This is a genomic window from Vibrio sp. SSH13-20 (assembly GCF_040104475.1).
GTDB classification, from domain to species: Bacteria; Pseudomonadota; Gammaproteobacteria; order Enterobacterales; family Vibrionaceae; genus Vibrio; species Vibrio harveyi.
On sequence record NZ_JBECOU010000002.1, the window covers coordinates 57,672 to 115,342 of the forward strand.

General features: G+C 45.4%; 41 protein-coding genes (2 of these 41 cut by a window edge). 17 read left to right on the top strand and 24 right to left on the bottom strand.

Going from position 1 to position 57,671, the window contains the following annotated elements; translation table 11 throughout:
* From panC to sfsA, 7 genes are all read right to left on the bottom strand, one after another.
* On the bottom strand, positions 1–802 hold the 5' portion of the coding sequence (gene panC, locus ABMY42_RS05545) for a pantoate--beta-alanine ligase (protein WP_029790348.1). Its footprint begins 101 nt before the window's first position; 802 of the gene's 903 nt are visible here — the first part of the coding sequence; its start codon is at positions 800–802; the stop codon falls past the left edge of the window.
* Positions 803–813: 11 nt separating this feature from the next.
* A complete protein-coding gene (gene panB / locus ABMY42_RS05550; protein ID WP_017189142.1) occupies positions 814–1,608 on the bottom strand; it encodes a 3-methyl-2-oxobutanoate hydroxymethyltransferase in 795 nt (264 codons plus the stop codon).
* Between the two features lie 24 nt (positions 1,609–1,632).
* Positions 1,633–2,118 (bottom strand): 2-amino-4-hydroxy-6-hydroxymethyldihydropteridine diphosphokinase, encoded by a 486-nt coding sequence (gene folK, locus ABMY42_RS05555; protein ID WP_005446287.1) that lies wholly within the window; start codon positions 2,116–2,118, stop codon positions 1,633–1,635.
* The gene (pcnB, locus tag ABMY42_RS05560; protein WP_005446289.1) at positions 2,115–3,482 is read right to left on the bottom strand and encodes a polynucleotide adenylyltransferase PcnB; all 1,368 of its coding nucleotides are present in this window, start codon (positions 3,480–3,482) and stop codon (positions 2,115–2,117) included. The genes folK and pcnB overlap by 4 nt, the downstream gene beginning before the upstream one ends.
* An 81-nt stretch (positions 3,483–3,563) precedes the next feature.
* Positions 3,564–4,448, bottom strand: a complete 885-nt coding sequence (gene gluQRS / locus ABMY42_RS05565; protein WP_005446291.1) for a tRNA glutamyl-Q(34) synthetase GluQRS — start codon at positions 4,446–4,448, stop codon at positions 3,564–3,566.
* A 113-nt stretch (positions 4,449–4,561) separates the two neighbouring features.
* Positions 4,562–5,008, bottom strand: coding sequence for an RNA polymerase-binding protein DksA (dksA, locus tag ABMY42_RS05570; protein WP_005439389.1), 447 nt, complete (start codon positions 5,006–5,008; stop codon positions 4,562–4,564).
* 136 nt (positions 5,009–5,144) lie between these two features.
* Positions 5,145–5,861, bottom strand: coding sequence for a DNA/RNA nuclease SfsA (gene sfsA, locus ABMY42_RS05575; protein ID WP_005446293.1), 717 nt, complete (start codon positions 5,859–5,861; stop codon positions 5,145–5,147).
* Between the two features lie 66 nt (positions 5,862–5,927).
* Between sfsA and hrpB the strand changes: the two genes are divergently transcribed.
* The 10 genes from hrpB (at position 5,928) to ABMY42_RS05625 (ending at position 22,395) form a co-directional block, all read left to right on the top strand.
* Positions 5,928–8,396, top strand: coding sequence for an ATP-dependent helicase HrpB (gene hrpB, locus ABMY42_RS05580; protein WP_349266113.1), 2,469 nt, complete (start codon positions 5,928–5,930; stop codon positions 8,394–8,396).
* Positions 8,389–10,776 (top strand): penicillin-binding protein 1B, encoded by a 2,388-nt coding sequence (mrcB, locus tag ABMY42_RS05585; protein ID WP_349266114.1) that lies wholly within the window; start codon positions 8,389–8,391, stop codon positions 10,774–10,776. The genes hrpB and mrcB overlap by 8 nt, the downstream gene beginning before the upstream one ends.
* Positions 10,777–10,863: 87 nt before the next feature.
* Entirely contained in the window at positions 10,864–13,182 is a 2,319-nt protein-coding gene (locus tag ABMY42_RS05590; RefSeq protein ID WP_038897991.1) for a patatin-like phospholipase family protein, read from the top strand.
* Between the two features lie 270 nt (positions 13,183–13,452).
* Entirely contained in the window at positions 13,453–16,041 is a 2,589-nt protein-coding gene (gene acnB, locus ABMY42_RS05595; RefSeq protein WP_009698743.1) for a bifunctional aconitate hydratase 2/2-methylisocitrate dehydratase, read from the top strand.
* Positions 16,042–16,322: 281 nt separating this feature from the next.
* Positions 16,323–16,691, top strand: coding sequence for a YacL family protein (locus ABMY42_RS05600; RefSeq protein ID WP_009698742.1), 369 nt, complete (start codon positions 16,323–16,325; stop codon positions 16,689–16,691).
* A gap of 188 nt (positions 16,692–16,879) precedes the next feature.
* On the top strand, positions 16,880–17,218 hold the full coding sequence (locus ABMY42_RS05605) for a P-II family nitrogen regulator (RefSeq protein WP_005439398.1): 339 nt from the start codon (positions 16,880–16,882) through the stop codon (positions 17,216–17,218).
* A gap of 25 nt (positions 17,219–17,243) precedes the next feature.
* Positions 17,244–18,473, top strand: coding sequence for an ammonium transporter (locus tag ABMY42_RS05610; protein WP_005446299.1), 1,230 nt, complete (start codon positions 17,244–17,246; stop codon positions 18,471–18,473).
* Between the two features lie 152 nt (positions 18,474–18,625).
* Positions 18,626–19,639, top strand: a complete 1,014-nt coding sequence (locus ABMY42_RS05615; protein ID WP_349266115.1) for a Fe(3+) ABC transporter substrate-binding protein — start codon at positions 18,626–18,628, stop codon at positions 19,637–19,639.
* A 99-nt stretch (positions 19,640–19,738) separates the two neighbouring features.
* On the top strand, positions 19,739–21,364 hold the full coding sequence (locus ABMY42_RS05620; RefSeq protein WP_349266116.1) for an iron ABC transporter permease: 1,626 nt from the start codon (positions 19,739–19,741) through the stop codon (positions 21,362–21,364).
* Positions 21,364–22,395, top strand: a complete 1,032-nt coding sequence (locus tag ABMY42_RS05625) for an ABC transporter ATP-binding protein (protein ID WP_050936982.1) — start codon at positions 21,364–21,366, stop codon at positions 22,393–22,395. Before ABMY42_RS05620 ends, ABMY42_RS05625 begins: the two co-directional genes overlap by 1 nt.
* A gap of 103 nt (positions 22,396–22,498) precedes the next feature.
* Here ABMY42_RS05625 and ABMY42_RS05630 read toward each other — a convergent pair whose 3' ends face one another.
* The 11 genes from ABMY42_RS05630 to ABMY42_RS05680 all read right to left on the bottom strand — a co-directional run bounded on the left by ABMY42_RS05630 (position 22,499) and on the right by ABMY42_RS05680 (position 41,267).
* Positions 22,499–23,911 carry a phosphoglucomutase/phosphomannomutase family protein gene (locus ABMY42_RS05630; RefSeq protein ID WP_009698740.1) on the bottom strand — a complete coding sequence of 471 codons (1,413 nt, stop codon included), beginning with the start codon at positions 23,909–23,911 and terminating at the stop codon, positions 22,499–22,501.
* Positions 23,912–24,036: 125 nt separating this feature from the next.
* A complete protein-coding gene (locus tag ABMY42_RS05635) occupies positions 24,037–26,445 on the bottom strand; it encodes a chitobiose phosphorylase (protein ID WP_009703764.1) in 2,409 nt (802 codons plus the stop codon).
* A gap of 86 nt (positions 26,446–26,531) precedes the next feature.
* Positions 26,532–28,451 (bottom strand): family 20 glycosylhydrolase, encoded by a 1,920-nt coding sequence (locus ABMY42_RS05640; protein WP_349266117.1) that lies wholly within the window; start codon positions 28,449–28,451, stop codon positions 26,532–26,534.
* A gap of 8 nt (positions 28,452–28,459) precedes the next feature.
* Positions 28,460–29,350, bottom strand: coding sequence for an N-acetylglucosamine kinase (locus tag ABMY42_RS05645; RefSeq protein WP_009698737.1), 891 nt, complete (start codon positions 29,348–29,350; stop codon positions 28,460–28,462).
* Positions 29,351–29,352: 2 nt separating this feature from the next.
* Positions 29,353–31,092 (bottom strand): glycoside hydrolase family 9 protein, encoded by a 1,740-nt coding sequence (locus ABMY42_RS05650; RefSeq protein ID WP_050933884.1) that lies wholly within the window; start codon positions 31,090–31,092, stop codon positions 29,353–29,355.
* 71 nt (positions 31,093–31,163) lie between these two features.
* The gene (locus ABMY42_RS05655) at positions 31,164–32,159 is read right to left on the bottom strand and encodes an ABC transporter ATP-binding protein (RefSeq protein WP_005446311.1); all 996 of its coding nucleotides are present in this window, start codon (positions 32,157–32,159) and stop codon (positions 31,164–31,166) included.
* 48 nt (positions 32,160–32,207) lie between these two features.
* Entirely contained in the window at positions 32,208–33,191 is a 984-nt protein-coding gene (locus ABMY42_RS05660; RefSeq protein WP_005446313.1) for an oligopeptide/dipeptide ABC transporter ATP-binding protein, read from the bottom strand.
* 2 nt (positions 33,192–33,193) lie between these two features.
* Entirely contained in the window at positions 33,194–34,219 is a 1,026-nt protein-coding gene (locus ABMY42_RS05665; RefSeq protein WP_005446315.1) for an ABC transporter permease, read from the bottom strand.
* Positions 34,220–34,221: 2 nt separating this feature from the next.
* Positions 34,222–35,208, bottom strand: coding sequence for an ABC transporter permease (locus ABMY42_RS05670; protein WP_005446316.1), 987 nt, complete (start codon positions 35,206–35,208; stop codon positions 34,222–34,224).
* A 170-nt stretch (positions 35,209–35,378) separates the two neighbouring features.
* Positions 35,379–37,061, bottom strand: a complete 1,683-nt coding sequence (locus ABMY42_RS05675) for an ABC transporter substrate-binding protein (protein WP_005446317.1) — start codon at positions 37,059–37,061, stop codon at positions 35,379–35,381.
* An 819-nt stretch (positions 37,062–37,880) separates the two neighbouring features.
* A complete protein-coding gene (locus ABMY42_RS05680; protein WP_009698734.1) occupies positions 37,881–41,267 on the bottom strand; it encodes a response regulator in 3,387 nt (1,128 codons plus the stop codon).
* Between ABMY42_RS05680 and ABMY42_RS05685 the strand changes: the two genes are divergently transcribed.
* A complete protein-coding gene (locus tag ABMY42_RS05685; protein ID WP_029790366.1) occupies positions 41,266–41,499 on the top strand; it encodes a hypothetical protein in 234 nt (77 codons plus the stop codon). The two genes, ABMY42_RS05680 and ABMY42_RS05685, sit on opposite strands and share 2 nt — an antisense overlap.
* Here ABMY42_RS05685 and rsmC read toward each other — a convergent pair.
* The 3 genes from rsmC to hemL all read right to left on the bottom strand — a co-directional run bounded on the left by rsmC (position 41,496) and on the right by hemL (position 45,338).
* Positions 41,496–42,521: a 16S rRNA (guanine(1207)-N(2))-methyltransferase RsmC gene (rsmC, locus tag ABMY42_RS05690; RefSeq protein ID WP_005449178.1), complete on the bottom strand. Its 1,026-nt coding sequence runs from the start codon at positions 42,519–42,521 to the stop codon at positions 41,496–41,498. The genes ABMY42_RS05685 and rsmC overlap by 4 nt on opposite strands.
* A 76-nt stretch (positions 42,522–42,597) precedes the next feature.
* Positions 42,598–43,683, bottom strand: coding sequence for an AI-2E family transporter (locus tag ABMY42_RS05695; protein WP_005449176.1), 1,086 nt, complete (start codon positions 43,681–43,683; stop codon positions 42,598–42,600).
* 359 nt (positions 43,684–44,042) lie between these two features.
* Positions 44,043–45,338 carry a glutamate-1-semialdehyde 2,1-aminomutase gene (gene hemL / locus ABMY42_RS05700; RefSeq protein WP_005449175.1) on the bottom strand — a complete coding sequence of 432 codons (1,296 nt, stop codon included), beginning with the start codon at positions 45,336–45,338 and terminating at the stop codon, positions 44,043–44,045.
* A 246-nt stretch (positions 45,339–45,584) separates the two neighbouring features.
* Here hemL and erpA point away from each other — a divergent pair, with 246 nt between their 5' ends.
* From erpA to ABMY42_RS05715, 3 genes are all read left to right on the top strand, one after another.
* The gene (gene erpA, locus ABMY42_RS05705) at positions 45,585–45,926 is read left to right on the top strand and encodes an iron-sulfur cluster insertion protein ErpA (protein ID WP_005449174.1); all 342 of its coding nucleotides are present in this window, start codon (positions 45,585–45,587) and stop codon (positions 45,924–45,926) included.
* 113 nt (positions 45,927–46,039) lie between these two features.
* Positions 46,040–47,155 (top strand): efflux RND transporter periplasmic adaptor subunit, encoded by a 1,116-nt coding sequence (locus tag ABMY42_RS05710; protein WP_172580192.1) that lies wholly within the window; start codon positions 46,040–46,042, stop codon positions 47,153–47,155.
* A gap of 9 nt (positions 47,156–47,164) precedes the next feature.
* Positions 47,165–50,299, top strand: coding sequence for an efflux RND transporter permease subunit (locus ABMY42_RS05715; RefSeq protein WP_349266118.1), 3,135 nt, complete (start codon positions 47,165–47,167; stop codon positions 50,297–50,299).
* A 36-nt stretch (positions 50,300–50,335) separates the two neighbouring features.
* Here the strand turns inward: ABMY42_RS05715 and ABMY42_RS05720 are convergent, their stop codons facing one another.
* Positions 50,336–51,625: a peptidoglycan DD-metalloendopeptidase family protein gene (locus ABMY42_RS05720; protein ID WP_005449171.1), complete on the bottom strand. Its 1,290-nt coding sequence runs from the start codon at positions 51,623–51,625 to the stop codon at positions 50,336–50,338.
* 130 nt (positions 51,626–51,755) lie between these two features.
* On the opposite strand from ABMY42_RS05720, the gene tyrS reads away from it, so the two are divergent.
* Together tyrS and ABMY42_RS05730 are read left to right on the top strand one after the other, a co-directional pair.
* Positions 51,756–52,943, top strand: coding sequence for a tyrosine--tRNA ligase (gene tyrS / locus ABMY42_RS05725; protein WP_005449169.1), 1,188 nt, complete (start codon positions 51,756–51,758; stop codon positions 52,941–52,943).
* 424 nt (positions 52,944–53,367) lie between these two features.
* Entirely contained in the window at positions 53,368–54,213 is an 846-nt protein-coding gene (locus ABMY42_RS05730) for a magnesium transporter (protein ID WP_349266119.1), read from the top strand.
* Here the strand turns inward: ABMY42_RS05730 and dacB are convergent.
* Positions 54,192–55,616, bottom strand: a complete 1,425-nt coding sequence (gene dacB, locus ABMY42_RS05735) for a serine-type D-Ala-D-Ala carboxypeptidase (RefSeq protein WP_009698726.1) — start codon at positions 55,614–55,616, stop codon at positions 54,192–54,194. The genes ABMY42_RS05730 and dacB overlap by 22 nt on opposite strands.
* Before the next feature lie 116 nt (positions 55,617–55,732).
* On the bottom strand, positions 55,733–56,743 hold the full coding sequence (locus ABMY42_RS05740) for a porin (RefSeq protein ID WP_038897999.1): 1,011 nt from the start codon (positions 56,741–56,743) through the stop codon (positions 55,733–55,735).
* A gap of 537 nt (positions 56,744–57,280) precedes the next feature.
* On the opposite strand from ABMY42_RS05740, the gene greA reads away from it, so the two are divergent.
* Positions 57,281–57,671, top strand: partial view of a transcription elongation factor GreA gene (greA, locus tag ABMY42_RS05745; protein ID WP_005439449.1) — the 5' portion only. Its footprint extends 83 nt past the window's final position; the window shows 391 of its 474 coding nt (coding positions 1–391); it begins with the start codon at positions 57,281–57,283; the stop codon falls past the right edge of the window.

The following is a 57,671-nucleotide window of genomic DNA, read 5'->3' on the forward strand; positions in this document are numbered from 1 at the left end:
ATGCTGACATCAATATTACCGCTTGGGTTGTCTCTGCAGTGATTGCTTGAAGTGTACGAGCATCACGGATGAAGATTTCATCTGGTTGAAGACCTGCTGCACGAAGCTGATCGCTTGCGTCTTCAATCACTGATGCGTAATCATCACGACCGCCACGTATTGCGCTGCTGATCCAACGCATTGTACGAGCTAGCACTGGTGCACGTTGACGCTCATCAATCGTCAAAAGACCATTGCGTGAGCTCATTGCAAGGCCGTCCATCTCACGTACTGTTGGTACGCCAATAATCTCGATGTCCATTGCCAAGTCTTCAACCATCTTGCGAATCACGGCAAGTTGTTGGAAGTCTTTTTCACCAAAGCACGCAACATCAGGTTGAACGATGTTGAAAAGCTTGTTTACGATGGTAGTAACGCCACGGAAATGACCTGGGCGAGAAGCACCTTCAAGAATGGTAGATAGACCAGGAACATCAACAAACGTTTGTTTATCCAAGCCTTCTGGGTAGATGATTTCAGGTGTTGGTGTGAACACGATTTCTACGCCTTCACCACCTAGCTTGCTCAAATCTTCTTCTAGAGTTCGAGGGTAGTTGTTTAAATCGTCTGCACGGTCAAACTGCATCGGGTTTACAAAGATGCTTACAACAACGACATCCGCGTATTCGCGAGCTTTACGAACAAGTGTTAAGTGACCTTCATGGAGGTTGCCCATAGTTGGAACAAACGCCACTTTACGACCTTCACGCTTAAAGGTTTTTACTTGTTCACGAATCGCTGAGATTTCCGCAAAAGTTTGCATGCATTTATCCTCTAGGCAATGGTATGAGCTTCGTCTGGGAATGCACCGCTTTCAACATCAGCCATATATTGAGCCACAGCTTTGCGCATATCGCCTGTTTCAGCAAGGAAGTTTTTCGAGAATTTTGGCATGTAGTTCGCCGAAATTCCAAACATATCGTGCATTACAAGAATTTGACCATCTGTCACATTGCCTGCACCAATACCAATTACTGGAACATCAAGAACTTGCGTAATACGAGCCGCTAATTCAGCAGGAACACACTCTAGTAAAACAATTTGAGCACCAGCTTCTTGCAGTGCCAGTGCGTCTTTTACCATACGATCGGCTTTTTCTTGATCGCGGCCTTGCACCTTGTAACCACCAAAGATATTGACTGATTGAGGGGTTAGACCAAGGTGAGCACATACTGGTACAGCACGTTCAGTTAGCATCTTAACGGTATCAACTAACCAGTCGCCGCCCTCGATTTTTACCATATTTGCACCAGCACGCATTAGCGTTGCTGCGTTCTCACACGCTTGCTCTGGCGTAGCGTAGCTCATGAATGGCATATCAGCCATCAATAGACAGTTTGGGCTGCCTGCGCGTACACAGCGGGTGTGATAAGCGATATCTTCAACAGTAACGGGTAACGTGTCTGATTTACCTTGCAGAACCATACCTAGAGAGTCACCTACCAATAAAACAGGCATGTCTTGGCTTTCAAAAAGTTGGGCAAAGCTCGCATCGTATGCAGTTGAAGTAGCAAATTTACGACCTTCTTGCTTCCACTTAATCAGGTCGTTAATGGTCATTTTTTTCATTGTTTTTTCCTCACTAGGAGTTGGCTATGACTGCCAAATGCTGAGGCCGTTACGATCTACTTGCTCAAGTAGTGACGATACCTCGGTCCCGTCTGGGAGTTGTAAACTTGGTGCAATTTCCGCAAGAGGGTAGAGTACGAACTCGCGCTCTCTCATTCCATAGTGTGGAACTGTCAGTCTTTCGGAATCAATCACCTCATTGCCGTAAAGAATCATATCGAGATCCAAGGTTCTTGGTCCCCAACGTTCATCTTTACGGACACGCCCTTGTTCTTGCTCAATCGCTTGGGTGCAATCGAGTAGCTCAAGAGGCGTCAAATTGGTTTTTATCGCCACAACCGCATTGATGTAATCCGGTTGGTTTTGTGGCCCCATCGGCGTACTGCTGTAGAGCGAAGAGGCTTGCACAAACTCAGAGTTTGGGATTGATTTTAGAGCCTCAATCGCTTGTTTCGCTTGGCTGACGGGATCAGCCAAGTTACTGCCTACCGCAATGTATGCTGTGATCATGATTTTGGCTTACTCTTTTTCTTGCGATAGGTTTTGCGGCGGCGTTGACCGGTTTTAGGTGCTTGGCTATCAAGGTCACCTGCCATTGCTTGGCGCATTTCTCGGCCTGCATTTTGGAAAGTTTCCCACCACTTGGCAAGCTTCTGAGTCTCGCCACCCTCAATTTCACCGCGCATTTCAAGAAAATCAAAGCCAGCTCTAAATTTGTTGAGCTCCATTAGGCGGAATGCACGCTTACCATTACGTCGAGGAAGACGTAATTGCAGTTGCCAAATTTCACGGATAGTGGCGGTATGACGGCGTGGAATAGCAATCGTACGAACTTGGTCATCAAGAATGATGTTGCTCGCTTCCATGATGGCATCGTAATGGCACAGATTACGCTGTTCCATTAACTTATCTGCCATCGCACATAGCGGGTACCACAGCATTGCAGCAAACATGAATGCTGGGTTAATGCGCTTGCCTTCTTCAATACGCATGTCGGTTGAATCAAGCACTAAATCGAGCATTTGCTCGGTGTGAGATTCGTATTCTTCCGTGAAGTGCTCAGCAATTGCTGGGAACAACTGTTGGAATAGGTTGTACTCACGCAGGAGGTGATAGGTCTCTAGACCATGACCTGATTGAAGCAGCTTTAACGATTCTTCGAACAGGCGCGCAGATGGGATGTCGCGTAGTAGCGTTGACATCTCTTCAATTGGTGCGGCGGTGTCTTCTTCGATGTCGAAGTCGAGTTTCACGGCAAAGCGAATCGCACGCAGCATACGTACAGGGTCTTCGCGATAGCGGGTTTCTGGATCACCGATCAGGCGAACAAGGCGGTCTTCTAGGTCTTCAATACCACGCGCGTAGTCGTGAATTGAGTAGTCTGCGATGTTGTAGTACATCGAGTTAATCGTGAAGTCACGGCGCTCTGCATCTTCATCAATCGTGCCGTAAACATTGTCACGAAGCAGCATGCCTTCTTTAGACTGCTGTGAAACGTTCTTGTTTTTTTGCTCTTGGTGGTGACCGCGGAAAGTCGCAACTTCGATGATGTCACGTCCAAACATAATGTGGGCGAGACGGAAGCGACGACCAATCAAACGGCAGTTTCTAAACAGTTGCTTGATTTGTTCTGGAGTCGCGTTGGTTGCGATATCAAAGTCTTTTGGTTTCTGTCCAAGCAGTAAGTCTCGAACCCCGCCACCCACAAGAAAAGCATCGAAACCGGCACCGTTTAGTCGGTATAGCACCTTCAGTGCATTGTCACTGATCTGCTTACGCGAAATGTTGTGCTCTTCACGAGTAATTACATTGAGAGCGAGTTCTGGGATCATGGCAGATTCGCTTGTTGTATAGTCGTTTGTATTCATGTGCATCTGGCAATAACTGGGTTTAATCCAATCTTGCTTTGGTTAGTTTTTTACGCCTCTAGGGCCAATTTTGCGGCTAATAATAGCCTACGCAGTGCCGTTTGAGAATCTCGGTGTGATCTCGATCTCTGCTGGAAGCTGCTCTAAACACCAATTTTTACATCCCCAACGCAGTATTTCATCTACATTAGCGGCTTGAATGGCTTCTGGAATATGGAAGCCTAAAAACGTCATGGCGTGCAGCAGAGCAGGCTTCGGATTATCGACATCAATCGCTGTCGCATGATTTTGTTTCGACAGCTTGTTGCCATTAGTATCCATCGCTAATGGCAAATGTAAGTAGCTAACTTCTGGTTTTCCAAGGATTTGGTACAAGCTGATTTGACGACCTGTAGGTTCAATTAAATCGGCTCCACGGACGACTTCAGTCACCCCTTGGTCAATGTCATCTAATACTACCGCAAGATTATAGGCAAATAATCCATCTCGACGTTTAATAATGAAATCTTCATTTACTAACGCAGGAGGCATGGTCATCAAGCCATGCTTCTGATCGAGAAAATTAGCGATGGGCTTGGTCATTTTTAGGCGAATCGCGCCTTCTTTCAAGCCTTTGTCGCGACAAGTGCCGGGATAATAACCACCATGCTCTTTGATTTGCTTGCGCGTGCATTGGCAATAGTAAGCGTCACCATTCTCTAACCAAGTATCAATTTGCGTCTGATAAAGGTCGTGACGGTCACTTTGATAGACCACTTCGCCATCCCAATGCAGTTGATATGCTTTTAGCGCATTTAATATAGCCTCAGCCGCTCCTGGCATCTCTCTTGGTGGATCAAGGTCTTCAATACGAACGAGCCAAGTACCCTGGTTAGCTTTCGCTTGGAAATAGCTGCCCAATGCAGCAACGAGGGAACCAAAATGTAATGGACCAGAAGGGGATGGGGCGAATCGACCTACATAGCGTGTCATGCGTATATCTCGAAATTATACGGGTATAAAAAGCGACAAACTCGACGTTGCGAAGTTAGCTAAAACAAAAAGGGAGCCTGAGCTCCCTTTCAATAATCATAATGCCAGATTGATTAACCTTGCATCTGTTTCTCTTTGATCTCTGCAAGTGTTTTACAGTCAATACAAAGGTCTGCAGTTGGACGCGCTTCTAGGCGACGAACGCCGATCTCTACGCCACAAGATTCACAGAAGCCAAAGTCGTCTTCAGTGATTTTATCTAGAGTCTTTTCGATCTTCTTGATCAGACGACGCTCACGGTCACGGTTACGCAGTTCTAAGCTGAACTCTTCCTCTTGAGAAGCACGGTCAACTGGATCTGGGAAGTTTGCTGCTTCGTCCTGCATGTGGTGTACAGTGCGATCGACTTCTTCCCTGAGCTGATTACGCCAAGCTGTTAAGATCTTTGTAAAGTGTTCAACCTGCTCTGGTGACATGTATTCTTCACCAGGCTTTTCCTGATATGGCTCCACACCGGCAATGGCTAGGATGCCTATCGTTTTCTTCTTTGATTCTGGCATACAGCATCTCCTACTTACACCTAGTCAACTGCTTTGCAGTCAATTTAAGGCGGGTATCTATAGCAAAAAGAGGCGGTGCAGGCAATTACTGAATTGCAAACTTATCATCATTGTGAAGATGACATCATTTTTTCTCTTAATTGATAAATTCAATCGCCGAGATTAGTTTGATTTCAGTGTTGCTTAACTCAGCTTTATAGCAGAGAACTTCCACTCCAGCGTCTTGTGCTTGTTTTAGTAACGTTGAATATTTCGCGTCTATATGGTGCGCCGCGGATACTTTTTCAATACCTGAATGTAAAACAGTGAATAAAAGTATGGCTCTACTTCCATTTTGTGCCATTTCTGTGAGCTCTCTCAGGTGCTTTTGCCCTCTGGTAGTCACGGCATCAGGGAAATAACCTTGTCCTGATGAGCTTTCTTCATCAAGTAGGGTGACGCTCTTCACTTCTATATAACACTTTGATTTGTCGCTTGCGCTGAGCAAGATATCAATTCGGCTATTTTCATTGCCATATTTCACCTCAGTTTGAAGTTGGTCATATCCCAACAATTCTGAAATGACATTATTTTCAATTGCTTCTACGGCTAATTGGTTTGCGCGAGCGGTATTAATGCAGATCCGATGCCCTTGTGCGGTTTCACTGAGTTCCCAGCTGTTCGGATATTTGCGCTTTGGGTTATCGGAAGTGGAGTACCAAACTTTGTTGCCCGGAGTGGCACAGCCTGTCATTGCGCCAGTGTTCGCACAGTGAATTGTTCGAATCTCACCGTTATCCAGTTCGATATCGGCAAGAAAGCGTTTGTAGCGTTTGAGCAGAGTCGCTGACTCTAGAGCGGGTTCGAATTGCATTTGCTTATTTAGCCAAGAGTGTTTTTATGTACAATGTTGCCAACATTACACCACAGGGTATTTCCTTTGTCACAATTGCCGATTGAAGCCGTGATGCCACAATTACTTACGGCGGTCAAAAATCAACATCAAGTGATCCTCAAAGCCGCACCAGGTGCTGGTAAATCCACGTACTTCCCACTGCAACTTCTACAAAAACAATCTGTGACAGGCAAAATCGTGATGCTGGAGCCTCGACGTCTGGCGGCGCGTAATATCGCTCGTTATCTCGCGCAGCAGTTAGGTGAACAAGTTGGAGAACGTGTTGGGTACCGAGTTCGTGGTGAAACGAAGGTGAGTAAAAACACGCAACTTGAAATTGTGACTGAAGGGATCATGACCCGTATGATCCAAAGTGACCCTGAATTAAACGGCATCGATTTACTGATCTTTGATGAATTTCATGAGCGCAGCATTCACGCAGACACCGCGTTGGCTTTCAGTTTAGAGGTTCAAGAGGCATTACGAGATGATTTAAAGCTTGTTGTGATGTCGGCAACGCTCGATCAAGGTGCGTTGCAAACCTTGCTGCCAGAGGCGGCATATATAGAGTCTCAAGGTCGCAGTTTTGAGGTAGAGACTCGTTACTTGCCGCTAGGAGTCAACGATCACCTACCGACATCAATGGCAAAAACAATAGAAAGTTTAATTCAGAAAGAGTCTGGTTCTTTGCTTGCTTTTCTTCCGGGTGTTGGTGCCATCAAGCAAGTGCAAGAGCGTTTAGTGCACCTACCTGATAACGTAGAAGTGTGTCCGTTATACGGTCAACTTAGCTTTGCCGAGCAGCAAAAAGCCATCGCTCCTGCTTCTGGAGATAAACGCAAAGTCGTGCTCGCGACTAACATTGCCGAAACTTCTTTGACCATTGAAGGTATTCGACTAGTTGTTGATTCTGGATTAGAGCGTGTGGCGCGTTTTGATTTGAAGAATGGGCTTACGCGATTAGAGCAAGTACGAGTGGCACAATCGTCTGCGATTCAACGTTCTGGTCGTGCAGGGCGTATTGAAGAGGGGATTTGCGTTCGCCTTTACTCTGAAAGCCAATTTAAGCAGCAACCACAAGTGCCACAGCCAGAAATACTGCACTCAGACTTAGCGAGCCTAGTGATGGAGTTAGCCTTTTGGGGAGCGGGAGATATTTCCGAGCTCAAATGGCTCAACACTCCTTCGGCGGCATCTCTTGCTCAAGCTAAGCAGTTGTTAATTGTGTTAGGGCTGCTTTCTGAGCAAGGCCAACTGACTCCTGAGGGCAAAATTGCTCATGAGCTTGGTGTAGAACCTCGCTCGGCAGCTATGCTAATTCAAGCACAGCAACATGACGTAAAAATGCTAAACACTGCACTGGCTGCGGTCGCTCTTATTGAAGAGCCAGAGCGTAATATCACGAATATCGCACACAGCTTACATCGTTGGGTAAGTGGAACACATTCGAAAAAATCGATATTGCATAAGCGATCTCAAACCGTCGCCCTTAAACTGGATACGATGTTCAGTCTATCAGAGGTTGATGAGCGAGCACTGCCGTTAGTATTAAGCCTTGCATTTCCTGATCGTGTCGCGCAGCAACGTTCGAATCAACATGGGCGTTTTACATTGTCCAACGGACATGGTGCTGAGTGCCGACCAGAAGAAACTTTAGGCGATTGTGATTACTTAATCGCGATTGATTTAATGCGATCGCATTCCAACTCTAGTCAAATTAATCTGGCTTGTGAACTAGATATCAATGAGTTAGAAGAAGTGTTTGAGCATCTCTTTACAACAGATGATGTGGTTGATTGGGATGAGAAAAAAGGTCGATTGATGGCTGAGCGTCAAGTTAAGCTTGGGCGTTTGATTATCAAGCGGGATGCCTTGCCAAGCCCAGGCAAAGAAAAAATGACACAAGCTTTACTCACCTATGTCCGCCGTCAGGGCTTACAAAGTCTAAACTGGACACCAGCAGCGGAGAATTTACTAGAACGTATTCGCTGTGCAGTGGAATGGTTACCAGAGCAGGCTTGGCCAAGTTTTGATGACGTTGATTTGCTGGCGAGCTTAGAAGAGTGGTTAGAGCCATACATGAGTACGGTTGCCTCAGTGAAAGACTTGGCGAAGGTAAATTTAGTGGAAGCATTAAATGCTCGATTGGGATGGCCGTTGAATCAGCATATTGATGAGTGGTTGCCTGAAGAGTACCGCCTGCCAACTGGTTCGAAAAAGCGAATTCGTTATCAGTGTGGTCATGAGCCTGTGCTTTCTGTCCGTATGCAAGAGGTGTTTGGTGAAAGTACTTCACCAACTGTGGCACAGGGACGTAAGCGCCTGGTGCTTGAATTACTCTCTCCAGCACAACGCCCTCTTCAGGTGACGACAGATCTCGCCGCATTCTGGGTGGGAAGCTACAAAGAAGTACAGAAAGAAATGAAAGGTCGTTACCCTAAGCACGTTTGGCCTGACGATCCAGCGACGCATGTAGCGACAACCAAAACAAAAAGACAATTGAACAATGACTGATACTAAAAAGCCCGGTGCAAAGCGAGCGCCAGCCAAGAAGACCGCGTCAAGTAAAACGACGACTAAGAAAAGTGGCGCAAAACGCCCAAGAAAATCACCAGCGAAAAAAACAAACAATGGTAAACGTTCTTGGCTTAAAGTCATTTGGTCGTTCAGTTGGAAAGCCGGCGTTGCCTTGGCTGCGGTGTTATTGTTTGTCGGTATTTACCTAGATAGTGTGGTTAAAGATCGCTTTGATGGTCAGTTGTTTGATCTGCCTACGGTGGTTTATGCCCGCATTCTCAATTTAAGTCCGGGACAGAACATTACGATTAAAGAGATGCGTAATGAACTCGATGTGCTGAACTACCGTAAAGTCAGCCAGCCTCGTTACCCAGGTGAGTATTCATCTTCTTCAACGCGTATTGAACTGATTCGTCGTCCGTTTGAATTTGCTGACGGGCCAGAGCCTGATCGTCATGTGATGTTGCATTTCTCAAGCAGCGGCTTACAACGTATTCAATCTTTAGAGTCGAAAGGTGATCTTGGCTACTTACGCATTGAACCTAAGATGTTGGGAATGCTGGAAAAAGACCAAAATGAGCAACGTTTGTTCTTACGCCGCGATCAATTCCCGGAGATCTTAGTTGATGCATTATTAGCGACGGAAGATCGCGACTTTTATCAACACGATGGTGTATCACCACTTGCCATTGCACGTGCTTTAGTGGCGAACATCAAAGCGGGTCGTACCGTACAAGGCGGCAGTACGCTAACTCAACAGTTGGCGAAAAACTTGTTCCTGACTCGTGATAAAACCTTGTGGCGTAAGGTACGTGAAGCGTATATCGCATTAATTCTCGATTATCGTTACAGCAAAGACCGTATTCTGGAAGCTTACCTCAACGAGGTATATTTGGGTCAGAGCGGTGGTGATGCGATTCATGGTTTCGCTTTGGCATCACGCTATTACTTCGGTCAGCCTATCCAAGAGCTACGTATCGATCAGCTTGCAATGCTAGTGGGAATGGTAAAAGGACCATCTTACTACAACCCTATTCGCTACCCAGAACGTACTAAGACGCGTCGTGACTTAGTACTGCGTCTACTGATGCAACAAGACATGCTGACTGCGCAGCAATACGAACAAGCGGTGAGTCGTCCACTTGATACACAAAGCAAGCCACGTATCGCTAGTCGACAGCCTGCGTATTTCCAACAACTGAATATCGAACTGAAAGAGAAGGTGGGTGACAACTTCAAAGCAGAAACCGGATTACGCCTATTTACCTCTCTTGATCCTGTATCGCAAAGTAAACTCGAAAAAGCCATTGCGAAGAAAGTCCCTGAACTGGCAAAACGTGCGGGTAAGGAGCTTGAAGCGGCTGCTGTTGCCGTGGATCGTCATAGCGGTGAAATTCGCGCAATGGTTGGCGGTAAACGTGTCGGGTATGAAGGCTTTAACCGTGCACTGAATGCCAGTCGTCCAATTGGGTCATTGGTTAAACCTGCTATCTATCTGACGGCATTGGAGCAACCTGAAAAATACAACCTTGGGACAACGCTTCATGATACGCCTCTGAGTTTGAAGGGGAGCAAAGGCTCCATTTGGTCGCCACGCAACTTTGACCGTAAGTTTCGTGGTGATGTTCCGTTGTATTTAGCCTTGGCAAAATCATTGAATGTACCAACCGTTCGTTTGGGGATGCAGCTTGGTATCCCAGAGGTGTCTAATACCTTAGAACGCCTTGGTGTTGATAAGAATGAAATTCGCCCTGTGCCATCCATGTTCTTGGGCTCATTTTCATTAACACCGTTTGAAGTAGCGCAAATGTATCAAACGCTAACTAACTCAGGTAAGCGTGCCAAGCTGTCGGCGCTGCGTTCGGTTGTCGATATGGACGGCAATGTGCTTTATCAATCTCTCCCTCGGTCAGCTCCAGCAGTAGATGAACAAGCGGCTTGGTTAACGACCTATGCTATGAAGCAAGGTGTCGCACAAGGGACAGGACGATTCCTACAAAGTCAGTTTGCTTGGGCAGCACTAGCAGGAAAAACGGGTACGAGTAACGACAGTCGTGACAGTTGGTTTGTGGGTATTGATGGGCGTGAAGTTACCACGATTTGGCTTGGGCGCGATGATAATAAGTCTACCAAGTTGACAGGTTCAAGCGGTGCATTGCGTGTCTACGCGGAATACTTGAAACAGCGTATTCCTGAAAGGTTGGAGCTACCTTGGCCAAAAGAGGTGACGACACTTGGCTTCCAAAAAGCAGCGAACGGCGCGTTAGAAATCAATTGTCGTAGTGAGTACAAATTGCCAGTGTGGGACAAAACTGGGCAAATCAAACAACAATGCGAGAAAAAGTCGAACTGGTTGAATAATTTATTTGATTGGTAAGACCATCAAAAACACCATCACTGACTTGTGCAGTTGTTCAATTCTTAGTACAAGTAGGTGTTAAATATTCAATAAAGGAAGAAGTGAATGTTCAAAAAGTCGATCTCAAGCTCATGGTTGCGTTTTATTGCACTGTGGGTCTGCTCCTTTTTGATTGCCACTCCTTCCTTTGCCAAACACATCAGTGATGATCATCCTCGCCCTAAAATTGCCGTCGTGCTTGCTGGTGGTGGTGCAAAAGGTGCCGCCCATATCGGGGTTTTGAAGGCGCTTGAAGAGATGCATATTCCGGTTGATATCATTACCGGCACTAGCATGGGCGCTTATGTCGGTGGTTTATATGCGACTGGCATGAGCGCGGATGAAATTGAAAGCTTTATCTACAGTGTGGATTGGAACAGCGGCTATCGAGACCGTGTTGACCGCAGCCAACGTCGCGTCCGCGACAAAGAATATGAAGACCGTTATCAAATCACGACAGATCTAGGCTTAAGGTTTGGTGAAGTTCGTTCACCGACTGGTGTCGTTCAAGGGCAGAATATGCTTCGTATTTTGCGTGAAACGACAGGTAACCTTGGTCGTTTTGACTCTTTCGATGACCTTGCTATCCCATACCGCTCAGTCGCCACTGACATTGTTGAATTGGAAGAAGTGGTGCTTGATAACGGCTATCTTGTTGATGCAATGATGGCAAGTATGTCTGTTCCAGGCGCACTCCCTCCTTATGAACTAAATGGTCATATGCTGGTGGATGGCGGTGTGGTCAATAACATGCCCGTAGATGTCGCTCGTGCTATGGGGGCCGACATCGTTATTGCGGTGGATATCAGTACTGACTACAAAAGCAAAGAAGACTTTACCGGTTTGTTTACCGTTGCTGATCAGCTTTCTAACTATCTTGTTCGTCGTAGTACCCAAGAGCAAGCCGAAACACTAAGCGGAGATGATGTTTATATTCGTCCTAATGTAGGGCAAATGGAGACGGTTGAGTTCAATAAAATGCCCGATGCGTTTCAGGCTGGTTATGAGATCACCAAGAGTCTTGAGTCCAAATTGAAAGGCTTGAGTGTGTCGAATGCCGAGTACCAAAAGTACATTGAGCACAAGCAAGATGCGCGTAAAAATCTGGAATATGGTGATCAGCGCGTGGTTGATCAGATTGTATTGGTGAACAATACGCACTATAGCGATGTGTTGCTGACTAACCGTCTAGAGCTTGATACTGGGCGACCATTAAAAACAGACGAAATCGAAAAAGCGGTCGAAAACCTTTATGCGCTGGATCGCTTTGAATTGATCACTTACCACTTCGAAGAGATCGATGACGTTAATCTATTGGTCTTTGAGGTAAACGAAAAGTCATGGGGACCGAACTACCTCAATTTTCGCTTCTTCCTAGAAGATGACTTTAACACTGACAGCCAGTACGGAATCGGCGTGTCAGCAAACTTCACCAATCTGAACTCTCACGGTGCGGAACTGACTCTAAATGTTGATATGGGCACTGATAAACTGATTGAAGCGGAGTTGTACTCTCCAGTGCTTTCGAGTCAGGAATTGTTTGTTTCTGGAAAACTCAATTACAACACTGAAAACCGGAACTTACCTCTCGATGACGAGTTTGAAAATCCGGATATCGGCTCAGTTTACGATTACCTACCATTTTCTTACACCGAGTTTATTACTGAGCTAGCAGCGGGTGTGCAACCAACCTTGTGGCAAGAGTTCCGAGTTGGTGGTCGTTATACCAAAGGGACGATAGAAGCCTCCACCATTCAGTCTGCGGGCAATTTAGATTACGAGCGACTGGGGTTATTTGCCAACTATCGCTTAGATACACTGGATGATTTTGCATTTCCGACTCGTGGCATGCTGATTGACTTGGACTACCTTGTTTCTCACGACAAAACTCCAGAAGGTCTCCGAGGTGAAAACGCAAAAAACAGTATTGAAGATACGGTTTATGAAATTACCGCTCGTTTTAAGGGGGCGGTGACTCACAGTCGTCATACTTTAGTCGGTCAAGCGGAATACAGCTTTGTTGAGAGTAAAAACTCTTTTGTACCTTTGGACCCTAGAGAGCTAGGTGGTTTCTTAAATTTGTCTGGTATCCCTCGTAACAGTCTGATTGGACAAAACTTATTCTATACCAGTTTGGTGTATCGTTATAAATGGATGGATAACGATTTTGGGCTGTTTGAAGCGCCAGTTTACCTTGGTGCATCCCTTGAACATGGTGGTGTTTGGTCGGATAACGATCTCAAGCTGAATGAGGCACCGCTGTACAATGCCGCATCAATTTTCTTTGGTGTTGATTCGCCAATAGGACCCGTTATGTTGGCATACGGTCGTACAGAGCAGAATTTAGATGCTGTGTACTTGATCGTTGGAACATCATTTAAATAACCGGGAATAGGACAGCAAAATCTCCGCATATTTAGCCGAAATTCACAGGACTTTAGTCGTAAGTTGCTATGTTGGTCAAAATGATGAGATTTTAATTTAACGTTAAATTTGCTATCCTTTCGCCCACAGTTTGGCCTCTACGGCGCTGTTTCTCAATCAGAATTGAATGAAAACAAGGGCAATGGAGAGCCAAGTTTCCAAGGATGTTCACTCCTTTACTTTGAAAAATAGTAATTAAAAAGGAGGAACCGCAATGAGAGGAAAAAAGTCGTGCTTGAAGCCTACCGTAAACACGTCGAAGAGCGTGCTGCCGAAGGAGTTGTTCCTAAACCGCTAGACGCTGAACAAGTTGCTGGACTTGTTGAACTTCTGAAAAATCCCCCGCAAGGTGAAGAAGCTTTTATTCTTGACCTACTAGAGAACCGTATCCCACCAGGTGTAGATGAAGCTGCTTATGTAAAAGCGGGTTTCCTGACGGCGGTAGCAAAAGGTGAAGTGGAATCACCACTTGTGAGCCGTGAAAAGGCAGCTGAGCTACTAGGTACAATGCAAGGCGGTTACAACATCGCTCCTCTAGTTGAATTCCTAGAAGATGACCTACTAGCGCCTATTGCTGTAAAAGCGCTGTCTCATACTCTACTGATGTTTGACGCTTTCTATGATGTTGAAGAGAAGGCTAAAGCAGGTAATGCATTCGCGAAACAAGTTCTACAATCGTGGGCTGATGCTGAATGGTTCACATCGAAGAAGAAAGTCGCGGATCAGATTACTGTTAAAGTATTTAAAGTAACCGGTGAAACCAACACCGATGACTTGTCTCCAGCTCCAGATGCTTGGTCTCGTCCAGATATTCCAGTACACGCAAAAGCGATGCTGAAAATGGAACGTGATGGCATTGTACCGGATCAACCAGGCAGCGTTGGTCCTATCAATCAAATTGAAGAACTGCAAAAAGACGGCATTCCACTAGCATACGTAGGTGATGTTGTTGGTACCGGTTCTTCGCGTAAATCAGCAACTAACTCAGTGCTTTGGTTTATGGGTGAAGATATCCCATTTGTACCAAATAAGCGCACGGGTGGTATCTGTCTAGGTGGTAAGATCGCCCCAATTTTCTACAACACGATGGAAGATTCTGGTGCACTACCAATTGAACTAGACGTGCAAAACATGAACATGGGTGATGTGATTGATATCTTCCCATACGAAGGTGTTGTGCGTAAAAACGGTGAAGAGATCTCTAGCTTTGAACTGAGCAAAGTGTTGCTTGATGAAGTTCGTGCTGGTGGTCGTATTCCACTGATTATTGGTCGTGGCTTAACAAGCCGTGCTCGTGCATCACTTGGTCTAGAAGAAACCGATCTTTTTGCTAAGCCTGTTGACCCTTCAGCTTCTGATAAAGGTTACACCTTGGCTCAGAAGATGGTGGGTAAAGCATGTGGCGTAGAAGGTGTGCGTGCAGGTCAATACTGTGAACCGAAGATGACAACGGTAGGTTCTCAGGATACTACCGGTCCAATGACACGTGACGAACTAAAAGACCTTGCGTGTCTAGGCTTCTCTGCTGATCTCGTGATGCAGTCATTTTGTCACACGTCTGCTTATCCAAAACCAGTCGATGTAAATACGCACCATACACTACCTGACTTCATTATGAACCGTGGCGGTGTATCGCTTCGTCCTGGTGATGGTGTAATTCACTCATGGTTAAACCGTATGCTTCTACCTGATACCGTTGGTACGGGTGGTGACTCACATACTCGTTTCCCTCTTGGTATTTCATTCCCAGCAGGTTCAGGTCTCGTAGCATTCGCAGCTGCGACAGGTGTTATGCCACTGGATATGCCTGAGTCAATCTTGGTACGCTTTAAAGGTGAAATGCAGCCAGGTATCACGCTGCGTGACTTGGTACATGCCATCCCTTACTACGCAATCCAACAAGGTCTACTGACGGTTGAGAAAGCAGGTAAGATCAACGAATTCTCTGGTCGTGTACTAGAAATTGAAGGCGTTGAGCACCTAACTGTAGAGCAGGCATTCGAGCTGTCTGATGCATCAGCAGAGCGTTCTGCGGCAGGTTGTACAGTTAAGCTATCTCAAGAGTCTATCGAGGAATACCTAAACTCGAACATCACTATGCTTAAGTGGATGATCTCGGAAGGTTACGGCGATCGTCGTACTATCGAGCGTCGTATCACAGCGATGGAAGAGTGGTTAGCAAACCCAGAGTTGATGGAAGCAGATGCGGATGCAGAATATGCGCACATCATTGAAATCGACCTAGCAGATATTCACGAGCCAATCCTATGTGCACCGAACGATCCAGATGACGCTCGTCTTCTATCTGAAGTTCAAGGTACACAGATTGATGAAGTGTTTATCGGTTCTTGTATGACTAACATTGGTCACTTCCGTGCAGCAGGTAAATTGCTAGAGCAATACGGTGGTCAATTAGATACTCGTCTATGGGTGGCACCGCCAACCAAGATGGACCGTGACCAACTGACAGAGGAAGGTTACTACGGTATCTATGGTCGTGCTGGTGTACGTATTGAAACGCCAGGGTGTTCTCTATGTATGGGTAACCAAGCACGCGTAGCAGATAAAGCGACGGTAATGTCGACTTCAACGCGTAACTTCCCGAACCGTCTTGGTACGGGTGCTAATGTTTACCTTGCGTCTGCGGAGCTAGCAGCGGTAGGTGCAATTCTAGGTAAGATTCCAACCAAAGAAGAGTACTTAGAATACGCGAAGCAAATTGATGCGACAGCAGCAGACACATACCGCTACTTGAACTTCCACAAGATGGATCAGTACACCAAGAAAGCGGCAGAAGTGATTTTCCAAGAGCCTGCATAATTCTTAGTGAGCTTTGCTAATACTTGATAAGCGCCCACCATTTGGTGGGCGTTTTTTTAGATAACGCATTGCGAGAGATCCCCAGCTCGCTCGTACCTCGCTCTTGAGGATGACGATTAAATAGCCAAGAGTAAAAACGATGTCATTCCCGAAAACGACAAAGGAGTGCTGTCGGGAATCTCTTTTAAACAAGCGATTGAGAGAGCTCCGCGTCTCGCGCTTCTCCCATCCCATATCTCCCTGTATACTCCGCACCAAATTGATACGAAAAGGCGATCTCGATGGAGTTTGAATTCATCCGCAATACATTGATGGGCGAATATTATGTCAAATGCAGTATGGGGCATGAGATTGTAGGTCGCTGGCTACAAGAAGAAATTGGCAAAGATCCGGCTAAGATTGCGCAAGTTGAAAGCTTGGTTGAACAGGCATTTTCTTCGCCATCTCAAGAGCATAGATTAACTGGATCTGAGATAAGTTTAATGATCGTCGGCGATGAAGTTCTGGTTCAAGAAAACGTACTGGGTCACGACTATGAAGTCGAGATGGAAAGTGAGTTCGATTTCTATGATGCTGAGAGTACTGCGAGTTGTGGTATTGAGGACTTTTGTGCCTTGATAGAGCAGTGGAAAGACTTTTTGAACATTTAATGCACAATTTTGGGTAGTCTAATTAGGGTTGCCTTATATTTGTGAAAAGGGCGCACCGATGTGGTGCGCCCTTTTTGTTTGCAAGATTATTATTTTTAATAAGTTCATATAAATCAAATAGATAAAAAGTTGGCACGCAGCTTGGATTAATACAAGTGTTTCAGGATGAAAGCTGCGGAGAAGATTCAATGAAAATCATTAATGCCATTATAAAGCCTTTTAAATTAGACGATGTGCGCGAAGCATTGGCTGATGTCGGTATTGAAGGGATGACAGTATCAGAGGTTAAAGGTTTTGGTCGCCAAAAAGGGCACACGGAACTATATCGTGGTGCTGAATACCAAGTCGACTTTCTACCAAAAGTAAAACTAGAAATCGCGACCCATGCAGACAATGTGGAACGCGTGGTAGAAGCCATCACTAAAGCGGCTCAAACCGGAAAAATTGGTGATGGCAAGATTTTTGTCTACGACCTAAACCAAGCCGTGCGTATTCGTACTGGTGAAATGGACGCAGAAGCACTTTAAGAATTCAAGGGATTGGAGAACTATCATGGAATTAACAACAACGGTAACGGAATTACGTTACGCACTCGACACCTTTTTCTTCCTCATTTCCGGTGCGTTGGTAATGTGGATGGCAGCAGGCTTTGCCATGCTGGAAGCGGGCTTAGTTCGCTCTAAAAACACCACCGAAATTCTAACCAAAAATATCTGTCTATATGCGATTGCCTGTACCATGTTCTTATTGGTCGGCTACAACATTATGTATGTTGATAATGGCGAAGGCGGCTGGCTACCATCATTTGGTGCGCTAATTGGCACACAAGGTGAAGGGGCAGATCATTCTCTAGAGTCGGACTTCTTCTTCCAAGTTGTATTCGTAGCTACAGCAATGTCAGTCGTATCTGGTGCAGTTGCTGAGCGCATGAAGCTTTGGTCTTTCCTTATCTTCTCTGCGGTACTGACGGCATTTATCTACCCTATGGAAGGTTACTGGACTTGGGGCGGTGGTTTCTTATCAGAAGCTGGCTTTAGTGACTTTGCTGGTTCAGGCATTGTACACATGGCGGGTGCAGCAGCAGCGTTAGCTGGCGTATTACTACTGGGTGCTCGTAAAGGTAAATATGGCAAAAATGGTGAAATCTACCCAATTCCAGGTTCAAACATGCCTCTAGCGACATTAGGTACATTCATCCTTTGGTTTGGTTGGTTCGGTTTCAACGGCGGTTCTCAACTAATGGTTTCTGACTTTGAGAACGCGACAGCGGTAGGTCAAATTTTCTTGAACACTAACGCAGCGGCAGCGGCAGGCGCAATTGCAGCTCTACTAGTGTGTAAAACCACTTGGGGTAAAGCTGACCTAACGATGATCCTGAACGGTGCCTTGGCAGGTCTTGTAGCAATCACTGCCGATCCTCTATCACCATCACCACTTTATGCTGTGGCTATCGGTGCGGTATCTGGTGCGCTAGTTGTGTTCAGTATCATTGGTCTGGATAAAGTGAAGATTGATGATCCTGTAGGTGCTATCTCAGTTCATGGTGTGTGTGGCTTCTTTGGTCTTATGGTTGTGCCGCTAAGCAATGGTGATGCCACATTTGGTGCACAGCTTCTAGGTGCTGCTGTTATCTTCGCTTGGGTATTCGGTGCAAGCCTTGTGGTATGGGCAATTCTGAAGGCAACAATTGGTATCCGAGTGTCGGAAGACGAAGAGTTGGAAGGTATGGATATGCACGACTGTGGTGTTGGCGCTTACCCAGAATTCGTGACTGTGAAATAACAGTCATAACGACACAATTCGTTACAAAGTAAATCATCAAAAACCTGCTCTGACGAGTAGGTTTTTTTTATGGATTAATTGTTTTCTTATTGAACATGCATATAATAACGCAACTGATAAACGTTATCATTAGCATGGTAAAGGATTAAACAATGAAAAAACTGCTAACTCTTTCAGCGATTACTTGCGCAACTCTAGCTCCAACAGCAATGGCTGCTGAAGAAGTGAACGTCTACTCTTACCGTCAACCTTTCCTAGTTGAACCTATGTTCAACGAGTTCACTAAAGAAACTGGTATCAAAGTAAACGTTAAGTTTGCGAAAAAAGGTCTAGCAGAGAAGTTGGCTCAGGAAGGCGAATACAGCCCTGCTGACGTAATCCTTACTACAGATATCAGCCGTCTAGCTGAACTGACAAACAAAGGTCTGGTTCAAAAGGTAGACAGCAAAATCATCGAAGAAAACGTACCTGCACAGTACCAAGATAAAGAAAACAAGTGGTTTGCTCTCACTCTACGTACTCGTAACGTTTACTCTTCACGTGACCGTGTTGGTAAGCTAGGTAACGATTTCAACTATGCAGACCTAGCAAAGCCTGAATTCAAAGGCAAAATCTGTACACGCAGCGGTAAGCACCCTTACAACGTATCTCTAGTGTCTTCTATGATCGCGCACCACGGTGAAGCTGAAACAAAAGAGTGGCTAGAAGGCGTTAAAGCGAACCTAGCTCGTAAGCCTCAAGGTAACGACCGTGCTCAAGTTAAAGCAATCAAAGAAGGTCTATGTGACGTTTCTCTAGGTAACAGCTACTACCTAGGTAAGATGGTTAACGACAAAGAGCAAAAAGCTTGGGCTGACGCGGTATACATCAACTTCCCTAACCAAGAGACAACAGGTACTCACGTAAATATCTCTGGTATGGCAATGGCGAAGTTCTCTCCAAACAAAGACAACGCTGTGAAGCTAATGGAATTCCTAACGGGTGACAAAGCGCAGCAAATGTATGCAGAAGTAAACTACGAGTACCCAGTAAAAGAAGGCGTTAAGCGTTCTGAACTTGTGGAATCTTGGGGTGACTTCAAAGCAGATACCATCTCTCTAGATGACATTGCTTCTCACCACGAAGCTGCAATTAAGCTACTAGATGAAGTGAAATTTGACCTTTAATTCCATGTGGGGGTATAACTATACCCCCATTTGATTAAAGGATATGAGATGTATTTGCAACTGCATTTGTATTTCATAAAGCCTTGCAGTATTTAGGCAATGAAGAATAAACATTCTCTATGGAAAACCAGTAGTGGGGGGATCACCCTGTTACTGGTTTTGCCGATCTTAGCGATCTTCTATACCGCCATTGGCGAGACGGATGACTTGTTTACGCATTTGATGTCGACGGTCATGCCAACCTACATCTATAACACCGTTGCTCTGACCTCTGGTGTGATGATTCTTTCTTTGATTCTCGGTATCCCAAGCGCTTGGTTTATGGCTATGTGCAAACTGCCAACCGAGAAATGGTTACAATGGGCATTGGTTCTGCCTCTTGCTATGCCGGGTTATATCATTGGTTACATTTTTACGGATTGGTTTGATTTTGCCGGACCGATCCAGATCTTCTTACGTGATATAACCGGATGGGGACCTGGTGAATACTGGTTTCCTGATATTCGTACCTTGAGTGGTGCGACCTTTGTTCTTTCTCTGGTTCTTTATCCATATGTTTACTTACTCTGCCGAGCGGCATTTATGGAACAGAATGTCTCTTTGTTACAAAGTGCACGCTTACTGAAGTGTTCTCCTTGGGAGAGCTTTTGGCGTATCTCTTTACCGCTTGTTAGACCTTCTATCGCCGTTGGTTTGTCTCTGGTCGCGATGGAAACCATTGGTGACTTCGGCACCGTCAGCTATTTTGCAGTGAACACACTTACCACTGCGGTTTATGATACTTGGCTTGGGTATTCGAACCTGAATGCCGCAGCGAAAATTTCAGCCATGATGTTGGTGATAGTTGTGTTGCTGTTAAGTGCTGAGCGCTACAGTCGCCGCAAGCAGAAGCTGTTCCAAAGCCAGTTTAATAGTCATGAAGATTTTCGCTATGAACTTCAAGGTTGGCAAAAGTGGGGCGCATTAGTTTGGTGTTGGGGCTTGGTTGCGATCGCATTTATTTTCCCTCTGCTACAGTTGATTGATTACGCTATTACTTACTTTGCGCAAAGCTGGACACCGGAGTTTCGTGAATATGCATGGAATAGTTTGGTGGTGTCAGTCGTGGCTGCAATCATCGGTGTTGCGATTGCTTTAACGGTAAACTTTAGTCAGCGAGTCAATGGTGGACGTTCAAGTTTAGCCTTTATGCGCCTATCTTCAATGGGATATGCGGTACCTGGTACTGTGCTCGCCATAGGTGTGATGGTGGCGGTGCTGTTTATGGATCATCGCGTGAACGATATTGCTAAAGCGATGGAGTGGGGTAGACCGGGACTGATCTTCTCAGGATCTATGTTTGCTCTGATTTTCGCGATGGTTGTTCGTTTCTCTGCTGTCGCGATCGGTAGCGTTGAGAGTAACTTAAATAAGATTTCGCCATCGTTGGATATGGCTTCGCGTACGATGGGTTGTACACCAAACACTATGTTGTGGCGTGTGCATTTTCCATTGGTTAAGCGTGGTGCCTTAATTGCTGGTCTGTTGGTGTTCATTGAGTCGATGAAAGAACTCAATGCCGCGTTATTGCTGCGCCCATTTAACTTCGAAACCTTGGCGACGTACGTGTATAACTTTGCCTCGGATGAGCATTTAGAACTTGCTGCATTACCCGCAGTATTACTGGTTCTTGTTGGGTTAATCCCGCTTGTTGTTGTTAACCGTTCACTGGAGCAAAGTCATTAATGAGCTGTGCATTATCCATTCAAAATCTTACTTGCCAGTATGAGTCACAAACTGTTCTTGAGTCTTTGTCCTTAGAAGTGGAACAGGGGCAAATTGTTTGTCTATTAGGCGCAAGTGGTTGTGGTAAGACAACGCTTCTGAAAGCCATTGCAGGTCTCCTTCCGCTAAGTTCAGGTCAAATGAGCCTGAACTGCCTCACTATTGATGACGGTAAAAATTGGTTACCACCAGAGCAGCGTAATATTGGCATGATCTTTCAAGATTACGCCTTGTTTCCGCACCTGACGGTTGCCGAGAACATTGCGTTTGGTTTAAAGAATGAAACAGCGCAACAAAAGCTGCTGAAAGTAGAGGAAATGTTGGGCTTAGTTCATCTTAAAGGCTTTGGTGAACGTTACCCGCATCAGCTGTCAGGTGGTCAGCAACAGCGTGTTGCGATTGCTCGTTCACTGGCTTATAAGCCGGATCTTCTGTTGCTTGATGAACCGTTTTCTAACATCGATACTCAGGTGCGTCACGAGCTGATCCGTGAAATTCGCAAGATTTTTAAGGAGCAGGGAGTTACTGCGATCTTTGTAACTCACAGTCGTGAAGAAGCTTTTGCTTTTGCCGATAAGATGGCCGTGATGAACCATGGTGTGATTGAACAGTACGGTACTGCCTCTGAACTTTACTACCAACCGTCGAGTAAGTTTGTTGCTGACTTCCTAGGTGGTGGTAGCTACCTTGCTGCAAAGCGAATCTCTGAGAGCGAATTTGATACACACCTTGGCGTGGTGGAAGCGAACGCTCAGCAAGACATTAAGATGAATGGAGACTGTGCGCTGTTACTTCGTCCTCAGCATGTACAGATTGCCGCTGATGAAGAAAGTGCGGTCAAAGTGCTTGAGCAACACTTTATGGGTGATCACTGCCGTTATGTGATTGATGTTAACGGCGACCGTTTATTAGCGACGTCAACGCAAGCGTTGAATGTCGGTGATAGCGTAGCAGTGAAAGTGGAAACACAAGGCGTGTTGGCTTTTGCGTAATCAGTTAAGCCCAAATTCAGCACCATAAAAAAGCCCGGCGCTAAAGCCGGGCAAGTGTTCTTCACCTATAGGTTATGTGCTCGAAGCGGGCACAAGGTGTCAGTTATAAAGACAAGAAGTCTTTAAACTGTTGAAGAACACGTTCCGCAGTGTCCTTATCTTGCATCTCTGCAAAAATACGTAGCAACGGTTCGGTACCAGAGAAACGAGCGATAATCCAACCACCGTTTTTGAAGTAAACTTTCGCACCATCTTCGTAGCTGACTTTTTCGATCTCAAACTCAAACTCAGGTAACTGCTTCTCAATATAAATCTTGTTGAACAACGCGTCTTTTTGCGCAGGTTTGAATTTGCAATCGCCTTCAGCCATATACGCATAGCCGTACTTACCGTAGATTTCATCGAGTAACTCAGACAGTTTTTTACCGGTTACTGAAATCATTTCCACCAATAGGCTTGATGCGAATACGCCATCCTTACCTTTGATGTGACCGCGAATGGTTAGACCGCCAGAACTTTCACCGCCAATCAGTGAATCGTCAGCTTCCATTTGAGAACTGATATGTTTAAAGCCTACAGGAACCTCAAAGCACTTTTCTCCGTGGTCTTCCGCGACTTTGTCGAGTAAGTGTGTAGTTGCGATATTACGCACTACTGAGCCTGTCCAGCCTTTGTATTCAAGCAAGTAGTAGTAAAGCAGCAGTAACACTTCATTTGGATGAATGAAGTTACCTTTCTCGTCGATAATGCCAAGACGGTCTGCATCGCCATCGGTACCGATACCAATGTCATAGCCTTCCTGCTCAACAAGGTGCATCAAGCGATAAAGCGTTGCTGCACTTGGCGATGGCATCAATCCGCCAAAGTCTGGGTTCTTGCCATCGTTGATCACGTCAACTTCACAGCGACCATTAATCAGTACCGTTTGAAGTGCGTTTTTTGCAACACCAAACATAGGGTCGATCAATACGCGTAGATTTGCCTTTTTGATCGCCTCGATGTCGATAAAGTCAATGATTGAGTCAACAAACTCGTTCATCGGGTTGATGATTTGAATCAGCTTATCTTCAACCGCTTGTTCAAAGTCGACGCTTTTTACATCTTGTGTCGTTAGCGTTGATATTTGTGATTCGATTTTTTGTGTGATGATTTCATCAGCGTCGCGACCGCCTTCAATGAAGACTTTGATGCCGTTGTAATCGGCAGGGTTGTGTGATGCGGTAATACATGCTGAGTAAGCACAACCCATTTCCTTCGCTTTGAACATCACAATAGGCGTTGGAACAAACTTGTCGATAAAGCTAACCACAATGCCGTTTGCTGCTAGTACTTCAGCGAACCAACGACCAGCTTTATCAGAAAGAAAGCGGCGGTCATAACCAATGACAAAACCACGATCAGCCACGGATTCGTTATTCGTAATGTTTGCGACTGCTTGAGCAACCAAACGTACATTATCTTTGGTGAACTCCTCACCGATAAATGCACGCCAACCACCTGTACCAAATTTGATCATAATTCGATCCTCGATAAGAGCGGCATCCCACCGCTTCTTAAATCTTTGCTAGCGAACCGATGCGCTTATCAAACTCAAGTGCACCGGATAAACCAAAAGGGGAGAAGGACTCCCCTAAAAGATGATTAACCTAGAGTAACGATAACTTCGTTTACTGAACCTTGCGCTTGAACTGGCACCGATGCACCACTTACCGCTTCACCGTTTACGGTAATCGACTTAACGCCTTTGCTCACTGAATCAGGGTTAACGACTTTGATGTTGTACGTTGCACCTAACCATTGACGAGTCACTTCGAAACCTGGCCAGTTCGTTGGGATACAAGGATCGATGGTCAGGCCATCGAAGCCTGTACGCACACCGAGGATAAAGTTGGTTACGGCGAAGTAAGCCCAACCAGATGTACCTGTTAACCATGGGTGGTTTGCACGACCGTGGTCTTGGTGGTCACGACCCATGATGAACTGTACGTACGAGTAAGGTTCTGCAATACGTTTTTCGATGATGTCGTTCTGGTTGTATGGGTTTAGTGCATCGTAGAACTTCATTGCACGGTCACCACGACCTAATTTAGCCTCAGCTACCCAAGCCCATGGGTTTGGATGTGAGAAGATTGCCCCGTTTTCTTTTACGCCTTGATAAACGCGAGTCACAAAGCCGATGTCATCGTTTGGTGTTGCGAATGATGGTGAATTTAGGTGTAAGCCATATTCAGAGAACAGGTTCTCATCGACTGCGTCCATCGCTTTTTCACCGCGCTCTTGAGATACCGCACCTGAAAGTACCGCAAGCGTGTTTGACTCAAGGTGTACTCGACCTTCCGCTTGTTGCGCTGTACCGATCTTGTCACCATTTTTCGTTAGACCGCGGATGTACCAACCACCTTCGTCATCCCAAAGGTGTGTTTCACATGCTTCACGAACGTTTGCTGCCATTTCCGTGTATTTTTCAACGTCAGCTTGTTTACCTAAGTATTTCGCTAGGTCGATGAACTCTTGCAGTGCCCAGAAGTGTAGGAACGACACCATTGAAGATTCACCACCACCGAGGTTTAGACAGTCGTTCCAGTCTGCACGCAGACCTTTACAGATACCGGTTTGACCTACGTATTCAGCCGAGAAGTCTAGTGCTGCCTTCATGTGGTCATAAACCGTGGCATCACCACCGTCAGCATAAGGGATCACTTCGTCGAAGAAGCTATGTTCACCCGTTTCCATCACGTACTTACAGATGGTTGGGACTAACCATAGATGGTCATCCGAACATGTGTCTTCGATACCGTGAATCTTGTCTTCATCAGACGGAGTAGGAACAACTGTTGGTGATTTCGATGGTTTAACGTCAGCTTTTTCTGGATCGAACCAATCTGGATCAAATAGGTGTAGACCGTAACCCGCTTTCACCTGACCGCGTAGCAGGTCAACGATACGTTTACGCGTCATTGCAGGGTTAGCATGAGGAACTGAGATCGCATCTTGCGCTGTATCGCGGTAACCCAGACCAGTACGACCACCCACTTCGATGAATGAAGCAAAGCGAGACCACACGACACAAGTTTCCGCTTGGTATAGCGTCCAAGCGTTGATCATGGTGTCTAGACCTTCGTTTGGTGATTTCACTTGGAACTTGCCACAACGCTCATCCCAGTGCGCTTTGATACCAGCAAATGCGTTGTCAACTTCTGCAAGATCTTGGTACTTAGCACGCAGACGCTCACCGTTGCCTTTACCGATACCTAGAATGTAAGCAAAGCGAACTTCCTCACCTGGTTGGATGGTAAATTGCTTGTGCAGAGAGCCACAGTGGTTGTAACAAGTTTGTGCGGTGTTGAAACACTTACCTTGTTCCACTGCTAACGGATTTGCTTCGTCACGGTATAGACCAAGGAAGCTGTCACGTTGACCGTCGTATGAGTCTGGGTCAAATGTTGAAGCTAGGTAGTAGAAACCTTCGAAATCGTTCGTGTTGTAGTACAGGTCGTACTCAATCACGCCTTCGTTGTAAGCCGTACCTGCTGAGTAAAGAGACATCTGATGGTTTTGGTTATCAGATTGAATGTGACTGAATGAGAACTCAACAAATGAGAATGCGCTGATCGTGCGTGGTTTGTCGGAGGTGTTTTTAATCACTACATCCCAGATTTCAGCGTCTTCACCTTTTGGAACGAACAATGTTTTCGTCGCGGTAATACCGCTGTATTCACATTTGAACTTAGAGTAAGACAAGCCGTGACGAACTTCGTAGTTTGCTTCATCTAGACTTTTCGCAACAGGTTGCCAAGAGATTGACCAGTAATCACCTGTCTCATCATCACGCAGGTAAACGTAGTGTCCCGGGCGATCGAATGTCGCGTTTGGACGGAATTTAGTAACACGGTTGTATTCTGGAGAGTTGTAGAACGAGTAGCCACCCGCGTTGTGCGAGATAACTGTACAGAACTTCTCAGTACCTAGGTAGTTTGTCCATGGTGCTGGTACGTCAGGGCGAGTGATGACGTATTCGCGATTCTCGTTATCGAAATAGCCGTATTTCATTTGTGTATTTCCTTTTTACTAAGCTGCGCCTGCAGCCAAAAATTTAAAAACTCTTTAAGCGTGATGCGTTGGCATCTGGCTTGGTATTACTTCCACGGTTTACGGTAATTCACTCCCTGCATGTCAAGCAGAGGTAGGTGTCCTTTCAAACGTGATAAATAGTCGGTCCAATCGCGGTGTTGTTTTTCAGTCCAACATGCTTCTGCCATGGCAGTCAGGCGAGGGAAAATCATGTAGTCCATGCGCGATGGGTTGTTGATGATTTCGCACCATAGAGCGGTTTGAATGCCCCAAATGCGTTTTCTGATTGGATCGTCAGCAGGCACTTCTGCTAACGGCTCGTAGTTGTAAGCTTTCTCTAATGGCAGCGGGTTAGCCCAGTCCACTCCAGGCTCTTCTGGTGCGTAGTCTTGGGTCATATCCAAATAAGTAGTTTGTGCAGGTTGCAGCACCACATCAAAGCCTTGGCGAGCACAATTCAATGCTGCTTCTTCGCTTAACCATGAGTAAATCACGGTATCTTTGCTGACCTTGTTGCCGTGTTGAGCTTCTTCCCAACCCAGCATGCGTTTACCCAGTTTGCGCAGTTTGTCTTCTGCATGACGCAGGAAGTGACCTTGCAGCTCTTTGTAATCGGTGTAACCCAATTGCTCCATTAGGGCTTGGCAAGCAGGACTTTTCGACCACACGCCGTTAGGCACTTCGTCCGCACCAATGTGAACATAAGGAGCAGGGAATAGATCTGCGATCTCTTCAAGTACTTTGTCGATAAACTCGTAACTGCCCGGAAGAGCTGGGTTAATGACATTATCGTTGTAATGCTGAATGCTGCGGTACTCAGTGGTGTCTTCTGCTTCAATTAACAGGTGAGGCAGAGACTTAATTGCGGCGCGGCAATGACCAGGTACATCAATTTCAGGAATGATGGTGATACCACGTTGCTCTGCAAATGCGATAACGTCTCGGATTTCTTCTTGCGTGTAGAAGCCACCGTAGCGTTGAGATAAATGGGTGTATTGCGGCTCGATGGTTTCATCGATACCACGCCATGCGCCAATTTCCGTAAGCTGAGGCAGCGATTTGATCTCGACACGCCAACCTTCATCGTCAGTGAGATGCCAATGGAACGTGTTGAACTTGTAATGCGCCAACAAGTTGATCAGGCGTTTTACTTGCTCTACGGAATGGAAATGGCGAGCACAGTCCAACATCATGCCGCGATAACGAAAGCGTGGGCTATCTATAATCGAACAGCACACTGCTTCCATGGTTTTGGTTGCTTCATCTCGTTTTAGTAGCTGCAATAAAGTTGCACAAGCATGGGTAAAGCCAGATGAAGAGCCTGCTTCAATCTTGATCGACTCTTCTGATACTTTGAGCTTATATGCCCCCTCATCCAGTGTTGGGTTGCTTTTGAAAATGATTTTGCCGCTGTTAGAAGAAGAAAGTGTAAATTGGTGAATACGCTGGAGCTCTTCTAGTAACCACGCTTTTGCTGAGTTAGCTAAGTCGGTATAAATTGCAACGCCAGCTTGTTCGTCAAAAGTGAACGAGTGGTCGCTGACTTCAATATGGTTTGGTTTTGGCAATAACGGTTGAGCGTGCGTTAAGCTTGCTGGAATATCGCTGCGTTCCCGATATGGTGAAGCCAAAACAATAGGGGTAACATCGACCTGAGCACGTTGAGGTTGACCATCAACAACAAAGTCGATCATCGCTTCATTAAAGCCATCCGAATAATAACGGAATGGGTTAGAGCCAATGCTGAATTCACAGTAATAGTGGTGGTTGGCAGCCAGCACTATACCTTCTGGTTTGAGTGTGCAAAAACTACCAATCTGAGTAAGTTGACCATTTGAAACGCTATCTGGAAGAATGTAACGATCGAAAGCAAAAGTTAAGCCCCAGCTGTTTAGGTCTTGGTCGCTCAAATTATGAAAGGTGAGTCCAAAGCGACAGTTTTGTTTTTGTTCAGAAAGGACCACTAAATCAACACGATATTCCATGTTCACTCCTACTCAACACTCACCGAGTAAAGGTTATGTTCTGGCTTACCAGCAAACATAATGGCTCCTTCAATCGCATCAAACTGAGGTTCAACCACCCACTGTTGAACTGGTGGAGATAACCAGTTCAGGATTCGCTCTGCGATACTGCCCATTAGGCAGATACGAGTAGCCCCACGCTTATTCAGCGCGACTAAGAACATTTCTATATCGGCTGCGGTTTGCTTTAGCATTTCAATCGCCAGTGCATCACCTTGTTCAGCATGTTGGAAAATTGCTGGAGAGAATTGACCGTAATCGCGAGGTAGAGCCTGCTTAGACCATGCCACTACGTTGTCGATATCATTTTCAAAATGTGCCATTACGTGTGCTGCTAGAGGTGTTTTTTCGCGAATGCCGTCTTCTGCCAGCAAGACTTGTTGGATCAGACGCAACCCCATGACTGCGCCGCCACCTTGATCGGAGATTGGGAACTCACGACCGCCAACGACATGTTGCTCGAGACCTTTGAGGAAAATGCCGCATGAACCTGTTCCTGCGATCATGATTGCGCCATCTTCACCGTTATGCGCACCAATACATGCTCCGTAAGCATCGGTATTGAGTGTCATACTGGCAAATGGGTGTTCCAAAGCCATGAATGCTTGCCAAGAGGTTTTATGTTCCGCACCTGCTAGAGCCAGACCTACGTGCATAGAAGCGAAATCTTGTTGAGTTAGCCCGCCTTGTGCTGCCGCTGAAGCAATAGATTCAAGAATCGACGCCATCGCGATGTCTGCGCCCAGCATGATGTTTGCACTGCCGCTTTTGGCTTCACCAATGAAGTTGCCTTGTGCATCTTTGATTCGAGCGCGGCATGACGTGCCGCCTCCATCAATACCTACAAAATACATCCCCATGTTTATTGCTCCTTGAAGGCTTGAGAGTTGGCTAAAGTCGAGATGTGCTGAGCCTGACTCATCACCGCGAGTAGGAACCAAGCACCATGTGGGATCCATTGTTCACCCCAGCGCCAGTTCTGAAGCATGTCGTCTTTCTGCGCTGGTGGATTAAATGCAATGTCTTCCTCATCTTCGAAACCGCCGGTAATGCCATTACACACGCCACCTTTTGCATTGAAGAAACCGTATTGAGGAAGATAGTCCGGATTGTTACGACCATGACCATCCAACATACACATGTCGTATGGGTTCAGCCCCACAATCCAGTTAATAGAATCTTGTGCGAGTTTAGAAAGCTGCTGTTTTAGCGCTTTTGACTCAATGAAAGGGAGTGCCCCATAAGCCATGGTTGCCAGTGAACCTAGGCGAGCATTCTCACCTTGCCACCAGTAACCTGATTCGTTGTTGTGTGCGACAAAGAACGCATCCCGTTTCGCTTCATCTACGCCTTTTACGTATTGGCGTGGATAGCCAAATGGGTTCTTCACTTTGTTGGTAATAGAGACTTCAAATTCACACGCTTGAGTGATGATTTGCTTTGCTACCGATACGCGCTCAGAGTCGTCTTCGATGGTTAAGTATTCACATAGTGCGATCACAGGAAGTCCTGCTTCTGCTGCATGGAAGTAAGGTCGACTGCCATCTTGATTAGCACTCCAAAAGTGTTGAATGTTCTCATCACTTGTTTGGCGAGTTGAAAGACGTTTTGCCCATACGCGGCTTTCTTCTAGGTAGCGTATCTCTTTGGTGGTCTTAAATAGCTCTACAGCGGCAAGAAGCGCACAGTATTCATCGATGATGTTCTCTTCACCATCGTTCAAGTATTGGGTGTTGTGTTCTTTTAGGTGCCAGTAGCCGTTTTCTGCCGCATTACGGTATTTTTGTTGGTCGAATTCGCCATGAACATCTAGGCGTGCTGTTGAAGCTAATGCTGCAATGCTGATGCCTGCACCTTGTCGATAGCCTGCTTGATAGTCATCGAACTTATGACCAAGTTGAGTTTCATACGCGCAAATCTCGCGTTGCGCTGTATCTTTACTCCACTTGTCGAACACGGTCATGTAGAAGAAGCCTTTTTCATTTTGCATACGAACAAGGAAGTCTGCGCCAAATAACGCTTCTTCAACAAGACGAGTGGCCGTGAACTTAGCCAGTTTGTCGTTACCTTCGAGCAGAGATAATCCTTTCAACATGTTCCAAACTACCATCGGTGTCTGTTGTGGATTTAGGTAGTTTGCGTATGACAAATGGCTTAGATATTTACTGACGTCGCCTGATGCGTCATACCAACCGCCGTGAACATCTGCGGTTTCGCCAGAGTTAAGTAGCGGTGCTTGGCGATCTTGTTGATCGAAAATGCCGCCGCAGCGTTGAGATTTAAAATAATGGATCACATCAGACAGCGTACGATCGAGAAGAACATGCTCTCCAATCTCAAAGTGAGATGAGCGCAAATGATCGAAGCGAAGGTAGTAGTTACCGGGAGTGTTAAATGAAGAAAAGTCGACAAGGTAAAAATGACCTTGATGCCAGTTTGCCACTTTGCCTTGCTTTTCTACTGTCAGTGTCGCAACAGTTTGGTGACTGTCGGCACAAACCAATAAAGCAGTATAAGAAGACAGACGCGGTTGACTCGTCTGGATGATCGCTTTCTTAGGACCCAGACGCTCGTAACCAATATGGTTAGTCAGTAGCAGCATTCAATTTCTCCGGGAAACAATAAAATACAAAGGGAAAAAGGGGTCAGATTGATACCTGACCCTCGTTATGATTAATCTTCGAATAAGTAACAACGAACAAAATGGTTATCGGACAATTGAGTCACACCTGGCAGTCGCTCACGACATTTTTCTGTGGCATGAACGCAGCGTCCTGCAAATGGGCAACCGACTGATTCTGGTGTCCACAGTGGGATTTCACCTTTGTTACCTTTCAATTTCTCGTGAATTGACTTCGATGGATCGGGTACCGCTGAAACCAGTAGTTGTGTGTATGGGTGTTGCGGATCGTGGATGATTTCTTCAGTGTCTCCCCATTCAACCATGTGACCCACGTACATAACTGCAAGATCTTCAGCAATGTAACGTGCTGTCGCGATATCGTGAGTGATGTAAAGCAGAGACATTTGCTTCTCAAACTTCATCTCTTCCATTAGGTTGAGAACACCAGCACGGATCGATACATCAAGCATTGATGTTGGTTCGTCAGCCAATACCACTTCTGCACCAACCGCAATGTTGCGAGCCAAGTTCACGCGTTGACGCTGACCACCAGAAAGCTGGTGCGGGAACTTTTGTGCCGTCTCTTTTGGTGGAATCAGACCAACTTGTTCCAACAAATCATACACGCGCTCTTCCAACTCTTTCTTGTTGCCCGGAGCGATCTTTTTGTGGATCAGCAGTGGGCGAGCAATATGGTGGAAGATGTTGTGTGTTGGGTTTAGCGAGCCAAACGGGTCTTGCCATACCATTTGTACGCCTTCGCGGTAGGTCATCAAATCGTGTCGAGAGGTGATGTCTTGGATGTCACGCCCTTTGTATTCGATGATGCCATCCGTTGGTGCATACATTTTCGCAATCATTTTTGCGGTAGTAGATTTACCTGAACCAGATTCACCTACTACTGACAAACCGCGGCTTTTGTACATTTTGAAAGATACGTCGTTGATTGCACGCATCTTAGATTGTTTGATTGAGTTACTGTTTAAAGGGAAGTCTTTAACGACATTTTTACCTTCAATCAGCAGTTCGCCGAATTGTTTGCTCATAATTCTCTCCAGTGTAATTTTCTTCTTAGCTAGCGTTATTTTTTGTTGTTAAACCTTAGCTTGAGCAATGGTGTCGCCGTACAAGTGGCAGTTTGAGAGACGACCAGGTTCTATTTGACGTAGCTGAGTTGGTACTCTTGTACAAGCTTCATGGACGCGGTCACAGCGAGCTTGGAAACGGCAGCCTTGTGGAACTTCTAATAAGTTCAGAGGGTTGCCCGGAATACCAGTTAATTTGGTCTTAGGACCAGTTAGTGGAGGGAAAGAGCTACCCAAACCTTTGGTGTAAGGGTGGTAAGGACTTTCCAAAATTTGCTTAGAAGGCGCGACTTCAATCAACTCGCCCGAGTACATGATGCCGATGCGGTCAGAGAACTCGACCATCAATGACAAGTCATGGGTGATGAACAGAATCGAGAAGCCAAATTCTTCTTTAAGTGCGTAAATCTTTTGCAGGATTTCGCGTTGAACCACAACGTCTAGCGCTGTTGTTGGTTCATCCATGATGATCATTTTTGGATTCAGAGCCAAAGCGATAGCGATAACCAGACGCTGACGCATACCACCAGAGAACTGGTGCGGGTAATCGCTCAGACGACTAGGGTGGATATCTACGATTTCCAACAGACCTTCTGCACGTACTTTTGCTTGAGCGCGAGTCATGTTGGTGTGGCGCATAATGACGTCACAGAACTGTTCTTCCATCGTTAGTACTGGGTTCAAAGCGTTCATCGCACTTTGGAATACCATCGACATTTCGCTCCAGCGGAACGCTTGCATGCGTTCATCGCTGTATTTGAGGATATCTTCACCATTGAAAATAACCTCACCACCTGTGATAAATGCTGGCGGCTTATGAAGGCGCATTAGCGAGAAAGCAACAGTGGATTTACCACAGCCAGATTCACCAGCCAGACCGAATACTTCGCCTGGTGCAATGTCGAAGCTAACGTTGTTACATGCGCGGACATCGCCCGCGTCTGTAATGTAGTCTACGCATAGGTTACGGATAGAAATTAGTGGTGCAGTCATGATTATTTATCTCCGCTCCATAGTGCATTTTGTGGTGCCAATTCTGGCTCACGCTCTTTCTTGTCTTGTGCTGCCATTTTCTTCCAGCGCTTCATGCCTTTGTGAGAACGAAGTTGTGGGTTAGCAATTTCATCTACTGCAAAGTTCAGTAGAGCAAGACCAGTAACCAATAGAGTCAGTGCAATACAAGGAGCTAGCACTTCCCACCATGCTCCGATAAGCATTGCTGATGAAGTTTGTACGTTGTACAGCATGATGCCCCAACTGATGGTATTGGCATCGCCTAGACCTAGGAACGAGATGACGGCTTCTGTGTTGATTGCTAGCATTACCGAACCGATGAAGCTTGCGCCTACGATTGGGATAAGGTTTGGCAAAATCTCAACGAAGATGATGCGAATGGATGATTCACCAAGAACCTCTGCTGCTTTAACGAATTCTTTCTCGCGTAGTGCCATGGTTTGAGCTCGCACAACACGTGCACCCCAAGCCCAGGAGGTACCGGCGATAATCAATGCAATGGTGAGCGGTCCAGCCTCCCCGATGAAGGCTGCGAGTACAAAGAGCAATGGTAATTGTGGGATTACCAGCATAATGTTCATTGCAGCACTCAATACGTCATCGACACGACCGCCGAAGTAACCCGCTGAGATACCAATAACTGTTGCTAAGAAACACACGATAATACCCGCGCCGAAACCAACACCCAGCGATACTCGAGCGCCGTAAGCAACTTGAGACCAGATATCACGCCCCATACGAGATGTACCTAGAACGTGGTCTGCTTTTTTCGACATCAGCAGCGTGCGACGATCATCTGCTAGGTTTTTTGCAACCCAGCCATCAGGGTTATTTTGTGCTTGTTTTACAACAAAACCAGGGTATTCATGTGGGTTACCAGTGCGCTTATCTGGTGCATGTTGAGTAATCAAAGGTGCAGCTACTGCTACAAAGATGAATACCGAGATAATTGCCAAACCAACACGTGCGAACGCGTTACCTAAAATCAGTTTAAATAGTTCTTTCATGATTATTTGCCTCCCTTACGTAGGCGAGGGTCTAGAATCATGTACAGCATGTCAGCCATTAGGTTGAAGCAAAGCATGAACATCGTCATGATGATTAGCTGACCTTGAAGTACTTGGTAGTCACGTGCGTGAATTGCGTTAAGAAGAACCGTACCTAGACCTGGGTAGTTGAAGATCATTTCGATGATTAGCTGACCACCGATTGCCATACCTAGAGACATTGAAAGTGCGGTTACACTTGGTAGTAGTGCGTTACGAGCTGCGTAGTTGAATACCACACGGTTTTCACTCAGACCCTTACCTTTTGCCATCGTGATGTAGTCTTCAGCAAGAAGGTTGATCATGTTGTTACGCATGTTTACTAGGAAGCCACCGATCTGAACAATCGTCGCACAGAACAATGGAAGAATAGCGTGGTAACCAACGTCTTTTAGGAACTCCCAGCTTGTCCAATCTGGCACAGTACCCGGGGTGTATGCGTAGCCTGATGGGAACCACTTAAGACCGATGGCAAAGATGAACAGTGCTAGCATCGCGATTACCATTTGTGGAATCGCCTGAACAATAAGTGTGCCCGGTGTTACGAATGCGTCGTATCGGCTACCACGTTTCCAAGCTGCGAAGATACCTAGTACAGAAGCAATCGAGAACGATAGCACTACTGCAGTACCTGCTAGGAACAATGACCAACCGAATGCACCACCTAGTAGAGAGTTAACTGAAAGCGGGTAGAACTGGATAGAAGTACCTAGCTCCCAGCTTAGAATGTTTTTGATGTATGACAGGTACTGAATGTAAATTGGACCATCTACGAAACCTAGCAGCTCTTTCATTGCTGCGATTCGCTCTGGCGTTACCTGTACTGATGCGTTAGCAAACATCATGGTAACTGGGTCACCAGGCATTGCTCGCGGAATAATGAAGTTTAACGTCGCTGCAACCAAGAGCGCGACAAGATAGAACGACAAACGTCTTAAAAAATAACCCATAACTCACACCTTACTCACCCAGATTTTTTCCCTGTTTCTGGTTTCAGGTCGCTCCTAGCGAAATTTAGAGCGAAAAATCCCCTGACGACGAGCGCCATATGTTGGTTTGGTCACAAGGGGATTTTTATAGGCGGCACACGGGATGTGTGCCGCTAGAAATGAACTTCTACTTATTTAACTGGTTTTAGGTCCAGTACGTGAAGTAGACGCTCTGGGATACCAGCCCAAATGTTTGGACGGCCCTTAGGATTTTCTTCGTTCCACCAACCAGTGAAGCGAGTTGTGTTGTATTGGTACATGTAAGCACCAGACATCACAGGGATAGTAACTTGGTCTTGAGCGATGATTTGCTGAATACCGTGAGCGATTTCTAGCTGCTCTTGCTTGTCAGCTGTCTTGTAGAAGCTGTTTAGAAGACCATCTAGCTTGTCGTTCTTGTAGAAGTGCATCGCGAAGCGAGGCATACCGTCACCAGATTGTAGTGCTGAGTTGTAAGCACTGTTCCAGTAAGTGTATGGGTCTGCACCGTGGAAGTAGTTGGTGTACGCAACGTCGTAAGTACCTTCAAGCATTGCTTGGTTGTAAACAGAGAAGTCTGGTGTACGAGCACGTGCTTTGATGCCTACTTCTGCAAGTTGCTCAACAGCAAGCTGTACAGTGTTGTTGAAGTCAGTCCAACCGTTTGGAGATTGGATCAGTAGCTCGAAAGACTTACCAGATGGCGTATCAACGAAACCGTCTTTGTTTACATCTTTAAAGCCAGCTTTCGCTAGAAGCTTCTTAGCACCTTCAGCGTTGTACGAGTTGTAACCTTTGTACTTGTCGTGAGTCTTCTCGTCAGACCAAGCTTCGAATGCGTAGCCAAGACCAGATGCGAAGTCGTTCACTGTACCGCCGCCGTAGAATGCGATATCAATGATAGTTTGACGATCAAGAGCCATAGAGAATGCGCGACGGAAGTCAACGTTAGTTAGTGCTTCGTGCTTCGCTGCATCTGGGTTCTTGAAGTTAACTACGAACGCTTGAGTACCTGCTGGCGGGTACCAGTAGTGGTGTTTAGGACTTGCTGCTGCGTAAGTGCGGTCGATGTCTGGAACGAATGAAGAAGTCCAGTCCATTTCGCCGTTAACAATCTTACCTAGGAACTGGTCGTTGTTCGCGATTTGAGGAACACGCAAACAGTCAACGTCTAGGTTAGCTGCATCCCAGTAGTTCGGGTTTTCACACTGGATGTATAGTTGCGGAGTGAAAGTGTCGATCTCTGTAAACGGACCAGTACCTACTGGGTTCTCGTTCGTGAACGTTGAAGGATCTTTTACTTTGCTCCATACGTGCTTAGGTACGACTGGTACTTTAGCAATTTCGTAAGGAACGTTTGAGTTTGCTTCGCTTAGACGGAACTTAACTTTGTAATCGTTAACTTTCTCTACGCCAGTAACCCAAGAGTTGATACCAGATTGGTCTAGTTCTGGCTTCTCTTTTACTAGGTTGAAAGAGTAAACAACGTCATCAGCGGTAAACGCTTGACCGTCAGACCATTTCACGCCTTTACGAATGTCGAAAGTTACGCTCATTAGGTCGTCAGACATTTGGAAGTTTTCTGCTAGACGGAATACTGGCGTGTTGCCGTGCATTTCGTTGAAAACAACTAGTGGCTCGTAGATAAAGTCAGTAGTTGTGTGCAGGTTTGTTGCACCCAAGAAAGGGTTAAAGTTACGAACAAAAGTTGTAAACTCTTTAGGGTGGATAGTCAGTTCACTGCGCTCAGCGGCTGTAGCTACTGATGCGAAACCTGTAGTAGCCGTTGCAATAATTGCTGTTGCTAGTGCTGTTTTTTTAATATTGGCAAGCATAGCTGTTCCTTACTATTTGCTTTCATTTCACTAATGGAATTGAATGTCATCAATTGATAAACACTCTCCAAGGCCCACCTCTTCGCTTCACTGTAATTTGCGTCGCTCTAAGAGTGGCCTGTAGGCCTTAGGCAGGAGTAAGAAAACACCTTATCCACAAAATAATCAAACTCGATTCCCGTTAAAAACGTTAAAAACCATACCAACTCCGTCATAAACGTCATTTTGCTCGTTTTTAAGTCACCCAAGGCTAAAAAATAAACGTTGATATGCGTCGCAGTTTATATCCGCTTTAATATTGTGTGTTAGTGTTTACTTACTTAATTATGTAGTCATGTAGAGGCTTTTCTGTGGTTGTATTGCATTGGGGATCTGGCTCACACCTGAAATTTTTGTTAATTAACTAGGTGAAATTTAATCTGCCGTTCTGTTGTGATTGACTTCGCAATCTGTATCAAATGTTGCTCAATTTTCCCTTGTTGAGGAAAAATAAGTGCGTTTTGACAGCAAAAATGGGCTGCTGATTATGCTTTTTTTATTCAGGAAAGGAAGTGTTTTAAAGGTACTTTTTAAGAAAATTTACAGTAAGGAATGAGTTAGGAATAACACGACTTGAATTGTTTCTACAAATGCCGTTGCTTTTGGTTTTGATAGCTTGCTTCCAGCTTCTTATACGCTAATTGCTCTGTCCCATCGCTGCTCTGTAAGCTCCATTGCTTGCTTCTTACGGTGAGTATGGAGAAGCATTACTGCGCAATGGATAATGGCAGGGATAAAAAAGCCCCGCTAAGTAGCGGGGCTAGTATTTGCTGTTTGGTATTAACTTGTAAGGAGCCTTTGCATTTTATCGCGTTGCGCTTCAATGTAAGCTCGTTCAGGGCTTTGTTCTTTACAGTGCTCAAGAATGAACTCGATTGAGCTTAGAACCGTTCTCCAGCGCGGTGTTTTTGGTAATGTCTCAATGCGCATGTATTTATCGAGTGTCCGAGTTTGCAACGTACTGCGGTCGAGGTAGACACGCCATAAACCACTTTGCTCCGCAAAAGCAAACTTAGTTTCTCCAGTCACTGATTCCCAGTATTCCAATGCATGAGTCATCGTATCGACCAATACTTCGCGCATCAGCTCTTGTTTATCTTTCTTGTTCCCCAATGCTTTATCTGCAAGGCGAGTAAACTCACCGCCAAGTTCTTTTAGCTTCTGCAATTGGTCTTTATCACCGTCAAACGCGTAACTTGATAGAACTTCAACCGCGGTTTCTAGATTGTGGATACGAGCTGCGTTTGCACCACCGCCTACGTTAAAGATGTACATAACATCTAGACCAGAGCCTTCAGGTAATTTGAGAATGTCTGCTTCAATGTTTTGACGAATATCTTCGATGTAAATATCAATCTTGCCACAGTAATGTGGTTGTTTAACTGTCAGGAATTTAGGTGCAATAAGTTCATCTGCCGAAGAGCGTTTTAACTGCTCTAAGCTGCGTTTAAATAGCTTGCATGCCGCTTCGTTCGCAAAGCGAATACGTTGATCCTCGCGAAGGCAAATAATGGCTTCAGGTGCTGATTCTAGTTGTTCTAATAATCGACCTTGAGTCTCAAGCAAGCTAGCTTCTACTTCAGCACGTTGGCGCAGCTCCGATTCCAGTAACTTGTTCTCGATGTGGCGCATTTCTGCTTTACTTGCGGTTAAGTGTGCTTGAATACGTGCGGCGAGTTCCTGCTTATTGAATGGCTTGGTTAAGTAGTCATTCGCACCTGCTTCGAAGCCTCTTACTCGATCTTCTGTCTGACTTAATGCTGTCAACATAATGATTGGAAGCTCTGCGTGATCATAGGTCTCTCTAAGCTCACTACATACTTGGTAGCCGCTCATGCCTGGCATCATGATATCGAGTAGAAGCAACTCTGGTTTTTCTTGCTCGATTAAAGCAAGTGTTTCAGGACCATCAGAAATAGTGCGTACGCGGTAGCCTTCAAGCCTTAGGAAGCTTTCAAGAACGCGTAAGTTAACCGGTTCGTCATCAGCAACATACAACAGCGGACCATCAGGGTTCTCTGGTAATGATAAGTCGTCGTTGTTTTCAAAGTTCGCTTCTGGAATTTGGAAGTGTCCACGCGCCGCAAGGCTCTGTGTTGCTTGAATCTCTTCTTCATTAGCAAGTGGCAGAGTAAAGCTAAATGTAGTGCCGACCATTGGTTGACTACTTACATATAACGATCCACCCATCAATTCGATAAGTTGACGGCTGATTGATAAACCCAAACCAGCGCCTTGACGGTAGCGACTAGCGTCTTGGCCGGCTTGAATTAAAGGTTCAAAGATATGCTCAAGATGTTCAGCCGGGATACCCTGGCCAGTATCAACCACTTGTACGCGGACTTGATCGTCCACGACGGTGGCAGAAATTACGATCTTACCTTCAGAAGTATATTTAATTGCATTACCAATTAGGTTGTACAGTACTTGTTCCAAGCGTTGTGGATCGGCAGACACCGCTTTTAGATCGGCAGGGACCTGGTTAATGATACGAATCGTCTTGTTACCTAGTAGATGACTTGAAAGCTCAAGCACCAAGCGAGTCGCACTTGCTAGGCTCACTGCCGATTTTTGGATATCCATGCTGCCATAGCGCATCTTGTGGTAATCCAATAAATCGTCAACAAGATTTGCCAAACGTTGACCACTTTTGATGATGATATCCAATTGGTATTTTTGACTCGCAGGAATTGCACCATTAGCACCAGATACTAAAGTCTCTGCAATGCCGACCATACCGTGTAATGGTGTACGTAACTCGTGAGAGGTTGTCGCTAGGAACTCATCTTTCAGCTTATCTGCCAACTGCAATTCTTCGTTTTGCTTTTGGATCAATTTGATGTTGCTTTCTAGCTCTTCATTTTGCTGTTTAATGGTTTGGATCTTTTCTCGAATTGAGCGTTGCATGCGCTCAAAGCTGATCGCGAGTCGACCGATTTCATCTTTACGCTCTGTATTAAAGGTCGTTTCGTCCAGATCACCAGCAGATACTTTCTCTGCTGCCCAAGTCAGCTTAAGAAGCGGGGAGGTGATGAAATTAGATAAGTAGTGTGAGGCGATCACAACCAAGATGATCGCAATCAGCATCGCAATAACAAACAGCTTCTCGAGCTGGTGGACTCGAGCAAAGGCTTCTTTTTCTGGAAGTTGTACGACAATCGCCCAAGTTAGACCGCGAGTTTCAATTGGCGCAAATGCCGCAATCATCTCTTCACCCAAGCGGTTGCTGTAAGTACCTACTTCTGTGTCGCCTGCGAGTGCTTTATCGACAATCTCTAAGCTGTTTTGGATTTCTTCCTGTTTGGTGTTAATGGTTCGAGGTTTATGATCGCTGCCCACTAGTAAGGTTTCAATCGAGGAATCGCGGTTGATTTCAGCAATAAGCTTAGTAATGCCGTTGTTTGGTAAGCGGAACATCGCATAGCTGTGCAGGTAGCCTTGTTGGACAATCGGTGCGCCGAGCCAAGCGACTTGTTTACCGTTTTCGATATCAAAGTCAGACACGACAACTGGCGTGTAATCTTCATTAACCTTACGACGTGCACTCACATCTTCAGACAAACGCTTAAAGGTGCGCCCTAGCGCCGTATCTTTGTAGCGTCCTGTCAGTAGGTTAGTGCCATAGTTGTCGTCTTTATTGATTGAGTAAGTGACATTACCATCGATATCAACCAATAAAATGTCATTAAAATCAGATCGCTTTAACAGCTCTAGGTATGCCCAGTGGTAACGTTTGTGCAATAGGCGGTAACGTTCGCTGCCAACGTAGTTAGATGATTCCGGTAAAATCGAGGTTTTGATTTGATCGCCACTGCCTTTGATATAGCGCTGCTGTGCGTTTTCTCTGGCTTCATCAATATCGTGACCCAAGCGACTAAACGCATTGACCAAACCGTAGAATCGTCCGCCGCTGGCGTAAGCAAGTTCGGAGCGTACGAAGCCCATGACTTCAGTCTCTTGAGCTGCAAAGTAGTCGATGATTTGTTGTTGTTTGGTATCACGAACTGAAAGAAGGTGCGATGTGCTTTGTTCTTGAAGATCTTTACTGTGTGATTGCAGGAAGAAAATCGCAGTTATCGTCAGTGGCGTGATACTAAGAACCAAAAACGCGGTCATTAGCGTGCTTTGCAGGCGCTTAAATTTCTGCTTTTTGTAGAATTTAAACATGGATAAGATTACAACTCATAAAAGGGCAGCGACCAATTTACTGGGGCTTGCCAAGGTTCTCGTTAAAAACGGACAAGAAGTTAAATTCGATAGAATTAACAAAATTAACGAGTTTTTTTTCTTTGACAAGAAAGTTGATTGGAAAGCGTGGGGAGAGACGCAGTTTTTCGTTGAGTTGAATGAATTTTGGCAAAGGTTTGCGCAGGATTTCACCTGCGCAAAGAGAGATTAGGATTTTTTCGCGTAGTATATCGAGAATTTATTGGTCTTATTTAGCGTCTCGCAATTATTGAATGCTTGCTCAATAATTGGTGGGTATTTTAAGAAGCTGTTTGCCACAATCACCATTTCACCCTGTTTAGTCATGTATTGTGGTGCTTGACCCAAGAGTGTTTCCGCAGCGTTGTAGTTTGTATCTAGACCACTGTGAAACGGCGGATTACTGATGATAAAGCGATAATCTTTTGCCGTATCGGAATAGATGTCTGAAGCAAACACACGTCCAGTTATGCCATTCGCTTCTAATGTTGCTTGGCTTGATGTGATGGCATAAGCGTTAATATCACACATCTCAATCGCGATATCTGGGTTGGCTTTTGCCATGAATGCACCCAGCACTCCTGCACCACAGCCAAAATCGAGCACCTTGCCAGATAGTTTAGGTAAAGTCTCAAGCAGTAATCGACTGCCTAAATCAAACTCACCATGGCTAAATACACCAGGAAGGCTCTTAACCGTAAGTGATTGCTCACCCAAAGTGACGGTGTAGGATTTAAACCAATCTGCTTGATTGAAAGGCTTTGGCTGGTTAAGGCAAGTACCCCAGTAGAATGAGCAACGGCGAGCTGAGTCGTACTTGTTCACTGGACCGTACTCTTTGAACATTTTCTCAATGCTCTTGATACCTGAACGGTTCTCACCAACGACGACGATTTCTGTATTGATGCCAAGTTTCGCCATCAACATTGCCAGCAAGTATTCTGCCTCAGATTTAGCTTTTGGCCAGTACAGAAGCACCATGTCTGCTTGTGTCTCAATATCAAACTCTGAGCCAAAGTGGCTCTTCACCTTGTTCGATGTGCGAATTTGACGGTAGTAGCTGTAGTTAGAAGTAAAAACCTCCACTGACTCACAATGAGCCACTAACTCGAGAGGAAATAGATCTTCAACTTCACCAGCGACTAAAACGTGTTTTCCGTTAAAGTACTCAAGTTGGCGCTGAGCTATTTGGCTAGGAGCAATATAAGCAGACATAAATTTGGTTCATCAGAAATAATTAGGGGCAGATTTTCGCACAATCTGCCCCAAGCTTGAAGTGATTAAGCAGCGACTAACTGTTGTCTTGTTGGTTGAGGAAATCCTTAAACTCTTCTTCGTAGATGTTAAACAACACCATGGTGACGGCAAAAATCAGTGGACCGTAGATAAGACCGATCAAACCAAATAGATGCAAACCACCCAATAGAGAGAAAAATATCATTAGCGTGTTCATACCCGCGCTGCCTTGCATTAGCAGAGGGCGTAATAGGTTGTCGATAGAGCCGACTACCACGACACTCCATACCGTCAAGAAGATTGCCCAAGTGGTGTCACCGGTTAAGAACAAGTACGCTGCGGCTGGAATCCAAATTAGTGCTGTGCCAACTACAGGGATAAATGATGCAAAGCCCATCATGGTTCCCCAGAATAAACCAGGGAAGCCTGCAAGCCACATACCGATACCACCAGCAAAGCCTTGAGCAATCGCGGTTAAGAATGACCCCATTACAGCGGATTTCGAGACTTGTTCAATCTCGGTCAGAATTTTGTCTTCTTGGCTGCGTGAGAGGGGCAGAATATGACGCATTGCTGAAATGATCTTGTCGTGGTCACGTAACAGGAAGAACAAAACGAACAACATTAGGAAAAAATCCATTAGGAAGTTCGTTGCATCACCTAGGATTTTTGCGCTTATAGCTACAAGGTTTGAACCAAATGATGTTGCGAATTGCCCGATCTTTTCTGCGATGGCTTGTGGTTCGATTTTGTCGAAAGGTAAGTACTCATTAACCAACGCTAAACCTTTGACTACCCAAGGATGTTGGAAAATATCTTGGATGCCACCATTGGTTACCCACTTGTAGGTATTTTGCGAAAATACCGAACCTTGCTGCACGATAGCGGCAAAAACAAATAGTAATGGAATCACGATAATAAAGGTTAAAACCACACAAGAGAGCAGTGAGACCAAGTTTTTGTGATTAGGTAGTTTTCGTTCAAACCATTCATGTATTGGGAACATGAGCAGTGAAATGATAAACGCCATGACGATCGAGTTGATGTAAGGTTCGACCAACAAATAGCAGGCAAAAGCAGCGGCGAGCAGCGCAACAACTAGCACTCGATGACTCGACGTGATTTTTACATTATTCGGCATGTGATTAATCCAAATTACGGAATATTTACGTTTACGCCTTATACCACAGCGCAAAATCTTTATTACTTTGCACCGACGATTCTTTCAAGCTTATGACATAGCTGAATTGGGAAGGTGCAGTTGACCTTGTTATAATGACCACAAATCAGGTGGTTATCAATCAAGAGATGGAAAAATGGGTTGTTGTAACAGCGATAAGAAATGCCAGAGCGAAAAGAAGACCAGACGCATTCCTTGGTTTGGGATTGTTCTTGGGATTCTTGCCATCTTAGTCATCTTTAATTGGCAAGCATAATTCAAATAATAAAAAAGGACCTCGAAGGTCCTTTTTTGGGAATTTATGTTCTGGGAAGGAACGCTTATTTTGATTCTTCTGCCAGAATTGCGAAACAACGATCCGCAGCTTCTAGTGTTGCGTCGATTTCTTTTGAACCGTGAGCAAGAGAAGTAAAGCTTGCTTCGAATGCTGATGGTGCAAGGTATACACCGTGTTTTAGCATTAGGTGGAAGAAACGCTTAAAGCGCTCGACATCGCACTTAGTCACGTCTTCGTAGCACGTTACGGTTTCTTGGTCAGTGAAGAAGAAACCAAACATGCCACCCACTTGGTTTACTACCATTGGGATGCCGTGTTTTTCAGCAAGAGCTTTGAAGCCTTCAGCAAGTTGTTTGGTTTTTGCAGCAAGACGTTTCTCGTTACCTTCTTCTTTTAGCAGGTTCAAACATGCAAAGCCTGCCGCCATTGCTACTGGGTTACCGGAAAGTGTGCCCGCTTGGTATACAGGACCTGTTGGCGCAACATATTGCATGACTTCTTTACGACCACCAAAAGCACCCACTGGCATACCGCCACCGATCACTTTACCTAGTGTCGTTAGATCTGGTTTGATGTTGTAGTGTGCTTGCGCGCCACCTAGAGCTACACGGAAGCCTGTCATTACTTCATCAAAAATCAGTAGAGCGCCTTCTTGGTCACAGATTTCGCGTAGACCTTCGTGGAAGCCTTCTACTGGAGGGATACAGTTCATGTTGCCCGCTACTGGCTCAACGATGATACATGCGATTTCGCCTTTGTTTGCGGCGAATAGTTCACGTACTGAATCTAAGTCGTTGAATGTTGCCGTTAGTGTGTGCTTCGCAAAATCGGCAGGAACGCCAGGAGAACTTGGTTGACCTAGAGTTAGTGCACCTGAACCTGCTTTTACTAGCAAGCTGTCTGCGTGACCATGGTAACAGCCTTCGAACTTCATGATCTTGTCACGACCAGTAAAGCCACGAGCAAGACGGATAGCACTCATTGTTGCTTCCGTACCAGAACTTACCATGCGGATTTGTTCCATAGATGGCACTAGCTCAGATACAAGCTCTGCCATGGCAATTTCCATTTCAGTTGGCGCACCGAAACTTAGACCGCGTTGTGCAGCATCGATAACTGCTTCACGGATAACTGCGTGGTTGTGACCTAAAATCATAGGACCCCAAGAGCCAACGTAATCAATGTACGCTTTACCATCGGCATCAAAAATCAGGGCACCGTCTGCTCGTTCGATAAATAGCGGAGAACCGCCAACGCCGTTGAATGCACGAACTGGTGAGTTCACACCGCCAGGAATGGTTTGCTGAGCCTTTTGATATAGCTCTGATGATTTGGTCATGGGGTTATCCTCTTTTGATTGCTCGGACCAAGTGGAGCGCATTGTACCTAGCTAATCTCAAGTTAGAAACGTTTTGGGTAATTTATGTGTTGTCTGGCGGTGTAATCTTACATATCAGCATCTGATCTAAAGAATCGTCGGTGAATACTTGAACGAGTTGGTCAGGTATTGGATAATCGCTCTAATTAGCACAAATTTGACGTCTCGCTACAGGCTTGACGCATTACACGAGTGAGAGAGGTCTTCGTGAGCGAAGTAAACGTACCATTGTCTTTTTCTGATGCAGCAGCATCACGCGTTAAAGCGCTGATTGCGGAAGAAGAAAACCCAGCACTGAAGTTACGCGTATACATTACTGGCGGCGGCTGTAGCGGTTTCCAATATGGCTTCACATTTGATGAGAGCGTAAATGAAGGTGATACTACGATCGAAAACAGTGGCGTAACACTGGTTGTAGACCCAATGAGCCTGCAATACTTAATCGGTGGCGTGGTTGATTACACAGAAGGTTTAGAAGGAGCTCGCTTCTTCGTTAATAACCCAAATGCGACGACAACCTGTGGTTGTGGTGCATCATTCAGTGTGTAATTAATACGACAACAGGCAGCCAATCGGCTGCCTGAGTTTTACGTAGCAGGAAGTCACGTAAACGCCCCCTCGTTTTCATGATGAAGTGGGGGTAAAAATAAAAAGGACTTTATATGTCTGGAACTTCTTTCGGACGTCGTTTTGTCGAACGTCCATGGCTAGTCTCTCTAACGCTTGTTATCGCTTTGGCTGCTTGGCTCGCAATGGGTCAACTCAATGCACAAGACGAATCGGTCTCTTCTCCATCCTCTCAATCAGATGATACGCCTGTCGCAAAGGTGATGTTCAACTCTTTTGAAGCACAACCAACCAGTAAAACGATTGAACTTTACGGTCGAACTGCGCCGAATCGGCAAGCTCGTTTAGGGGCAGAAGTCGCAGGTAAGATTGTGAGCTTGAACGTGCAAAAAGGACAAAGTGTTAAACAAGGGCAGGTGATTGCCAACATTGATGAGCGCGATCTAGATATTCAACTTAAACGCGCCAAAGCAATGCTGCGTGTAAAAGAAAAAGAATTTAAAGCCGCAGAATCTTTGAAGAATAGAGGGTTGCAAGGTGAAGTTGCTTTTGCCACTGCTCAAGCGGCACTTGTCGATGCCCGAGCAAACTTAAGCAATGTTGAAACTGCACTTAAAAATACCAAAGTAAGAGCCCCTTTTGACGGCATTCTGGACCATCGATTCGTTGAAGTGGGAGATTTCGTTGGCGTCGGTGACCCAATAGCCACTGTAATTGACTTAGAGACGTTAGTCATTGAAGCGGATGTGAGTGAACGTCATATTCAGTATTTAAAACAAGGTCAGCAAGCCGATGTTAGAACCATTGATAACATCCATCATCAAGGCACCATTCGTTATATTGGGCGCGTATCTTCAACTTCGACCAATACATTCCCTATAGAAATCGAGATTGATAATCGAGAGAGTGCGATGCCTGCGGGTGTCAGTGCTGAAGTGGTACTGTCGCTAAGTGAAGTTCTGGCAGTGAAAGTGACCGCAGCCATGTTGGCGTTAGATGAAGAAGGCAATCTTGGTATCAAAACGCTTCGTGATCAGCATGTTCACTTTGTGCCTATCCAACTGGTCAAAGCTGAGAAAGACGGTGTCTGGTTATCCGGCTTAGGAGACCAAGTTGACATCATTGTGCTTGGACAAGGCTTTGCACGTGATGGTGATTTAGTGATGGCGACAAAAGTCGACGATGCCATTGAAGCTGCGAACCAGCAATAAGGAGGCAATATGTTTGCTTTGATTGATGCTGCGTTATCGCGTGCACGTACCATGCTTACATTGTTGGTGATGATTTTGATTGCCGGAGTGATCACCTACATTACGATTCCGAAAGAGTCGAGCCCCGACATTACCATCCCTATTATCTATGTTTCGGTTAGCCACCAAGGTATTTCCCCGACCGATGCGGAGCGCTTATTGGTTCGTCCTATAGAGCAAGAGCTTCGTTCAATAGAAGGCGTTAAGGAGATGACCGCGATTGCTTCAGAGGGACATGCGTCGGTTACTCTAGAGTTCAGTGTCGGCGTTGACTTAGCTGAAGCTATGGCTGATGTTCGTGATGCGGTGGATCTTGCTAAACCTAAATTGCCTGAAGACAGTGATGAGCCAACAGTTAACGAAGTAACATTCGCATCTGAAGAGCCTGTCCTCACTCTGGTTCTGTATGGCACAGTCCCTGAGCGTACAACAGTACAAATCGCACGAGCTTTACGTGATAAGTTGGAAAGCTATCGTCAGGTATTGGAAGTCGATATTGCGGGGGATCGCGAAGATATCGTTGAGATCGTGGTCGATCCGTTATTGATGGAAAGTTACGGTTTGGATCAAGCCGATATCTACAATTTGATTGCTTTAAACAACCGAGTGGTTGCTGCTGGCTTTGTCGATACTGGTTATGGTCGCTTCTCGGTTAAAGTCCCTTCCGTATTCGATTCGTTAAAAGATGTATTAGAGCTGCCGATCAAGGTAAATGGCAAAGAGGTGATCACTTTTGGTGATGTCGCGACAGTGCGCCGAGCCTTCCGTGACCCTGAAAGTTTTGCTCGTTTAGATGGTGAACCAGCGGTGGTGCTCAATGTGAAAAAGCGTGCCGGTGAAAACATCATAGAAACGGTTGAGCTCGTTAAACAAGTTCTGATTGAAGCGCAAAAGCAGACTGGTTGGCCGAATAACCTGCAAGTTAAATACACTTGGGATCAGTCTGATGACGTTAAGCTGATGCTTAGCGATCTGCAAAACAACATTCTGTCTGCAATTATTCTGGTCGTTATTGTCATCATTGCCATTCTGGGTGTTCGAACGGCACTGTTAGTTGGTATTTCTATTCCGGGCTCTTTCTTAACTGGCTTATTGGTGTTGTCGGTTTTTGGTTTGACCGTCAACATCGTGGTGCTATTCGCACTGATTATGGCTGTAGGCATGTTAGTCGATGGTGCCATTGTTGTTACGGAATTTGCTGATAGGCGGATGCAAGAGGGCACACCACGTAAAGAAGCATATAGGGATGCAGCAAAACGTATGGCATGGCCGATTACCGCTTCTACAGCAACCACTTTGGCAGCGTTTGCACCATTGCTATTTTGGCCGGATATTACTGGTGAGTTCATGAAATACTTACCATTAACTCTCATTGCAACCCTCAGTGCTTCGCTAATGATGGCATTACTTTTCGTCCCTGTGATTGGTGGAATCATTGGTAAGCCTCAAGTCGTCGATGCACAGCGTCAGCAAGAGATGGTTGACCTGCATAATGGTGAATTTGATAAAGCGACAGGCATTACCAAGCTTTATTACAAAACCCTGTCTATCGCGATCCGACATCCATTGAAAGTGTTACTCAGCGCAATTTTGCTCGCGGGTGGTGTTGGCTTTACTTACAACAAAGCCGGCTTAGGTGCGGAGTTCTTTCCTGAAGTGGATCCCGCCTTCTTTACTGTCAAAGTTCGTTCTTATGGTGATTTGTCGATCAATGAGAAAGACATCGTAATGAAAGAGATTGAAAAAGTAATGTTAGGGCATGATGAGTTTGAAAGCGTCTACACACGTACTGGTTCCGATTCAAATGACGGTGATGAGATTGGTCAAATTCAGATCACGCCGGTGGATTGGCAATATCGTCGTAAAGTCAAAGATATTATTGAGGAACTTAAGCAAACCACCAATCAATTCTCCGGTGTTGAGTTGGAATACAAATTCCCCGATGCAGGACCACCAGTTGAGCATGATCTCGTGATTGAAATGTCGGCGCAAAACTCAAGTATCGATCAATTGGACAGTGCCGCCAAAATGGTTCGTTACTGGGCTGATCGTAACCCTGCGTTAACTAACTTAAGTGATACAACGAATAAAGAAGGAATTGATTGGCAGATTGATATCCGCAGAGACGATGCTTCTCGCTTTGCGGCCGATGCAACGTTGGTTGGAAACACCGTTCAGTTTGTTACCAACGGTTTGAAGATTGGTGATTATCTTCCGGATGATGCCGATGAAGAAGTCGATATCTTAGTACGTTATCCGCAAGATAAGCGTGATATTGGGCGTTTTGATCAGCTGAGAGTGAAAACGGCTGCGGGCTTAGTACCGATTACTAACTTTGCTCAAATTAAACCGGATCATAAGCAGGATACGATTCGCCGAGTTGATGGGCGCCGAGTGGTAAATATCAAAGCGGATATGGTTGAGGGGTATAACCTCGCACTGGAGCTACCAAAGATAACGGCGGAAGTGGCGCAATTGGGTTTACCTGCTGGGATTGAGTTTAAAATTCGTGGGCAAAACGAAGAGCAAGAGAACTCTTCCGCTTTCTTGCAAAATGCTTTTATGGTTGCTCTTGGTGTGATGGCGCTTATTTTGATTACTCAGTTTAATAGCTTCTATCAAGCCTTTTTGATCCTAAGTGCAGTGCTTTTCTCTACGGTCGGTGTGTTTGCTGGATTGCTGATTTTCCAAAAGCCATTCGGCATTATTATGTCGGGCATTGGGGTGATCGCACTGGCCGGGATTGTTGTGAACAACAATATTGTATTGATAGATACTTACAATCAGATGCGTAAACGAGGGCTAGAAAAGTCAGAGGCAATTTTGCGTACCGGAGTACAGCGTCTGCGACCTGTATTGTTGACCACAGTAACGACGATACTTGGCTTGCTGCCAATGGTGCTAGAGATGAACATCGACTTAGTTAACCAGAAGATTGAATTTGGTGCACCGAGTACGCAGTGGTGGTCTCAATTAGCAACTGCAGTTGCAGGTGGGCTCGCATTTGCAACCGTGTTAACTCTAGTGCTTACTCCATGTTTATTGATGCTAGGTAGAGAGCACAATACTGACGAACCTGAACCTGAAATAAAAGAGGCAGCGTAAGCTGCCTCTTAGGTATTGTCGTGAATCACGACTTATTTATTTCATTGCGAGCAACTTACTGTAGCGTTCTAGTTTTGCCATGCTCACTTTTGCGTTCGCCATGAAGGTTTGTTTTGCTTTACCCGTTAAAGATTTTGACTGCGGAAGCTTAACTGTTCTAGCGTTCTTGTGTACGCCGTTTACCAAGAATTCGTAGTGCAAGTGAGGTCCCGTAACCCGCCCAGTGCCGCCGAGCGTACCAATGGTTTGTCCTTGTTTCACTCGCTGTCCTGTCTTAACCATGCGTTTAGTTAAATGCAGGTATTTGGTAATGTAAGTGTTGCTGTGTTTGATGAACACATAGTTGCCGTTAAACTTATTGTAGGCAGACTTTTGTACCACACCATCACCAGCAGCCCAGATCGGTGTGCCAACAGGCGCAGCGTAGTCGGTGCCTCGGTGAGGACGAACCTTACCAGTGACAGGGTGTAAACGACGAGGGTTGAAATTAGACGTTACGCGACGGAAGTCCAATGGCGCACGCAAAAAGGCTTTCTTCATGGCTCGACCATTTTCATCGTAATACTTGCCGCTCTTTTCATCCAAAATTGCAGTAAAGGTATCACCTTGGTTCTTAAACACTGCAGCAATAATTTTTCCTCGCCCAATGACTTCACCTTCGACGACTTCTTCTTGGTAAAGCACACGGAAAGTATCGTTTTTACGAATATCCAATGCAAAGTCGATGTCCCAACCAAAAATGCCTGCCAGTTCCATAATTTGGTTTGCATTCAACCCAGATGAAATACCGGCATTCCAGAAGTTAGATTTAATCGTCGCTTCAGCGTAGTTGTACTGATAATCGACTTCTTTTTTATCGATCTCTGAGACGTATTTGTTGCCTTGCAGCTTAATGCGGAAAGTTTCAAACGCATTCAGCGTACGTTGAAGTTGAACAAAGTCGTTGTTTTCATCAAACCCAAATTTCAGCTTATCTCCTGGACGAAGACGAGAGAGCTGCTGTTTGATTTCTTTATCTGAAGTGATCAGTTCATGCAAAAGACGAGGGGATAAGCCGACGCGGTTAAAAAGTACCGCTGCACTTTCCCCATTTTTGACCTTATATGTTTCCCAACGCAAGACAGAAGGAAGATTAGAAGAAGCGCTGCGCTCTGGTGATTCGACAGATATCGACACTGGATAATGCTCGCCAACTTTAAGGCGGCTTTGCTGCGGATCGAGGTCTTGCGGATCGGGTAAGAAAAATAGCGCGACGATGATAAGCGCACTAAAAAAGCCGATCAGTACTTTGTGCAAGAGTGGGAGTCGGACAAAAATCGAATGCATGAGGTACTTGATTACTAAATTAAACGTAAAAATTGACAACTACCTAGTCTAACGTGTTTCAAAATGCATCGCTATTCAAGTAAGATGTTCAGCTATTATATTTTTGCCAAATCTGTGGGAGTGAACAAGAATGGCGAGCATTGAAGCTGCACTAGCCGAGATTAAGCGCGGTGTTGAAGAGCTGATTCCAGAAGAAGAGCTGATCGCAAAACTTAAAGAAGGTCGTCCTCTACGTATTAAATTGGGCGCCGATCCAACAGCACCTGACATTCACCTAGGCCATACGGTTATTTTCAATAAGCTTCGCTTGTTCCAAGAACTAGGTCATGAAGTGACATTCCTTATCGGTGATTTCACTGCAATGGTTGGTGACCCAACAGGCAAGAACACAACTCGTCCACCGCTAAGCCGTGAAGACGTGCTACGTAACGCAGAAACGTACAAAGAACAGGTGTTCAAAATCCTAGACCCAGCTAAGACAAAAATTCAGTTCAACTCTGAGTGGCTATCTGAGCTTGGTGCAGAAGGCATGATCCGTCTTGCTGCAAACCAAACTGTTGCTCGTATGCTAGAGCGTGATGATTTTAAAAAGCGTTACGCTGGTGGTCAGCCAATTGCTATCCATGAGTTCATGTACCCACTACTTCAAGGTTGGGACTCAGTAGCAATGGAAACTGACGTTGAACTGGGTGGTACTGACCAGAAGTTCAACCTACTGATGGGTCGCGAGTTGCAAAAATCTCACGGTCAAAAACCACAAGTTGTTCTTATGATGCCACTTCTAGTCGGTCTAGATGGTGAGAAGAAGATGTCTAAATCTTCTGGTAACTACATTGGTATCAGCGAAGCACCAAGCGAAATGTTTGGTAAGATCATGTCAATCTCTGATGATCTAATGTGGAGCTACTACGAGCTGTTGTCTTTCCGTCCTCTAGAAGAAATTGCACAATTTAAAGCGGATGTAGAAGCAGGCAAGAACCCTCGTGATATCAAAGTACTGCTAGCAAAAGAAATCATTGCACGCTTCCACAGTGAAGCAGATGCAGATGCGGCAGAGCAAGAGTTCGTTAACCGTTTCGCGAAAAACCAAATTCCTGACGAAATGCCAGAGTTTGATTTTGAGACTGGCACGCCAGTAGCAAACCTATTGAAAGAAGCGGGTCTATGTGCTTCAACTTCTGAAGCTATGCGCATGGTTAAGCAAGGCGCAGCTAAGATCGAAGGCGAGAAAGTTGCTGATGCGAAGTTTGTTCCTGAAGCAGGCACTTACGTATTCCAAGTAGGTAAACGTAAATTCGCACGTATTACTATTAAGTAATCAATAACTGTTCAAAATGAAAGCGCCTTATAGGCGCTTTTTTTGTATTAAAATTTGGTGAATACACGCGAGATTGACTGTAAAAATGGTCGAACTTTGTTACTATACGCGCGCTGCTACGTGAGCAGCTTTATCGGAGATTTACATGAACAATACCGACCATCCTCCCAGTTGTTGGGTGAGTAAGATTAAGGGAGCGAAATAACCCGCTTCGGTATTGGCGATCTCCGCCTTACCTTAGTGGTGAGGCATCTTTTCTTCTAGTTTTCCTTTTATTATTTCCTTTCATAAATTCTGAATAGACAGTGCTTTGGCATTGATGTTTTCGCGCGTCCTGCATTTGTATTTATACAAGTCGGGTGTGCAGAAAGCTTTTTGCGTGCGTTGTCGATGGTCGTTACCAATGCCAATCGGGAGATTCGCCATGACGGTAATGAACAACACTTTTATTGAAACAACACCAAACTTCTCAGAAGTGGAGATTGGTGCCGCTCGTAATGCCTTTTTGCAATACGAACAAGAGCAACAATTGCACCTACTAACGATCATGCCTATTGACGAGGCGGTTGGTATTTTGCAGCACTGCTCGGTTGGCTATGTAAATAGCCTTATCGCTCAACTTGAACAAGCTGGATATGATAAACGTGCTCGTCACTATGCTCACCAATTAGGTTTGCATATGTCGGAAGTCGATACACCAGATGGCTACTTATCGACTAGTGTGTTGGAACATGTGAAGCAGCGTATTGGTTGGATCATTGCTCTTGCCCTTTTAGGGATAGTGTCGGGTTTGATCATTGCTCAGTATGAGGACACTTTAAGTCAACTTGTATTGCTTGCCGTGTATATGCCCGTAATCGCTGCAGCTGGTGGTAATACCGGAACTCAGGCTGCGACCTTAGTCATTCGCGCACTCGCCACTGGAGAGTTAAAGAAACGCCAATGGTTAGAAGTTTTGTGGAAAGAAAGTCGTGTAGCGCTGTTTATTGCCTTGGCGATTGCGATCGTGATGATTGGTCGAATCATGCTATTTAGTGGTGGGCAATCAACAGGGGGCTTTGCACTGGAAGATATCGTATTAGCCATTGCGGTTGCGTTATTTATTCAGGTGACTATCTCAACCACACTTGGCGGATTACTTCCTATCATAGCGCGTGCATGTAAACTGGACCCCGCCGTATTGGTGAGCCCAGTATTAGCATCGATCGTCGATATCTCAGGTATGTGGATCTACTTTACCGTGGTGAACTACTTCTTAGGCATTGCCTGACTAAAACTCACAATGTCTTGGTAGAACAATTTCTCAAAACGAGTAATAGGGGCGACGACAGGCTTGTTATCGTCCCTTTTTTCTGGGAAATAGTCCGACACAAACTGAACAAATAGCGTGTTTGGTTTGCCGTTTTTATCAAGCCCATACCCCGCCATATTGTACGTGCCGTACAAGGACCCGCTTTTTGCAATCAACTGTCCTTTGATAGGAGCTTTACGCATACTCTGGCGGTACTGCAATGTTCCTGATTCACCGGACTTTGGCATAATTGCTATCAAGTTGAGTTCTTGTTCGTGTTGCCAAATGTAGCGCAAGATAGCAGCCATCGACTTCGCTGAAATGCGGTTATTGCGTGATAAACCTGACCCATCTTCTAATCGGGCATTGCGAATGTCGATCCCCGTATTGGAGAAAATGATTTGTTTGATTGCTTCAGTGCCGTTAGTAAAACTGCCAGGTTGCACAAAGAACTTAGCGCCAAGTGTTTTAGTAAGAGTATCGGCAATTAAGTTATCTGAGCGTTTTAACATCTCATCAAGCAACTGTGGTAATGGTTTTGATTTGTGTACTGCCAATAACTTGCGTGACTTTTCAGGTGCTTTGCCGACTCGAATTTTTCCTTTTAATGAAATGCCGACTTGCTTGAGCAATTTCTCTACTTTTTGGCTTGTGTAGCCTTCAGGATCTTGCACTGCAAACTTGAGGGGGAGTGGTTTATCGCCACGGTCTACTAAGCAGCCGGTTAGTTGATATTGGTTGTTTGGGTTAGCGATGAGCTCTAAATCACAATGACGGCTCTTCTGGACGCTTTTTGACACGGTTTGAGCGCTGGTGGCGACATTAATTGGTTGATGCTCAGGAACATAAACACGAGTTGTACCGTTTTTTTGTGTGTATATCGATGCTTGAACGCAATTTTCATTCAGTGTCACAGCAGATGCAGGAGCGCTATAGCAAACGCCTAGAATATCCCATGGCCATCCAACGGCACGGTTGTAGCCAGTAAAAGCGCTGTTATCTAACCAAAGATCCCCATTGATTCGGTTTAGACCGTTTTTTTTCGCTCGTGTCAGCATGGTTTTAAGATCTTGCGTTACAAGCGTAGGATCGCCGGAAAAAGTGAAGACGGCGTCAGAGTTGGAGCTTTCTAACGTTGTACGAAAAGTAAAGCCATTGCCCAGCTCAAGCTTTGCAGCCAAGGCTGTCACAACTTTTAATGTACTTGCTGGGGGGAAATACTGCTCAGTGGGATGAATGCCTTTTAGCTCACTTTGCCCATTAAGTTTTTCAGCAACCAAACTGATACGTGCTCCGTCTGGCAGCACCTCTTGGTGGGGATAAGCAAAAGAGAGAAGTGGAGTAAGGCTAGAGAGTAGTAACAATGACCAACGTAAGCGCATAGTAATAGTTCGTAAGGTTAGTTATGCAATTGAGTATATACCGAAAAATCGCAGAATTCTGGATATAAAAAATGCCCGCATAAGCGAGCATTTTATCTTCAAGTCGTAAGACTGAATTAGAAGTCGTAACGTAGACCTAGAGCTAGCTCGTCTTCAGAATCGATCTTCGTTGCTTTGTAGTTAGCAGAAGTCGTTGAGCCCATAGCATCGCCAGCATCAATTAGGTTGAAGTTGTACGATACGTAACCACGGAAGTTAGGCTTGAAGTAGTAAGACGCGTCAACTGCGAAGTTGTTTGCAGAAGTTTCGTTGTTAGTTTCTGCGTTGTTGTACGTCGTTGTGAACACTGTTTGACCTAGAGTGTAAGCACCTGCTAGTTCGTAACCAGTGTAATCTACAGTTTTCTTGAATGTTGCTTCTTTTTCACCGTCAGTGAATAGACCTGCAAAGTATAGGTCGTTCATTGTGTAAGAAGCAGCAAGCATGTATTCGTTAGCGTCAGATTGGTCTGCGTAACCAGCACCTAGGTCAAGACCTGTGTCGCCTAGAGTGTAGATAGCAGATAGAGAGTAGCCATCTTCGCCGTTATCAGTGTACTCAGTACCAGCTGCGTTTTCTACGCGGTCAGCGAAACGGTAGCTAGCTTTAACTGCTAGGTTTTCGAATTGACCTTTGTAAGACAGCATGTTGTCTGAACGGTCAGCTGCAGCTAGTTTGTCAGCAGCAGAGTTACCAGCGTACGCCATGATATCTGTGAAGTCAGTGATAACGCCTAACGCACCGTCGTTTTTACCGTAAGTAACTTCACCGAATGCACCGCCTAGACCAGCGTATGCGTAACGAGTGTCAAGGTTGCTTTTGCCGTCTACGCCGCCTTCTTCAGCAGTAGTAAATTCACCTTCCCAGAAACCAACACCGTATAGGTTGTCGTTGATTGCTTGTGTGCCAAGGAAGTTTAGACGGATACGAGAGTTGTCCGCTACGTCGCCATCTTTCATAGATAGACGTGCTTCAGCACGACCGCCCATTTCTAGAGAAGTGCCGTCTTGGTTGTAAAGTTCAGCTGCGTTAACGCCAGTTGCCATAGCTGCTGCAGATACAGAAAGAGCAATTAGAGTCTTTTTCATCTTATTTGTCCTAGTTAGCTGTCCATAATCATTGTTTTATGGGGGAGAGGTTATCTCTCACAAGCTATTGTTGTTCGTATAGTTTCATTCGCGGCAAATGCCCACACTCGAAAAAGCCATAACGAAATAACTTGCCGGACATGTTTTACTGCTAAAGTTTCCTTATGAGTTAGTAAAATGATATAAATCCAACTAATGAACACTGTTCAATTGCTTGTTGTTTTATTTTAAGTTGTTGTTTTTAAGTGATTATATCTTGCCTAACATTGGTCTGACATTGATTTGTTTTTATCTTTTTTGATGTTTTTAGTGTAATGAACAGTGTTGTTTTTCAATAAATTGCGATGATGCGTAAATCTAAAAACGATTGATGGCGTGGTATTAACCACACAACTGAGTCGCGAAATCGAATTAAGGTGATTTCACACCCTAGTTTGTTTAAACTAACCAAAACAGAATCTTTGAACGTACTACCTAGTCCCTATGATTGGGTGGGATTTTTTTGTCCAAAGACACCTTTGGCCTTGAGGTTATATAATGGAAAAAGTTCCAATGACACTACGTGGCGAACAGTTGCTACGTACAGAACTCGATCGTCTACTAAAGCTTCGCCCGCAAATTTCAGAAGCAATCGCAGAAGCGCGTGAACTAGGCGACTTGAAGGAAAACGCAGAATACCATGCAGCTCGTGAAGAGCAGGGGATCTGTGAAGCACAAATTCGTGACATTGAATACAAGCTATCTGTTGCTCAAGTCATTGACGTAACAACGATGGACAACACTGGTAAGGTGATTTTTGGTTCAACCGTTACTCTGATTGACTGTGATACAGAAGAAGAGAAAACCTACCAAATCGTGGGTGATGACGAAGCAGATATTAAAGCGGGTCGTATTTCGATTAGCTCGCCAATTGCTCGTGGCTTGATCG

Coding starts and splice junctions, on each gene's coding strand:
- panB (WP_017189142.1), bottom strand. CDS start 1,608: ATGAAAAAAATGACCATTAACGACCTGATTAAGTGGAAGCAAGAAGGT.
- folK (WP_005446287.1), bottom strand. CDS start 2,118: ATGATCACAGCATACATTGCGGTAGGCAGTAACTTGGCTGATCCCGTC.
- pcnB (WP_005446289.1), bottom strand. CDS start 3,482: ATGCACATGAATACAAACGACTATACAACAAGCGAATCTGCCATGATC.
- gluQRS (WP_005446291.1), bottom strand. CDS start 4,448: ATGACACGCTATGTAGGTCGATTCGCCCCATCCCCTTCTGGTCCATTA.
- dksA (WP_005439389.1), bottom strand. CDS start 5,008: ATGCCAGAATCAAAGAAGAAAACGATAGGCATCCTAGCCATTGCCGGT.
- sfsA (WP_005446293.1), bottom strand. CDS start 5,861: ATGCAATTCGAACCCGCTCTAGAGTCAGCGACTCTGCTCAAACGCTAC.
- mrcB (WP_349266114.1), top strand. CDS start 8,389: ATGACTGATACTAAAAAGCCCGGTGCAAAGCGAGCGCCAGCCAAGAAG.
- ABMY42_RS05590 (WP_038897991.1), top strand. CDS start 10,864: ATGTTCAAAAAGTCGATCTCAAGCTCATGGTTGCGTTTTATTGCACTG.
- ABMY42_RS05600 (WP_009698742.1), top strand. CDS start 16,323: ATGGAGTTTGAATTCATCCGCAATACATTGATGGGCGAATATTATGTC.
- ABMY42_RS05605 (WP_005439398.1), top strand. CDS start 16,880: ATGAAAATCATTAATGCCATTATAAAGCCTTTTAAATTAGACGATGTG.
- ABMY42_RS05610 (WP_005446299.1), top strand. CDS start 17,244: ATGGAATTAACAACAACGGTAACGGAATTACGTTACGCACTCGACACC.
- ABMY42_RS05615 (WP_349266115.1), top strand. CDS start 18,626: ATGAAAAAACTGCTAACTCTTTCAGCGATTACTTGCGCAACTCTAGCT.
- ABMY42_RS05620 (WP_349266116.1), top strand. CDS start 19,739: ATGAAGAATAAACATTCTCTATGGAAAACCAGTAGTGGGGGGATCACC.
- ABMY42_RS05625 (WP_050936982.1), top strand. CDS start 21,364: ATGAGCTGTGCATTATCCATTCAAAATCTTACTTGCCAGTATGAGTCA.
- ABMY42_RS05630 (WP_009698740.1), bottom strand. CDS start 23,911: ATGATCAAATTTGGTACAGGTGGTTGGCGTGCATTTATCGGTGAGGAG.
- ABMY42_RS05635 (WP_009703764.1), bottom strand. CDS start 26,445: ATGAAATACGGCTATTTCGATAACGAGAATCGCGAATACGTCATCACT.
- ABMY42_RS05640 (WP_349266117.1), bottom strand. CDS start 28,451: ATGGAATATCGTGTTGATTTAGTGGTCCTTTCTGAACAAAAACAAAAC.
- ABMY42_RS05645 (WP_009698737.1), bottom strand. CDS start 29,350: ATGGGGATGTATTTTGTAGGTATTGATGGAGGCGGCACGTCATGCCGC.
- ABMY42_RS05650 (WP_050933884.1), bottom strand. CDS start 31,092: ATGCTGCTACTGACTAACCATATTGGTTACGAGCGTCTGGGTCCTAAG.
- ABMY42_RS05655 (WP_005446311.1), bottom strand. CDS start 32,159: ATGAGCAAACAATTCGGCGAACTGCTGATTGAAGGTAAAAATGTCGTT.
- ABMY42_RS05660 (WP_005446313.1), bottom strand. CDS start 33,191: ATGACTGCACCACTAATTTCTATCCGTAACCTATGCGTAGACTACATT.
- ABMY42_RS05665 (WP_005446315.1), bottom strand. CDS start 34,219: ATGAAAGAACTATTTAAACTGATTTTAGGTAACGCGTTCGCACGTGTT.
- ABMY42_RS05670 (WP_005446316.1), bottom strand. CDS start 35,208: ATGGGTTATTTTTTAAGACGTTTGTCGTTCTATCTTGTCGCGCTCTTG.
- ABMY42_RS05675 (WP_005446317.1), bottom strand. CDS start 37,061: ATGCTTGCCAATATTAAAAAAACAGCACTAGCAACAGCAATTATTGCA.
- ABMY42_RS05685 (WP_029790366.1), top strand. CDS start 41,266: ATGGATAAGATTACAACTCATAAAAGGGCAGCGACCAATTTACTGGGG.
- ABMY42_RS05680 (WP_009698734.1), bottom strand. CDS start 41,267: ATGTTTAAATTCTACAAAAAGCAGAAATTTAAGCGCCTGCAAAGCACG.
- rsmC (WP_005449178.1), bottom strand. CDS start 42,521: ATGTCTGCTTATATTGCTCCTAGCCAAATAGCTCAGCGCCAACTTGAG.
- ABMY42_RS05695 (WP_005449176.1), bottom strand. CDS start 43,683: ATGCCGAATAATGTAAAAATCACGTCGAGTCATCGAGTGCTAGTTGTT.
- hemL (WP_005449175.1), bottom strand. CDS start 45,338: ATGACCAAATCATCAGAGCTATATCAAAAGGCTCAGCAAACCATTCCT.
- ABMY42_RS05710 (WP_172580192.1), top strand. CDS start 46,040: ATGTCTGGAACTTCTTTCGGACGTCGTTTTGTCGAACGTCCATGGCTA.
- ABMY42_RS05715 (WP_349266118.1), top strand. CDS start 47,165: ATGTTTGCTTTGATTGATGCTGCGTTATCGCGTGCACGTACCATGCTT.
- ABMY42_RS05720 (WP_005449171.1), bottom strand. CDS start 51,625: ATGCATTCGATTTTTGTCCGACTCCCACTCTTGCACAAAGTACTGATC.
- tyrS (WP_005449169.1), top strand. CDS start 51,756: ATGGCGAGCATTGAAGCTGCACTAGCCGAGATTAAGCGCGGTGTTGAA.
- ABMY42_RS05730 (WP_349266119.1), top strand. CDS start 53,368: ATGACGGTAATGAACAACACTTTTATTGAAACAACACCAAACTTCTCA.
- dacB (WP_009698726.1), bottom strand. CDS start 55,616: ATGCGCTTACGTTGGTCATTGTTACTACTCTCTAGCCTTACTCCACTT.
- ABMY42_RS05740 (WP_038897999.1), bottom strand. CDS start 56,743: ATGAAAAAGACTCTAATTGCTCTTTCTGTATCTGCAGCAGCTATGGCA.